Below are 57,671 nucleotides of genomic sequence, written 5' to 3' on the forward strand. Positions count from 1 at the left end.
CGTGGTTTGCTCTGATAAATCATACGCCTGAATGTGTCGGCGCCGAACTCCTGCTTCGATTGGTACACTTTCACATAGTTGTCATTCGCGTCGAACAGATCGAATCCCGGCCCGCCCATCGTCAGATCCAGCACGCCGCTCACCGCTAGGATCGTGTCGCGCAACGGCTCCGCCTCAATGCGGCGCGTCGGAAAGCGCCACAGCAGCCGCGCACCCGAATCCGCGAGCATTCCCGCATCATGCGCCGCGCTCGACTGCCGATACGCCGCCGAGTTCATGATCAGCCGGTGCATCTCCTTCAAACTCCAGCCATGCTTCATGAACTCCGCCGCCAGCCAGTCCAGCAACTCGGGATGCGAAGGCTTGCCGCCGTTGAAGCCCAGATCGCTCGGCGTATCGACGATGCCGGTGCCGAAATGGTAGTGCCAGAGACGATTCGCCATCACGCGTGCCGTGAGCGGATTCTGCGGATCGGTCAGCCACTTGGCCAAAGCCATGCGCCTCTCGGATTCGAGCGTGTCTTTAGCCAGATCGAGCTTTGCACCGAGTTGCGACAACGCTCCCGGCGCGATCTCCTCCTTCGGCGTCATCGGATCGCCGCGATGAAGCCGGAACGTCGCCCCCGGCTGCTCAAACTTGCCTAGATAGGCCAGTGGGAAGCTCGTCAGCGTCTTCAACTCGCGTTGCAGCACCGCACGCCGCTCGCTGTGCTTCTTCACTTCGCCCGCGTTCTCGCCTGACACACCGCTCAGCGTCGGAACATCACGAATGCGGTCCCGATAATCCGCCGCCAGCCGGTCTGCCGATGACGCCACCGCCTTCCACGCTTTTCCATCGAGCGAAACCTCGATCACATAATCCGTCGCCAGACGATCCTGATAAACTTTGCCCTTTTCGCTACGGTCTCTGCTCCACACAACGCTGCTGATGCTCTCCTCACGCGGCAGCTCGATTTGCAGCCAGCCCTTGCCCGCGTTCTTCGAAATCCAGCTCTTGGCGTTGCCATAGATCCCGTCATTCGCATGCGCGATTTGATGAATCGGATTCGATCCATCACTGAACACATCCGACGCCGTCACCTTGGTACCTAGCTTTGCCAGCGCCACATTCTTGCCCGCCGCATAGACCTCCAGCTCGTCAATGCAGGGCTGTCCGCCAACCGTTGCGTGAATGGTGAAGCGCACGAACTTTGCCTTCGCCGCATCGAAGCTCTCGCGATTCGCCAGATGTGTCACCGGTGCGCGCAAATGCGGCTGCGAGGCCGGCTCGGCCTCATCCGCCGTCTCAAACAGCACCGCGTCCGCCACCGTCGGTCCGCCGAGCTTGCCGCTGCGCAGGATGACAATCGAGTCCTTCGTCAGCGCATGTGTTCCCGCATATTTGAAGCCGCTCCAGCGTTTCTGCTCAGGAATCGCCCCGCTGCCGTCCGCGAACTTGCTTTGATCCACCACGGCGATCTCTTTTTGATCGTCCTTCGTGTTCGCATCGCCGTCGAGATCGAGCGTGTAGCGCGCATCCTTCGCATGCGTCGTCCACGCGCCCCAGGACAGCCAGAGGCGCTGTTTGCCTGCCACACGCGGATTCCACGAAAAGAAGTCCTTGCCCACCTCATCGGTCTTCGCGTTCCAGTAGCGATAGCTCTCGCCGAGATTCGGCAATCGCGTCGAATCGCCCGGATCAGAGGCCTGGCCGAACTCCGAGCCCGGCGAGTACTCAATGGGCTTGCCATTCTTCGGCTGCTCGATCTGCACGCAGCCGATGGCCTCCGGCTTCGTCGGCGGTGGCAGATCATCATCCACGAGCACTCGTTTCGTCAGTTGCGCGCGTGGTTGGAAGCGTGACAGGGTCGAATCAATCGCCGCGATCTCCAAACGCACGCTCTCCGCCTTCTTCTGCCGCTGTTCTGAATCCGCAGGCCGCAATTCACGTTCCGCATGCTGCACGCCTTCAAAGATGGCACGCACGCGATAGTAATCCGTCTGCAACACCGGATCGAACTTGTGATCATGGCAGCGTGCGCAACCAACCGTAAGCCCCAGGAAGGTGCTGCCCGTGGTGCTCACGAGATCATGCATCTCATCCGCCCGCTGATTCGCCCGCAGCACCGGGTCCTGGCCCTTCACCTGATCCCAGGCCCCCGCCACGAGGAATCCCGTGCCTTCATCCGCGCCAAGCTGATCTCCGGCAATCTGCTCCCGCACAAACTGGTCATATGGCTTGTCCTCATTGAGCGAGCGAATGACGTAATCTCGATACGGCCACGCATTCGGCCGCACGCGGTTCATTTCAAAGCCATGGCTCTCCGCAAAGCGCACCACATCCAGCCAGTGCCGCGCCCAACGCTCACCATAGCGCGGTGAATCGAGCAGGCGGTCGATCAGATGCTTGATGCTCGACGCTTGATCCTGGATGAACTCTTTCTCGAAAGCCGCCACTTCCTCGGGTGTCGGTGGCAGTCCGATGAGATCAAAACTCGCCCGGCGGATGAACGTGCGGGCATCCGCAGGCGGATTCATCGCCAGTCCCTTCTCCTTCAGCTTCTCGCTGATGAAAGCATCAATGGAGGCGTGCTTCGTGGGTTTCAGTGGCAGAAAAGACCAGTGCGTCACATCGCCCTTCGGCTTTTCCTTCAGCACGATCTCTTGCGGCCAAGTGGCACCCATGTCGATCCAACGTTTGATCAAATTGGTCTCCGCAGACGAGAGCGCAGGCTTCTTCTTCGGCATCTCGGCTTTCTCGCCGGGCGACTCTGGCACGATCATCGTGTAGAGCGGTGACTCCGATGCCTTGCCCGGAACGATGGCCGGACCTTCGTCGCCGCCTTTGAGCGTCGTTTCCAGCGTCTCCATGTTCAGTCCGCCTTTAGTCGTCACGTCGTTGTGGCATTCGATGCAGTTTTTCACCAGAATGGGAGCCACCTGTTCGTGAAACAGCTTCGCGGCATCGGATTCAGCAGTCAGAAGGCGCGTGCTCGCGATCAGCAAGGAAATAGGAAGAAGGGATTTCATGCTCAGTGGGATTTTTTCGGCTTCGGCAGCGCCAGATCGGCCTCGGCGGTGATCAGATGCTCGCGCATGGCCTTCGCGGCGGCGGCGGGATCGCGTTTCTCTATGGCGCAGAGCACCGCCGCATGCTGGCGCACCGCATTCGCCGTCGAAGTACGGCTGTAGCCACGACTGAGGCTCGTCTGGATCAATTCAGAGAGCGAATGCAGCAGCAGCGTGACGATTTGATTGCCCGAGGCCGCCGCCAACTCGCGGTGGAAGGTCATGTCTGCCACCACGGCGGTCTCGAAGTCTCTCGCGTCCTCAAGCTGCTTCAGCGCCGTGCGCAGTTTGCGAATCTGCGCCGCGCTGGCGTTCTCCGCCGCGAGCCGGGCGTTCTCCGGCTCCAGCATGAAGCGCACCTGGATCAACTGGCGCAGGCGTTCCTTGTCATCGGGAATCAGGAGCGCCAGCGAGCCGTTGAGCGGCTTGTGCAGCTTGTCCACGATCTTGGTGCCCACGCCATGCTTCACTTCAAGCAGGCCTTGCAGTTCGAGCCGCTTCGTCGCCTCGCGAATCACAGGCCGGCTCACACCGAGCTTGAGCGCCAGATCACGCTCCGGTGGCAGCCAGCCATCGCCCACCGTGATCTCATCGCGGATTTCCGCGGCGATGCGGGCGCACACCTCCTCGACGAGGCTGCGCTGGGGTTTGATGGTTGAAAAAGCCATGTGGTTAGAGGTCTTACCACTGGCCTTAACGAGCGGTTTGCGGGGCTTTTATCGTTCTGGGCTGGAGAAAAGTGAAATCGCCTCTGAGGGCGGTGAGAGGCCAGAATGACGAATGCAGAATTCCGAATGACGAACGAAGCCCGAATGCCTGAACCACAGTTCGTCATTCTGGTTTCGTCATTTGCCAGCGCCGCTGCGTCCAGAGTTTCGAAACTGCTCCCATCAGATCGTCATCGACGAATACCCGCCATCCACGACCATCTCATGGCCGGTGATGAACGAGCCGCCGGCTCCGGCGAGCAGCAGCGCTGCGGCGACGAGTTCCCTGGCCTCGCCAAAGCGGTTCATGGGCGTGTGACCCATGATTTTGGCGACGCGGTCGGGCGTGAGCACCTTTTTGTTCTGCTCGGCGGGGAAGAAGCCGGGGACGAGCGTGTTCACGCGGATGCCCAGCGGTGCCCATTCGCGGGCGAGATTCTTGCTGAGATTGTGAACAGCTCCCTTACTCATCGAGTAGGTGAACACACGGCTCAGCGGCAGCAGGCCGGACATGGAGCCGAGATTGATGATGGCGGCGGCGATTTTTTCCTCGACGAAATGCTTGCCGAACACCTGGCAGGCCAGAAACACAGCCTTGGTGTTGATGTTCATGATGCGGTCGTATTCTTCTTCAGCAATGTCGAGGAACGGCGTGGCGGAATTCACGCCAGCGCCATTGACGAGGATGTGGCAGCCGCCGGAACGCTCAAGCACTTGGTCGAGCAGGATTTGCAGGTCGGCTTTGCGGCTCGCATCGGCGGAGACGAAGTACGCCTGTCCACCGGCGGCTTGAATCGTTTCGAGCCGCTTGTCGGCCTTCGTTTGATCACGGCCGACAAGCACGACTTCCGCGCCTGCGGAGGCAAATCCTTCCGCGACCGCGCCACAGAGTTCGCCAGTGCCGCCGATGACAACGGCGGTTTTGCCTTGGAGAGAGAAGAGTTCGAAAATGGAGGACATGAGGAGTGGCGCATCTATGGCGTGTCATTCACGCGCTGCAAGCCGCCTCTCCCGTCACTTTCGTCATCTTGACACTCGGCCAGTGGTGCTCTCCCGTGTCCGCATGCCTTGGAGTCACATCATGGTCTTCCTTGCCGGTGTCCTCGTCGGCGCGGCGACACTTGTTTTGTGGAAGGCGCTGCGTTTTGCCGCCGATCTGCGCGCCGCGCGCCATGCGCTGGCCAGCTATGTGTTTCCCGACTGTGGTGTGGCCGATGAGCAGGCACACAAAGCCGTGGAAGAGTGTAAAAAACGGCTGCGCTGGCAGAAAAGCCTCAATCCCGAGTGGCTGCCGCCGCTGGTCGATGAGGTGCCGAAACTCGTGCGCGAGATCGCGGCGATCTACCATCCCGGCAAACAGGAGGCGCTGCTCGCACCGGGGCTGAGCCAGTTCTCCCGTGCCGTACATCTCGCGGCGATGGACGTGGCCGACTTTTTGCAAACACGCTCCATCGGCCGCCTCGTCGATGTCAGCGCGAGCACGGCGATCAAGACTTGGGAGATGACGCACAAGATCGCCACGCATGAGCGAATGCAGACCGCGAACAAATGGTACAAACGGCTGCTGCCCTACTGGCAGGTGCTGCGCTTCAAGTCGCCCATCATGTGGGCCAGCGTGGCCGTCTCCAACGTCGCCGCCCGCACGCTCCAGCCTGCGGTGATCGACATCATCGCCAAACGCACGATTGACCTCTACAGCGGTCGCCTCGGCAAAGGCACTGGCACCACTCCCACAGCGGTAGTCACTCTTCCGGAGCAGGAAGTCCCACCGGGGGCGATGTGACAGAGTTTTTTCATGGTCGGAGCGAGGAAAAGGGTGGGGAAGCGTTTCTTCTTGCCGCTGCAAAGCGGACTCGTCAAAGTCGAGTGTGCGTTCGCCAATGCGAATGTCATTCACGAAATTCCAACCCACAATCATCATGAGCCAGATCGTTCCTCTCATCAGTTCCGCCATCGCCGGCCCGCTCGGCGTCATTCATCTCCCCCGCCTCTGGCAGAAAGCCTCGCTGGCCGCTGCTGGCAAGCTGCACGCGGATTATCCCGGCATCGGCTGCGGCTATGACCAGATGACGCTCGACGCGCTGGGCATCAACATCGAGACCTTCAAGACTTTCATCGCCACGAAGCCGAGCTATCCGCAGCTTGAGAGCTGGATCAAAAAGCAGCCCGGCGTGAAGCTGACGAAAGGCGACATCTACAAGCACAACGTCGCCATCCAGGGCTACATCCATGACGACGCCACCCGCAAGACCATTCTCGATGCCGATGGCATCGCCGATGACGGCAGCGTGAATCCGGGCGCGGTCGATCTGAACAATCTCGACGACTGGCACATCTTCTGGGCGCAGGAGATCAAGTAATCAAAGCTTAGAGCCAAGGGCGCAGGGCGTAGAGTCTTGCGCCCTTTTCTTTAGGCGCGAGTGATGCAGTGCTGCCTTCGGGGGATGCCTGCTTTTGGTTCTGCGCTTCAGATCCCCGCGCCCACCACCTTCATCCAGCGGCTGCGGAAAGAGCCGTTTTCCTCCATGAGCTGGGCGGCGATGGTGGCTGAGAGTTGTGTGAGGCCGTTGAGGCGGGCGAAAGCGGCGGTGTTCTCCTGGCGGCGATAGTAGTCGGTGGAGTCGGTGGTCAGGGCACCGAATGCCTGGGCGATCTCGATGAGAGATTCCGGCGTGAGGCTTTCAAAGGGCAGGGACAGCGTGCCGCGCTCGAGGGTGACGTTCACCGTGGTGCCGTCTGAGTTGCATGTGATACGTCCGGTCATCTGGCCGCCTTCACGACGCGAGATGGTGCCGTTCCAGCCTTTTCCGCTGAGATCGACAGTGAGCTGGCGCACGAAGTCACGCGACTGTGTGTAGAGGTAAAGACGTCCGTCGAGCGCCGTGCGCACATCCTCTGTTTCCAGACGCGTGCTGCCGAGCATCTCGATGGCACTTGAGTAATCGTAGCCCTGCACGAGGGAGGGCACGATCGCATGGACCTCGGCGAGGAGTTCGAGGTCAGCCTGGCGGCGTTTTTTGTCCTCCTGCAACTGCTTCTTCTGCTGCTCCAGCGTGATGCGGGAGATTTCACGTTTATATTCAGACTCCCACTCCTTGATTTCATTGCTGAAGGAACCGCCGGTTTTGAGCTGTTTCCGGGTCTGCTCCACTTCAGCGAGCGCGGAGCGCAGTTCGTCGAGCGTGCCCGCCTTGCGCGGATTTTTCACGTCGGTTCGCATGAGCGCGATGTCCGGCTTGTAGAACTCCACGAGTGCATCGTAGAGGGAGAGCCATTCGAGTGAGTTCGCGGTGCCTGCGGTGACAGGCTGCTGGGTGCCGGCAAGGCGTTTCTTAAGGTGAGTCTGGAAGTCCTCCAGCTCCTGTGCACCGAACAGTTTGTCGCCGAAATGCCATTCGACCAGTCCGTGGATCAGATAACCGAGGATTTCCTCGTTGTCGGTTTTATAGTCCAGAGAATCGGGTGCCATGCGCTGGGCGAAGCTTCGCGCCGTGCGTTCCTTGACCTTCTCAAAGAAAGACTTGAGGCCATTCAGCTCTGCGGAGGCGGAGAGTTTTCCCACTTGGTCCGCTGCCTCCTTTTTTCTGTCGAGCATGATGTTGCAAAGCGCGGCATTGAAGCGCGCCCAGTTTTCTGTGGGCTGCGGGGCGTCTTTGGCGATGTCGATGAACAGCAGTTCCGCCTGAGCGGGATGATGAAGTTCGAGCATCTGCTTGCGTGCATCGGCGAAGCGCTCGGAAACAGATTTCTTATTCGCGTCCGCTTTGAGTGTCACGCCGCCGCCGGAGAGGTCGCGTGCGTCAGCAGGAGAAATCTGGATGGCCGCCCGTGTGGCGCGGCGCTCACCGCCTTCGCGCAGCATCCAGCCCACGACGTAGGCGAGCGTGATGGCGGCGGCGATGGCACCGATCAGCTTCGCACGGCGTGAGAACAGTCTGCGCCGCACGCCGCCGCGATCCAGCAGGCCCTCGGCCAGTCGCATTTCATCGACGACCTCGTCGTAGTTCGAGAAACGCTCCTCCGGACGGAAGCTGAGCATGCCGTTGATGACATGCTCGGTGCGTGGTGAGAAGCGCAGGCCGGATTCACCGAGGGCGACGCGTTTGCATTTGATGCGTCGCAAGTCCTCGATGGCATTCGTGTCCGCCTTGTGCGGCGGATTGCCGGTCATCGCATGGTAGAGCGTGGCGCCAAGGCTGAAGATGTCGCTGCGGTAATCCTCCTTGTTTTCGATGACCTTTTCCGGCGCGACGTAATACGGCGTGGCCCAGATTTCGCCAGACTGGTCGCCGCCGCGGTCCACGAACAGAGCCAGGCCGAAGTCCACCACCTTGGCGGTGCCGGTTTCGGTGAAAAGGATGTTTGCCGGCTTCACGTCGCGATGAATCAGCGTGAGCTGTTGCGCGGCACGCAGACCCTCGGCCACCTCACGGCCGATGCGCAGGGCCTCGGCCTCCTTCAGATGGCCTTCGCGTTTGATGCGCTGCTCCAGGCTGCCGCCGCCGACGAGCTCCATGGCGATGTAAAAGTAGCCCTGGTCATAGCCCACGGAGTAGAGCTTGATGACGTTCGGATGCGTGACGTTCGCGGTGATGTGAGCTTCCTGGCGGAACTGCTCCAGGCGCACGGCATCGCGGGAGTACTGGCGGTTGAGGATTTTCAGGGCCACTCGGCGTCCGAGTGTCTCATCCTCCGCCTCAAACACCCGGCTCATGCCACCCTCGCCGATCTGGCGTATGATCATGAATTGATCAAAGCGCCGACGTACGCGCACCATCTGGCCGCAAAAGGGGCACTTCAGCTTGGTGAACGGCTCCAGCGACGTCACGTCGATCTGTCCCTGGCAGACAGGGCAGGTGCTCAGATAGGCTTGTTCAGTGACGAGATTCAAAAGAGGGGGTTCGGAATGGGGGCGGCTACCTACTTGCATCGCATGGCGAATGCCAGAAATTACAGATTGCCTGATTAATTTGAATCTTGAGAATGTGAAATGGATTGGACCGTCACTGAAACCGCCGAACTCGGCGAGCGTTTCGACAAGCACCTCGCCCGGCGCCTGTCGGATATGTCACGCTCGCGGCTCCAGGACCTGATCAAGGACGGCCACGCCACGCTGAACGGCAAACCGGTCAAATCAGGCGCGACTATGAGAGCTGGGGATGTGGTGAGCGTCACGGTGCCGGAAGTAGCTGAGGTCGAGATCAAGGCCCAGGACATTCCGTTGACGATTTTGTATGAGGATTCCGACATCGTAGTGCTGGACAAAGCATCCGGGCTTGTCGTTCACCCGGCGGAAGGAAATCCTGACGGCACACTCGTGAATGCCCTCCTGCACCACATTGATGACCTCAGCGGCATCGGCGGCGAGATGCGGCCCGGCATCGTCCATCGTCTCGATAAAGACACCAGCGGCTGCATGGTCGTGGCAAAGAATGACATCGCGCACCGCCGCCTGACGGAGGCCTTCGCCGAGCGACGACTCACGAAAATCTACCTCACCGTGGTCAATGGCGTGCCGCGTGAGAAAAGCGGACGCATTCAGAACTACATCGGCAGACATCCCGTGGACCGCAAACGCATGTCCATCCTGCTCGATGGGGCAGGGAAGGAGGCCGTTACCGAATGGCAGTTGCTCGCCACCGATCAAGGCTGTGCGCTAATCCAATGCCGCCTGCTCACCGGGCGCACGCATCAGATTCGCGTTCACATGCGCGAGGCGCTGCAATGCCCCATCCTAGGCGATCCGATTTACGCGCAACCCGCCAAGCAGCGTGTCCGCGTCCCACGTCTCATGCTCCATGCATGGAAGCTGGCTTTCAATCACCCCATCCACGACCAGCCGATGGCTTTCGAGGCCAAATTGCCGCCCGAGTTTGAACCCTGGATGAATTGCGTGCAAAGCTAGCCGCACCCTTTTACGCCATGCTCAAACTCTACGCCTACTCCGGCTGCTCCACCTGTCGCAATGCCATCAAATGGCTCAAGCAGCACGCCATCGCCTTTGAAGAAGTCGCCATTCGCGAAACACCGCCGTCGGTTGCCGAACTCAAAGCCGCGCTTGCCGCCCATGACGGTGATTTGCGGAAACTCTTCAACGTTTCCGGCCTCGACTACCGCAGCCTGGGCCTCAAAGACAAACTGCCCGCGATGAGCACCGATGCCGCGCTGAAGCTCCTCGCTGAAAACGGCAATCTCGTGAAGCGCCCCTTTGCCATCGACGCGAAGAACAAGATTCATCTCGTCGGTTTCAAGGAGCCTGAATGGCAGGCAGCCTTACTTCACCGCCGCTGACTGCTCTTTGAAGAATTTCGCGATCAAGGCCGGCGCTTCGTCAGGAAACTTGTGCGTGCCTTGATGAATGAAAGCCACAAATGGAGCGCCGACCTTCGAGGGAAATAGCGTGCAGTCCTGCGCCCACGATTTGCCTTCCGCCTCGCACTGATTGATCTGCCTCACCTTGTTCATCGCCAGCTCCTGCCACGCATACTTCACCAGCGGGTCTTGTGTTCCCGCGATGTGCATCGCAGGTTTCGGCTTGAAAGATGCATCTGCCAGACGTGCGCTGGCAGCGGCAGAAGGTGCCATCGCGCAAAACACCTCCGGCTTGGTCTGCCACAGCAGATACGTGAAACCGCCGCCGTTCGAGTGCCCGGTCGAAAAAATCCGCTTCGCATCGACCTTGTAGTTCTCCTTCAGATTCGCCATCACCGCGTCGAACAGTTTCAAATCACGGTCGCCTTCCGCCCCTGCCCCATGCTGCCAGCCGGGCTTTTTGCCCTCAGGATCGGTCAGCTTGCCCGGCGTGTTCAATCCTTGCAGATAAACCGAGATCGCCTCCGGCCAGTGCTTGTGCATCGCAAAAGAGCGTCCTGCCTGCAACGCCGTGCCGCCGTGGCCGTGAAACACGAACACCACAGGCGTTGGCGTTTCCTTCGCACTGGCGGGCGCATACACAAACCCGCTGCGTGCCACGCCATCCACGGTCAGTTCCAGCTTGTGAAAGCCTGCAGGAAGCTGAACTTGCGCCCGGCAGGCGACCGGGGAGATGAGACAACCAAGCAGAACGGCGAAGAGGCAAATGAAGCGATGTTTCATAAGGTGCGAACCTCAAACCTCATGGTTTCGCGAGAGTTGCGGACGCCGCCTCCTGAAAGGCCTGCCGCATCGACGAAGCATCACCGTTCTTCAAGCCTGCGCGTTGGATGAGCATGACGTAGATCGTCTTCTTCACCGGATCGATCCACCCCTGCGTGCCATGGGCTCCACCGTGTCCAAACGTGCCTGGACTCAGCATCGACGTGATTCCCATCGGTTCACGCACGACTTGAAAGCCCAGTCCCATGCCCATGCCATCGGTGAACGCGGCCTTCAGATCGCCCGTTTGATTCGCCGTCATCAATTGGAGCGATTTTTCCGAGATGTAGCGCTTCCCGTCTGTCTCACCGCCGTTCAGCACCATCACATAGAGCTTCAGCAAATCCTCCGCTGTCGAGAAAAGCCCGCCCGCAGCCAGTGGCGCACGCTTTTTGTTCGAGAACGGCGGCGTGAGGTAGCGAATCGTCGTCGGCTCCAGTCCTTTGCCATCCGCCGTCGGTTTATAGCTCGTGGCGAGACGTGCGAGTTGCTTCTTGCCCGGCCAGAACGTCGTCTCGCGCATGCCCAGCGGCTTGAAGAGGCGTTTCTCCAAAAACTTCGCGTACTCTTCGCCGCTCACGACTTCCACGATGCGGCCCAGCGTGTTGATGCCCGGATTGCAGTAGGACCACTTTGATCCCGGCTCGAATTGCAACGGCGACAGCGCATACGTGATTACCGCTTCCTTCAAATCGAGCACATCCAGCGCATCACCATCCAGTGGCGAATTGCCCACCAGTCCGCTCGTGTGCGTGAGCAGGTCCTTGATCGTGATCGGTCGCGCTGGCTTCACCAGCACCGTTTGCTCCGCCGTCTTCTCCTTGATCAGCATCTGGCCTTTGAACTCCGGCAGGTGCTTCATCACCGGATCGTCGATGCTCAGCTTGCCCTCGTCCTGCAGCATCATCACCGCCAGCGCGGTGATCGGCTTGGTCATCGACGCGATCCAAAACAAGCTGTCCTTCGCCATCGGCGTCTTCGTTTCGAGATCCTGGAGGCCGACGGCTTCCTCGCTCACGACTTTGCCATCGTGATACAGCAGCGTCACCGATCCCGAGAGCGATCCGTCCTTCACTAGAGCCTCCATGCTTTCGCGAATCGACCTCACCTCCGCGTGGAGGCTCAGGGACAGCGAAAACAGCAGGCAGGTGACGAGGCGGATGAATTTCATGAGGGTCGCAGCATACGATGAAACCCCGGTGCTCTGTCAATCTCTTGCCTTCGCGCATCAGGACGCTATATCGCCACCATGTTCAAAACCGGCCAGCAGGTCGTCTGCATCGACGATCAATTCGATCCCTGGGTCTTCGACCTCTACAAGTCCCTGCCCAAGAAGGATCAAATCTACACCGTGCGTGCGCTCCGAGCCGGCCGCTCCAATCCGCAGTTCGTCGTCAATGACGATGCTGAAATCAAACTCGCGGGTGCCGAGTTTGATCTCCTTCTCCTGCTCAAAGAGCTCCACAACCCCGACGATCCGCATTCCAGTGTGAAGCAGGAACTCGGCTTCCGCTCCGAGCGTTTCGCCCCGCTTCTCGAACAAACCGAAGAAGAGGAAGAAGCCGAGCTCATCGGCGTCGGCCACGGCGAGAAGACATGGGAGCCCGAGCCTGCCTGGTCAAAGTAGTCGAGAGCTTTAGCTCGTCAGTCTGAGTTCGTAGTTTGGGCTTAAGCCCGTTCTGCCTTCATTGTGTTTGCGTTGAAAACTTGGCACCTTCGCCGCTGTTTGATACACCACACACCTCATGAGCGCCCCTCCCGACCTTCCGCCGTCCTCCGCCCCACTCACTGAACGCCAGATTGTCGAATTGCTCGCCACCGCTCGTCAGCGGCTCTTTGCCGAGGTTGGGAAAGTCATCGTCGGCCAGTTGCATGTCATTGATGAAATGCTCATTGCCCTGCTCGCAGGCGGTCACTGCCTCATCACCGGCGCACCGGGCCTGGCGAAGACCTTGCTCATCAAAACCGTCGCCGATGTCTGCCACCTTAGCTTTCAGCGCATCCAGTTCACGCCCGATTTGATGCCCTCAGACATCACCGGAACCGAAATCCTCGAAGACAGCCCCGAAGGCCGCAAACTCGTCTTCAGCCGCGGCCCCGTCTTCGCGAACATGATTCTCGCCGACGAAATCAACCGCACGCCGCCCAAAACACAGGCCGCGTTGCTCGAAGCCATGCAGGAGCACCAAGTCACCGTGAATGGCAAGACCATGCACCTGCCCGAGCCCTTCTTCGTGCTCGCCACGCAGAACCCCATCGAGCAGGAGGGCACCTATCCGCTGCCCGAGGCGCAGCTCGACCGCTTCATGCTCAACATCGTCATCGACTACCTCAGCGAGGACGATGAAGTCACCGTCGTCACCCGCACCACCAGCGGCAAAGGCGAGCCCGTGCAGCATCTCTTCACCGGCGAGCAGCTCCTCGCCTTCCAGCAGGTCGTCCGCAAAGTCCCCATCGCCGAGGATGTCGCCCGCTACGCCGTCCGCATCTCCGCCGCCAGTCGTCCCGGTCGCGATGGCGTCCCCGACTTCATCAACCAATGGGTCAGTTGGGGTGCCGGCACTCGTGCGAGCCAAAACCTCGTCCTCGGCGCCAAAACCCGCTGCCTCCTCCACAACCGCACCCACGTCACCGCCGACGACATCCGCGCCATGGCCCTCCCCGTCCTCCGCCACCGCATCCTCGTGAACTACAAAGCCGAAGCCGAAGGCGTCACGGTGGAGAAGGTGATCGCGAAGCTCTTGGAAACCGTCAAAGTCTGAAGCATGAGCACCACGCCCAAAACCTGGACTGTCACTCGTTGCGATTCCTTCTAGGACATGCGGCGCGTCAGCATCCACAACTGGCAGCGCCGCCGAACGCCGTCAGGCCGCGTGGGAGCTCGTTGTCGGAGCCTGGCAGATGCAAAAACGCAATCCGAATGAACTCCGACTTCAGAATATTATTCGGGTGCTGTGTAGTGGGGCTGAATCACAACGCGGTCAAAGCAGGTGAGGCAATTGATCAAGTAGGATCTGCCACTCTAGGCCATTGACGAGAATATCCTTCAAGTCATCGCAAACCCCACCCAACCCAGGAAACAATCTGGAATGGTTGATTCCCAAGATCGCCAACTCCCTCCGGATCCGTTCTTTTTGAGATTTGGGAACTGTAACTTTGCGGACATTGTTGACTATCAGTGGCTCGTTGGGAGCTGGGCAAACGATAAAGCAACCCGACTGCCCAATAACACGCTCGCTTGTGTGTGGTGGGTCATACACGAACGGATCCCTCGCACTAAAGACGTCACTGGCACCTTCATCGCGAGATTCGATTTGCGTTGTCGCAATCACTTCGCCATCGCCATCGTGACCCGGGTCGGATGCAAAAAAGAGGGCGATTAGCGGATTTGTCGTAAAATCCAAAAGACGTGTTGGGCAGCCAAAATGCTGCATTAAGCACAGCCATTCTAGGTCGTGGTCGTGTTGGGGCACCACTTTCAAAAACGGGATACTCCTCAGCTTGAAGTGACGTAGTGAATCTTTCTCCTTCGAGCTCACTGTCGGCCAATCTTCGCTGTAGTGTCTACCAATCGACGGTTTCAGATCCCATTTAAGGTTTGCATGGCCACGAAAAATGGCATTTTGCTTTGCGTCAAATTGCTTCAACAGGTCAGGGACAATGTTCATTTCATTGAAATTGCGAGTCTCAAAATCCGGGGACTCTGAATGGGGTTTATAATGGGTTTCGACAAAAAGACGCTGAATTAGTCAGTTCTTGCGTAAAACGATTCTTTGCATAAGCATTTAACATGATCATCACACCTACCCACGCCGGCCTACAACAGTTGGTGGCGGACTCGGGTCCATTTTTTGATCAAATCAGGAACTACGGTGACTCGACGACTCGAGAGCGGATTTTGAGCGCGCTTTATTTGCTTGCAGATATAAAATCATCAACACTTCGCTCGGCAATTGGTGATAGGGGATTTACCGCGCTGACCATGTCCTTTGGGCCGGACGATAGAATTTTTATAGGAGTGAAAATGCAGGATGCTTTTGTTCCTCTGTTGGTAGCACTTCATGAATTAATTCTCCACGAGTTGTTGAGAATGCGTGGCCCTGATGCGAAGCCAGATCCGGAATTTGCGAATGTTTTGGCTCATGCTTTTTTGGGCAACCATACACCGGTCTACATGGGTGAGAAAAAAGCATTCTTCGGTGGCACGAAACCTGATATTCGGCGCATGTCTCTGCCTTTAGTTGCGGGCATCGAAGAAGTTTTGTGGCGTTAAGCGTGGAAACGACGTCGAGTTGCTCAAACAGGCAATCAACGTGTCAGTGGATTCGAGCGGAAGGCCTTTTTTAACTCACTCGCTGTTCACTCTTGGGCCAGGACCCGGATTGGCTGAAATACTCGACTAGTTCATCTGTATTGTTTGGCTATTATGGCGGCGCTTCCTTATCCCTGATACACACATGTCCGCCTTCCTCGATCCCGCCGCGCTCATGCGCATCAAGTCGCTCGAACTGCGAGCCAAGGTCGTCGTCGAGGGACTCTGGAAAGGCATGCATCGCAGCCCGTATCACGGCTTCTCTGTCGAGTTCAGTGAGTACCGCGCCTACGTCCAAGGCGACGATCCGCGCTACATCGACTGGAAGGTGCTGGCGCGGAGTGATCGGACTTACATCAAGAAATTCGAGGACGAGACGAACCTGCGCTGCCAGCTCGTGATCGATCACAGCAAGTCGATGAAATACGGCTCGCAGAGCTTCACGAAGGCCGATTACGCGGCCACGCTGGCAGCAACGCTCGCATCCTTCCTCATGAAGCAGGGCGATGCGGCTGGATTGACCACCTTTGCGGATGGCATCGAGGAGCATCTGCCGCCGCGCAATCGTCCCGGCCATCTGCGCCGCATCATCACCGAGTTGGAGCGCCCGGCAAAGGCCGTCGGCACTTCACTCGATCTCTCCGTCGGCCAGTTGGCCGACCTGCTGCGCAAACGCGGCATGATCTGCCTCATCACCGATCTCCTCGCGCCCATCGAGCACTTGGAGAAACAGCTCGCCCTCCTCGGAGCGATGGGCCACGACCTCGTGATCTTCCACCTCATGGACCGCGCCGAGATCGACTTCACCTTCGAAAAATCCGCCCACTTCCGCGATGCTGAGACTGGCACCGAGCGCTTCATCGACCCGCAAATCGCCCGCGAGACTTACCTCAAGCGTCTTCAAACCCATCGCGACACGATTCAAGCCGCCACCGACCGCCACAACGTCGAATACCACTTCTGCCCCACTGATCAGCCCTTGGAAGAAGTGCTCTTCGACTTCCTCAGCGCCCGTCAGCGCAAGAAGGCCTCCAAATCTTCCGCCCCACGCGCTGCCGCATGAAATCCTCCTCTTCCTCCTACTCTTACTCCTCCTCCCTTTTTGAGCGTCCATCAGCCCTCGCTTTCAGGGAGGAGGAGTAGGAGGAAGAGGAGGAGAAGGATTCGAACCGACATCACCCCATGAACTGGCTCTTTCCACTCTACCTCGCCGGTGCCGCCGCGATCATCGCGCCGATTCTGCTGCATCTGCGTCGTCGTCCGCCGCAGGATCGCGTGGAGTTCAGCTCGCTGCTCTTCCTTGATGCGCAGACGCCCGTGCCCGTCAGCAAGCGCCGCCTCGAAAACTGGCTGCTGCTTCTGCTGCGTTGCCTCGCGCTCATCCTGCTCGCACTCATGTTCTCGCGGCCCTTCGTTCAAAGCGAATCCACCGCAGCCGCATCGCCCAACAGCGCCACGCTCATCCTCCTCGATCGCAGCGCCTCGATGCGTCGCGCTGACTTGTGGAAGCAAGCCATAGCCGAAGCCGAAAAGCAGCTCAAAGCCGCCAAACTCACCGACCGCATCGCGCTCGCCGTCTTTGATCGCGAACTCACACCGCTGTGGAGCTTCGAGGAAGATCGCAACACACCCGCGAATCGCCTCACGGCCATCCAAACACGTCTCGCGTCCCTCACGCCCACTTGGAACGCCACACAGCTCGACCGCGCTCTCATCGCCGCCGTGCCGAGCTTCGATTCAAGCACGACTTCGCTCAAAAAACGCATCCATCTCATCTCCGATCTTCAAGAAGGCACCAAGCTCGACGCCCTCCGCACCATCGCCTGGCCCGCCGAACTCACGCTAAGCATTCACCGCCTCGATCCCGCCACCAACGACAACCTCAGCATCGTCCTTGCCGCCCGCGAGCAAGACGGGAGCGCGGACACTCTTGTCCGCCTCCGCTTGAGCAACACCCGCGACTCCGCCCTCCGCGATTTCACCCTCGTCTGGCAGGGCGCGCCCAAAACCGACGCCATCACCGCGCAGATCCCGCCCGGAGCCTCGCGCATCCTCACCGCGCCGCCGAATTCCACCAACGCCACCACGCTCACCCTCACCGGCGACACCCACGACTTCGACAACCGTATCTTCATCGCCCCGCCGCAGCCGCGTACCGTGCGCATCCACTTCCTCGGCAAAGACGCCACCCGCAACGAAGCCGTCGCGCCGCTCTACTACCTCGCTCGCGCCCTCCAGCCCACTGCCACGCTCGCGCCGGTGCTCACCGCCGACGAAAAACTCCCCGCTCAACCCGCCGACATCCTTTTCATCGTCGGCAGCGCTCCCGCAGACGGCCTGCGCGACTACATCGAGCGCGGCGGGTTTCTCGTCACCGTGCCTTCGGACGCCACCTTGCTCAAAACGCTCACCGGCCTCGACCTCACTGTCACCGCCGACACCAGCGACGAGTATCGCATGCTCGCTGAAGTCAAAACCGAGCACCCATTGCTGAAACCCTTCGTCGATCCCAAACTCCGCGACTTCACCAAACTCCGCTTCTGGAAGCATCGCCATATCGAGATCAAAACGGCCAATCCATCGCTCGAAACACTCGCCACCTTCGACAACAGCCATCCCGCCATCCTCAGCGCCCGCATCGGCAAAGGCACGCTCATCGTCCTCGCCTCCGGCTGGCATCCTGGCGACAGCCAGTTCGCCCTCAGCACGAAATTCGTTCCGCTCCTCTACGGCTGGCTCGCTGCCGCCGGCTTCAGTCACGATCCCGCCGCCACGTTGCTCGTCGGCGATTCCTTGCCGCTCGATGCCACGCAGGCTCACACGATCACCGATCCCGAAAACAAGACGCACAGCGTCAAACCCGGCGAAACCTTCACCACGAGCCAGATCGGTCTCCACAAGGTCCAAAGCGCCACGCGCACCCAAACCATCGCCGTCAATCTCCCGCCCGACGAAAGCCGCGTCCTGCCTCTGGAACCGCAAAAGCTCGCCGAATACGGCATCAAGCTCTCCAGCACCTCCGACACCGCCGCCGCCAGCGAAACTACCGATCAACGCCTCACCGCCACCGACACCGAACAACGCCAAAATCTCTGGTGGTGGTTCCTGGTCACTCTTTTGGCCGTCCTTTTGCTCGAAACAGCCATTGCTGGCCGCGCAAAGTGGTCCGCACAGTCCCCTGTGCGGCGCTCCGCCACGTCAGAAAGCACCGCATGATCCCAAAACCACTTTCTATGCGCGCATCTTCTTTGGAGTTCTTCTAAACAGCCATCGACACGCCGCACACAGGACTGTGCGGACCACTCTATGTCCACCACCTTTCAGTTCTTCAATCCTGCTGCGAAGGTCACCATCACCCACGGCCATCTTCCCCACTGGGATCAAGCCAACGCCACCTATTTCATCACCTGGCGCACCGCCGACTCCATCCCCCGCGAAATCTGGCTGCGTTGGCGCGAGGAACGCGATGCATGGCTGCTCGCCCACGACATCAATCCCGTCGCCAAGGACTGGCGCTTCGACTTCGAAATGCTCGACGAAGCAGCCCGCGACGACTTTCGTCAGTTCGCCCGTGCTCTGGAAAAGGAACTCGACGCCACCCGCTACACCTTGGGCGACTACGCCATCATGCCGAATCATGTGCATCTGCTCGTGGGTGGCCTTCCTCGTCAGGCCATGCTCAAGCAGGTCGAATCCTGGAAGAAATGGACCGCCATCCAAATTAATGAGGCACTGAACCGCAGCGGTCGTTTCTGGCAGGACGAAAGTTTCGACCATCTTGTCCGCAACGAAGCGTCTTTTGGCAAGTTTCGGGCTTACATCGCCAAAAACCCCGTCACCGCCCGCCTCAAACCCCACGAGTTCATCCTATGGCAGCGCACATCCTCATAGTGGTCCGCACAGTCCTCTGTGCGGCGCTCCGCAAACACTCAGGACTCCGAATTCTCCAAGAGCCGTCCTCGTGCGGAACTACACTGCGTGAGGTCCACCAGGAGCCTGCCGCACCCGCACAGAGGACTGTGCGGACCACTTTGCTGTCGCCTCGTTCGCACGAATCCTGCTGCTGCCACCGTTAATCCCACCACCATGATCGCACGCACCATCCTCGACGCCCGCATTGCTGAAGTTCGCGAGGCTCTGCGTCGCGCGCGACTCCTCCGCCATCTCGCCGTTGTCTTCGCGCTCGGCATTCTCGTGCGCGGAGCCTTTCTGCTGGCCACGCTGAATGGTCACACCATCCCGAAGCGCCTTGATCGCTGGTCCATGCTCGGCCTCATCGCGCTCGCGCTCGTTGCCTGGCTCAAAGGACGACGCAACATCTGTAGCGACCGCGAAATCGCCCGCGTCATCGAGCAAAAGCATCCTTCGCTCGACTCGCTGCTCCTCACCGCCATCGAGCATGAGCCGGACGCTGACGAACCCGCCGGTTTCCTCCACGAGCGCCTCATCGACCATGCCCTTGCCCGTGCCGCGACGCAGAACTGGCCCATCACCGTCGCCAACAAGCCCTACACCCGCGCCCTCGCTGCCGCGTGGATTGCTGTCGTCGCGTTCCTCGCCACTGACATCGCACTGCGTCTCAGCACGCCAGACACGAAGTCAAAAATCGCGAGTCAGAAAAACGAAGCCGCGCCCAAGGCCACCGAGTTCAAAGCCATCCTCACACCCGGCGACGCCGAGGTCGAGCGCAACTCCCGTCTCATCATCGAAGCCCGCTTCGAAGGCCCCGTGCCCGCCGATGCCATGCTCATTGTCAGCGGGGCCGATGGCAAAATTCGCGACCGTTTGCCCATGCGCCTCACCGTGGATGAGCAGGTCTTCGGCGGCCTCATCGCCAAAGTGGAGCGCGACACGAAATACCACGTCGAGTTCGCCAATCAGAAATCACAGCAGCACACCCTCACCGTCTTCGACTATCCCGCGCTCGTTCGCAGCGACGTGATCGTCACGCCGCCCGAATACACGAAGCTTCCTGCCAAAGAGACCAAGAACACGCAGAAAGTCACCGCGCTCGAAGGCTCGAAGATCGCTTGGAAGATCAAGGTCAACAAACCACTCACCAAGGCCGATCCCTTCTCCCCGCATCTCACCGCCGCCGAGCTATTTGGCGAGGATAAGACCGTCATCGAGTTCAAACCCAGCGCCACCGATCCCACACTGCTCGAAGCCACGATGCCAGCCGAGAAGACTCAGAAATACCGTCTCCATCTCGTGGACGAGGCCGAGCGTGCGAACAAAAACCCGCCGTGGTTCACCGTCACTGTCCAATCCAATCAGCTTGCGAAGATCGAAGTCGTCTTCCCGAAGCGCGATCTGCAAGTCTCCAGCATTCAGGAGCTTCCAGTCGAAGCCAAAATCTCGGATGACCTCGGTGTCACGAAATCCGGCGCGGTTTTCAGCATCAACGGCAACAGCAAAGAAATCCTCTTCAAGCATGCCGTCACCGCGCCGCAGAAGAAGCAGGACGTGCGTGCCGATCTCACGCTCGAAAAAGAAAACGCGCAGCCGCGCCAACTCGTCAGCTACTACCTCTGGGCCGAGGACACCGGTCCCAAAGGCGAGGTGCGTCGCAGCATGAGCGACATGTTCTTCGCCGACGTGCGCCACTTTGAGGACATCTTTCGCGAGATGGAAGCCCCGCCGAGCGAACCCGGCAAACCCAAGCCCAAAAGCGACAAGCTCGTCGATCTCGTGAAGCAGATCGTCAACGCCACCTGGAAGATCATCCGCGACACCAACGCGGGCCGCGTCATCGAAGCCGCCACGCCTGACATCGACGTCGTGCATGAGTCCGTCGGCATCGCGCTTGAGCAGGTCAAAGAAGGCATGGAAGAGGCCGAGGACGCCGAGATCAAACAAGCCCTCACCGAAGCCTGGAAAGCCCTCAAGGATGCCCAGCCGCCGCTTCAACAAGCCTCCGCCGAGAAAAAACGCTCGCCACTCAATCAAGCGCTCACCTTTGAGCAGACCGCGCTCGAATGGCTGCATCGCGCGCAAAGCCGCGAGCATCAGGTCATGCGCCAAAACAGCCCGCCACAGCCCGGCGAAGCGCAGCAGGCGAACAAGAACCAGATCATGGATCTTGAGCTGAAGCAGCAGGACCAGCGTTACGAAGAAGAGAAAGCCGCCACTGAGGAGCAAACCGCCGAGCAGCAGGAGAACCTGCAAGTTTTGAACCGCCTCAAAGAACTCGCTCGCCGTCAGGAAGCGCTGGCCGAGAAAATGAAGGAGCTGCAAAACCAGCTCGCCAAGGCCAAGACCGAGGAAGAGAAACAAGAGCTCGAAAACCAGCTCAAACGCCTCCAGGCCGAGCAGGAACAGCTCCTCAGCGATCTCGACGACCTCAAAGAGCGCATGGACAAACCTGAGAACGCGCAAAATATGGCAGAGGCCAAGGAGCAGCTCGAAAAGACCCGCGAGCAGGTCAACGAAGCTGCCGAAAAGCTCAAGGAAGAACAACTCAGCGACGCCGCCAACTCCGCCACGCGTGCGCAGCGCGAATTGGAGAAGATGCAGGAGGATTTCCGTCAGAAGACGAGCAAGAAATTCGCCGACGAGATGAAGCAGCTCCGCCAGCAGGCCCAGCAAGCCGCCGAGGCGCAGAAGAAGATCAGCGAAGCCCTCGAAAACCAAAAGCCCGCCGAAAGCGACATCGCCCAGAGCCTGCAAAATCAGGCGCAGGCCCGTCAGGTCACCGAACAGCAGGAGAACGTCGAAAAGCTCCTCAACAACATGCGCCAGCTCAGCGAGCAGTCCGAGCAGAGCGAGCCCTTGCTGCACAAGAACCTCTACGACGCCGTGCGCAAAGCCCAGACCAGTGGCCTGGAAGAGAACCTCCAAGAAACCCGCGACCAACTCCGCTACGGCAGCGCCGCTGAAGCCAAGGACGCCGAACGCAAAGCAGCCAACGCGGTCGAGGAATTGCAAAAGGGAGTCGAGAAGGCTGCTGAGAGCGTGCTAGGCAGCGAGAGCGAGGCGTTGCGTGTCGCGAAGAACGAACTCGATAAACTGATCAAGGAAGCGCAGGAACAGGAGGGCGGGCAGAAAGGTCAAGAGGGTCAAGAAGGTGCCCAGCAAGCCTCTGCGAAGTCCGACAAGTCCGAACCCAAAGGCCAAAAGTCCGGCGAAAAAGGCGAAGGCGAAGCCCAAGACGCCCAGACTGCTGAAAAAGGCCAACAACCCGGCCAGAAAGGCGAAGAGGGAAAAGAACCCGGCAAGGGCCAGGGCGAAGCACAAGATCCCAAGATGGCCGAGAATGGCCAAAAGCCCGGTGAAGGCCAAGAAGATCAAAAACCCGGTGAACAAGGCCAAGGCAAAGGACAGCCGCAAGATCCCAAGACCGCGCAAAACGGTCAAAAACCCGGCGAAGGTAAAGAAGGTCAGCAACCGGGTGAAAAAGGCCAGGGCGAAGCCAAGGACGGCCAAAAGCCTGGTGAAAAAGGCCAGGGCCAAGGCGAAGGCCAAGATCCCAAGATGGCCGAAGGCAGCCAGCAGCCCGGTGAAGGCAAGCAGGGCCAAAAACCCGGCGAACAAGGCAAGGGCGAGGGCCAACAGGCCGACGCCAACTCACCCAACGGTCAAAAGCCTGGTGAAGGTGAAGGCAAACAACCCAGCGAAGGGCAAGGCAAAGGTCAGCAAGCAGGGCAGGGACGTGGTGAGGGACAGCAACAAACGGCCGATGCTAGCAATCAAAATCAGAGCGGACGAGGGCGTCCGCGCTCCGATAACAAGGGCGACAACAACCAGATCGCTGGCGGCCCCACCAGTGACCGCGATTCCGACAACGACCGCTCTCGACCGCAGATCAACGGCGGTGCTCTTTCCGAATCTCTCTTCTTCGACGATTCCAAAGAGCAGCCCGACACCAATGTCTTCACCGGCGACGGCTACGACCGCTGGAGCGACCGCCTGCGCAATGTGGAGGAGCTTCTCAACAACCCCGAACTCCGCAACGAAGCCGCCAAGGTGCTCGACCGTGCGCGTGAGTTGCGCATCAACCTCAAGCGCAGCAACGAAGCCCCGCAGGTCGCGGTTTTGAACACGCGCATCACGCAACCACTCATCGAACTGCGTGATCGCGTCGTTGAAGAACTCTCGAAGAAGGACGCCGGTAAAAATCTCGCACCCGTGGATCGCGATCCGGTGCCTGCTGAGTTCCGCGACCTCGTGAAGCGCTACTACAAAGAGCTGGGCGCTGGGAAGTAGCCATCATGCTCCGCGTGATGAGCACGGCGGATTCATCCGCGAGAACGATCACGACTTTCGGCGGCAAGGATGTCTGCGGGAGCGCAAGGCTCGTCTCATGGAGTGAGACGGCTGCTTTGGTGGACGCTGGAAAGTAAGGAAGTCCGAGATTCTTTGTCGGAATGCAGGCTCGACGCCCCCGCGTTGGTCATCATACTCCGCGCCGATGTCGTTGACGGTTCTGACACTGCGCACTCAAGATGGCGAGCACCGGATTTCCTGTCCGCTGCTCTCGTCGCTCGCTCTTGGCAGCGCGCCGGAGTGTGAGATCGCGCTCGATGGCGTGGGCATCCTGCCGAAGCACTGTGTGCTGTATCGGACGGGAGAAAAAACCTTTCAGATCATTGCCACGGCGGCGGTGGCGCATTTCACGGTGAATGGCGTGACGGCAGGAGAGCTGGAGGTGGATGTGCCATTCAAGTTCGGCATCGCTGATGAGGTCATTGATGTCGATCTCGTCTCCGAAGAGGATGAAAAGCCGTCGCAGGACGCGGAGGTGATGGAAGCTGCCACCGGAGGCGAAACGAATGATTCTGCCGCTGGTGCTCGCGCCACTCGTCGTGATTACCTGCTGCAACCGACTTCCTTGAAACCGCGCGGGGGAGGACGGGTGGCGGAGGTGATTGTGCAAACGCCACCTGAGCCTGCGGCGGTCCCGGAGCCCAAGCAAAAACTGGAAGCGCCCGCTGCGGCAGAACCCAAGCAGGACGAGGAAGAGTCATCGCCACTGCTGCTGACGGGCCTGCTGGTCTGCGGCGTGATGATCGCGGCGATCATCTACTGGCAGCAGCATCTGGATCAGGTCTCGTCATCGCCAGTCGTCGAGGTGAAGCCGGTGGTGCCAGTGACCACAGTGCCTTCCAATCTCTCGCCGGAGGCGACGATTCGCGCTTGCGAGGATCTGCTGCGTGCGGGTGCGCCGATGCTGGCCGCGCATTTGTTGATGCCGCTTGCTGAGGAAGGGCATGTGTGGGCGATGCATCAGCTTGCTCTCGCGTTGCGAGCTTCCGGTGAGTTTGGCGAGGAAGTGGTGTTTCTGCTGCAACAGGCCGTGGAAGGCGGCAGTCGTGAGGCTTTGCGTGACTTTGTGGGCGTGATCGATGATGCGGACAATCCGGCGCGCTATGCCGAAAGCGCCTTCAAGCAGCTTCAACTGGCGGCGAAACTCGGGGAGGCATCGGCCTGGATGCCGTTGGGCGAACGGCATGAGCACGGCAACGGCACGGTGCCGGACATCAAGCTGGCGCTGGTCGCTTATGAAAAGGCGAAGACGCTCGGCGACTCGCGTGCCGAGGCCAAGCTCTCCGCCAAACAGGCGGCGATGGATCGTGCGGTGGCCTTCATCCGCTCATGGAACGAAGTCTCCGTGGCGACGCTGCTGGATCACGTGGCCGCGGGGCAGGGGAAGTTCTTCATGCTCGATCATGCGCCGATGGATGCGCTGTTGCGGCTGGAGGAGCAGATGCGTGTGCGCTGGCCGCTGCGGCGCATCAGCGTGGCCGCCGGAGCGAAGGCGGAGGTGGAGAACTTTGACCGCATCCAGGTTTCCCAGCCGTTCCAGTTCGAGGTGCAGCGTGGAGAGCGCATTGCGCGCGGCAAAGGCGTGCTCGCCTGCTCGGTGCAGCGTGATGAGGCCGGCAAGTGGCGCATCACGGATGCAGATGACACGATTGAACTGACCGAGCTGCTGCCTGCGAAGGAGCAGTTTGTCAGCGCCTCATCGTTGCGTGAGCTGAGGCCGGCCTTCACGCGTGAGGAGCAGCTAGAGGAAGCGCGGCTGGAGATCGTGCGTGAGATGCGTGGCATCGAGGAGACGCAGGACTTCAAGGCGGCGCTCACCGCGCTGATGAACGCGGTGTATGAGTTTCCGCAGGAGACGTTCTGGCGGCCGTTTGCAGACACGCTGTGCGATCACATGGCCCGGCAGTTGTTCGCCGATGGCAAATGGCTTGATGTGGCATGGGCGGAGCCGGTGCATCAGCTCGCGGAGCGCGGCAGTGTGTCCGCCATGCTGCTGGAGGGGCATCTGCTCGCGGCTGGTTATGGCTTCACACGCGACGAAAAACGCAGCACGGCACTGTATCAGCAGGCCTTCGAGACCGGCAAGCGGCGCGATGCGCGGTTCTATTATGCCGAGGCGCTGTTTCAGGGGCGTGGCGTGCCGCAGGACATTCCGAAGGCCGGTGCGTTGGTGCTGTCGTTCATGAGCCGCTCCAAGCATCCGCTGGAGGCCTATCTCGCCGCCCATCTGCTCTGGCGGAAGGCGGAGATCGATCCCTCGCTCTGGCAGCAGGTCTATGACACGCTGTCACGCGTGGCGGACAAGCATCCGCCCGCGAAGAATCTCGCCGGCATGGTGCTGTTGAATCACGGCCAGACGACGAAGGAGCGCAAAACCGGTTTCGCCGCCATCAAGGCCGCCGCTGAGGCAGGTGTGGTCGAGGCGATGAAGACGCTCGCGAGCTGTTATCAGGACGGCATCGGCTGCGAGAAGGATTTTCTCATTGCGACGACCTGGAAGCAAAAGGCCGCCGTGACGCCGCCGCTGAGGAAGAGGCATTACACGGAGTTTGAGGAGTGAGCCGTTTTGTAGTTCCGGCTTTAGCCGGTGCATTGAGTCGGACCGGCTAAAGCCGGAACTACGGAGCAGCGATGGGTTGGTTCCTACTCACCCACACGCAACACGTCACAGGTGATGAAGATGGCCTGGAGGATGTCCTCCTTCTCGAACTCGGGTTTGCCGGTGGGTTTGTAGAGGGAGAGGAGGCGAACGGTGCCGTCGGGCATGGTGATACCGGTGTTGACCTTGGCGGCATGGTAATCGGTGAGCGGGAATTCAAGTTTCCGGCCCTGCGTGTCGAGAATGTGCTCGCGATGCTCGAAGGGCGCGGCGGTGTGGAACTCGGGGGCGATGGTGAGTTCGATTGTTTGTCCGTCCGCACCGATTATGGCTTCGAGTTCGACCCTGTAGCCGACGTTGCGGGTCTCGGTGATGATTTCGGGAGAGCCTTCCTTGCTGATGCGCACGTCAGCGAGCGCGGTGTGTTCTGCGCCTTGTTGCGTGATGGCGCGGACGCCGGATTTGGTCTCGATGCGGTTCGTGCCGAGGGATTGCGCGTCGCCTTTCTTCACGGCAGCGAGGAGTTCGTCGAGCTCGGCACGGTGGTTGCTTTTGCCGGCGGATTGAGCCGTGAGGCGGCGTAGCAACGGGCCTGGGGCCTGGAGGACGTGGGTGGTGAAGATGATAGTCGGGGAAGGCTTCACCAAGATGTCATCAACGAACGTTGCCACCAAGGCGAGATTCTCGTTGGTGTTTCTAACGATCATTGTGTTCGTTGATGGCTTGTAGTCCGCACTGGCCCCATCAGGAAATTCAACCCCCTGTGCCTCAAGCACGCTTCTGGCCGTGATCCTTGGTGCCCCAAGTCCGGAAGAGAGGAAATCTGGTGGAACCCGGAATCGTTTGATGTTCCAAGCCTTGGGATCGACCACAGGCATGGTTTTTCCCGCAGAGTTGTGGGTAACAGGGGGCTTTGGAATGTGCGGCACCACAGCACAGTGCAAGAACGTGGCCCAGAGTTTGCCTTCGGTATCACGGCCTGTCGGGTGATGGAGGGAGATGAGTTTGGTGCTGCCTTTGGTGATGCTGAGGCCGTTGGTGGTTTTGAGGACATGGAAGTCGGTGGCGGTCATGGCGAAACGCTGGCCGGAGGCGGGATCGCGAAAGTGAGCGCCGCGTGTCTCGGGAGGGGCGGGATGGAGTTCGTGGCTGAAATTGAGCTCCACGGTGCGGCCGTCCGCGCTGATGACGGGCTCGACCTCGAAGATGGAGCCGACTTTGCGCGTCTCGAAGGTGATCTCGGGCTGGTTTTGGGCGTTGAGGTCGAAACTGGAGATGAAGACATGCTCGCGCACGGATTCGTGTGAGGCGCGGAGGCCGGATTTGGTTTCGATGAAGAGGGAGTTGATGTAACGGGCCTCTCCGCGTGCGATGGCGGCTTCCGCTGCGGTGAACATGGCGGTGTCGTCAGCGCCTGTGGCGGTGGATTGCCGGGAAAGGTCACGCAGGAGTGTTTCGGGTGCCTCGATGGAGTGCAGGGTGAAAGCGATGGTTTTCGGTGCGACGGATTCGGCGTGGGAGATCAGAGCGCCAATGGCCTCGACCATGGCGGAGGTGTTGGTGACATGGAGATGGTCGCCTTTTTGTTCCAGCGAGGCTCCGGGAGGGAAGGGGACGCCTTGTTGTTTCTCTAGCCACTCACGCAAAGGCTGCGAGGTCGTTTCCATGAGGGATTCGAGCAATCCGGGCGGTGCGTGCAAGGTGATCGAAACCATGCCCTGTGGTGCGGGCATCTGCGGTGGTTCTGTTTTTGGCAATGGTAGAACACGTCGGATGGTGCTGGTGAGGAAGGCGGCCCAGAGGACATCAGCCTTTTCATCGGCGAGGCCGACGGGTTTGGTGACGCCGATGAGCTTCGTGGCTCCGCTGGTGCTGACGAGCGAGGTGATGAACTCGGCCCCGGCAGTCACGGAGAAGGGAAACTCGGCATCGCGTCCGGTGAGCGGCTCGGTGACGGTTAGCTGACGCAGGTGCGGTGTGACGGGATGAAACTTGATGACAATGCTATTTTCGATGGTGATGCCGTCGGTTCTCAGCGTGGGCTCGACTTCGAGCGTGAGGCCGAGCGGACGCATGTCCCAGGAGGCGGTGGCGCGGCTTTTCGAGTCGAGATTGAGGTCGGTGGCGTGAACGTGCTCGCGCACGGCGGTGGTGGTGCTGTGGGTGCCGGACTTGGTTTCGAGGAAGGCATCCGCGACGACGCGGACGTTGGAGCCTGGATTTTTCGCGTAGTCGAGCAGGGTGGTGAGCTCTTTTCGGGCGTCGGCGGTGTGTGATGCGGCCGCGTTGGCTGTGCGAATGAGTTCTCCCGGACCTTCGAGGATGATGAGTTGATGGGCGAGGGTGGCGGGAAAGAAAGCCGGATTCGGGTCAACGAATGCCTCGACTAAATCGAGATTGGGCTGTGTGTTGGTGACAATGAGTAGGCCGGTGGCGGGATTGAAGGCGGCGCTGGAACCTTCGGGAAAGGTGATGCCTTGAGCTTCGAGGACTTGTTTGGCCGATTGACGCGGAATTTTGCCGTCGGCAGGGGTGGGCTGGCCAGCGGCGAAAGGATCAGCGGGAGAATCCGGATCGGGCTTGCCGATGGATAGGAAATCGGGCGGGACGATGAAGCTGCGGGTGACAATCTTTGGCTTCTCCGCATGCAGCGCTGCGGTGAAGACAAGGAGGAGCGCCGAGAGGCGGCAGAGGCCGTTCATGGTGCGAGACTACGGGATGCGGTGGAGTCGGGTCAAGGCTGCGCCGTCAAGATTCGTCAAGGGAGGTCAAGCGGCTGGCTTGGGAGGCTTGACGAATCCTTGACCACTTGACGACGGCAGCGTTCTTGACCTGACCAGTTGCACAGCAACTGGGCTACTTTTCAGAGGGTCTGATGAATGCGCCCCAGCGCCATCAAGATGTAGCTGGTGGTGAGGACGGGGTCGCTTTCCATCCAGCGGCCTTCGGAGTTGGCCCAGGAGCCGTCGCCTTTTTGGAGGTTGAGGAGCTTTTGGGTGATGTCGGCGCGCCAGTCGATGAGCTTGCCGTCTTTGGTCTTGATGAAGTCGATCTGGGCGATGCTGAGGGCCTTGCTGAGGGTGTGGTAGTAGTAGTAGAGGCCCTGGGCGCCGAGACCGGGGTTTTCGTCGGCGCTGTAGTTGGCGCTGATCCATTCGATGACGGCTTTGACGCGGGGGTCGCTTTTATCGAGGCCGGCGTAGATGAAGCTGAGGAGGCCGGCGTAGCTGATGCTGCCGTAGCTGCGGAGGGAGATGGTGCCGTCAGGGTTTTCGACCTTGGCACCGCGGGTTTCGGTGGGGTTGTAGATGAAGCCGCCGGCGTCTTTGGGGTCTTTGCTGACCCAGCTTGATTTGTTGCTCTCGGGGCGGTTCTGGCAGCGCTGGATGAAGTCGATGGCGGCACCGAAGTTGAGCTGGGGTTCGCCTTTGGCGGCGTCGCCTTTATCAGCGAGGAGGGACTGGGCGTAATAGAGGGCTTCGAGGGCGAAGGTGGTGTTGGAGAGATCGGCGTGGGTGGCTTTTTCCTCGCCGTAGCCGATGCCGCCGTCGGTGGGGTTGTCCTGCTTGCCTTTTTCGTCGAGGTCGAGCTGGCGGGTGACGAGGTAGCGGCGGGCCTTGAGCATGACCTCCTCGTTTTCGGGCTTGTTGTTCAACAGAAGCGCGGTGAGGGCGATGGCGGTGTTGTAGGTGGCGCGGGCCTTGATGGAGATGGAGCCGTCGGGCTTGGCGTTGCTGATGAGGTAGCGGGTGGCTTTTTCGACCTCGGCAGGGACGGGATCGCCGGGCTTGCGGTTGGGGTCGAGCATGAACGCGGTCATGGCCAGACCGGTGATGGCAACGGGTTCGGCTTCGCCCCACTGGCCGGTTTGCTGGTTTTGTTTGGCGCGGAGGAAGTTGAGGCCGCGCTCGACGCCGAGACGGAGTTCCTGCTTGAGGGACTCATGGCGCGGAGCCTGCGTGGCGGCCTGGGGGAAGGCCGAGGCGGTCGCGAGGATGAGGAGGAAGGCTGGAAGTTTCATGATGGGATAACTGGAGGCCAGAAGAGGGCGTCGTCAACGGTCAAGGAGTCAAGGGGGTCAAGAGGGGACGATTCTTGACCATGCCTTGACTTGCTTGACCACTTCTTGACCGGCGCTATTTCGCCGGTGTGATGATGAGCGTCACCTTGGTTTCCTCCGCCGGGATATTCGCTGGCATGCTGATCCAGAGGTCGTCGCGGTGGTTGCCTTTGGCGGGGGAGTTGATGATGGCGGTGCGGTCCACGTAGGTGGAGATGATGGAGCCGGTGATTTCGGCGACGAAGCCTTCCGCGTCGATGCGGGAACCGTTGAAGATCCAAGTATCAAGATCGGGCGGGGTTTTGCGCTCGTCGATGTTCTGGATGAAGTCGGAGAGGGGGACGTTGTGGGTTTTGTCGCCGTCTTTCCACTCGCAGCGGATGTGGAGGCGGTTGGCTCCAGGAGTGGCGGGTTCGGTGTCCTTGTCCTGGTAGGGACGCTCTTCCATGGGATCGAGCTTTTCGAGGATGCCCTTGGTGGCGGGCTGGTAGTTGGCGAGGAGGAGGGCGAGTTGCACCTGAATCGGCTTTACCATGGTCTGGAGAATGGTCTCGTGGACTTTCTCACCGGTTTCATGCACAAGGGCATATTCGATGGGCAGCTTCTGATGCAGAATGCTGCACGGGATGCGCAATTCGCGTGTGGCGGCGGTGATCTGAATGCCGTTGAGGTCGTACACACCGGGCGCGGTTTCTTTGAGCAACTTTTTGGCTTCTTCGAGCTGTGCTTTGGCGTCCACCTTGGGCACGGCGGCTTCTTGAGCGGCCAGGCATGGGAGGAAGGCGAGGAAGGCGAAGACAGGGAGGCGCATGCGGGAAGGGTTTGGGTGAAAACGCCGGAGCGACAAGGTTCCTTGGGGGACAAGGGGAGCCGGGTGTTTTTACAGCTTGGGCAGCTTGTAGGTGCCGACACGGAGGGATTGCTCGACATTTTTCGGCACGACAGCCACGGGCTGGACTTCGTAAGCGGGCTGCGGCTTGAAGGTTTTGTCGCTGCGCAGTTTGACGATGATTTGCAGGGCAAGATCGACGAGGGCAGGCTGGACGATGGTGGCGTCGATCTCACCCTGGCGGACGAGTTCCAGACCCTTCTTCTGGCCGGAGATGCCGTCGGTGCCGACGATGAAGATGTTTTCACGCTGGCCGGCGGTTTCGGCGGCTTTTGCCGCGCCGATGGCCATGGCATCGTTGTGCGCGTAGATGGCGTCGAAGTTTTTCTGAAGACGGAAGGCTTCCGTCGTGCGCTGGGTGGCGCTTTCAGTGCTCCAGTCTGCCGGGGCGTCATGCACAAGGATGACACCGGGCTGGGCATGCAATCCTTCGCTGAAGCCCTCGGCGATTTCATTGGTGAGGTGGCCGCCCTCCATGCCGCGCAACTGAATGACGCGGCCGGTGACTTCGGTGCGACCCTCCTCGTCCGCCTTGCGTTTGAGGGCTTCGAGGATGGTTTGCGCCGCTAGGCGTCCGACGAGGCGCTGGTCACTGTACACGATGCTGGCGCAGCCTTCTTTGAGCATGCGTTTGTCGAGGCCGATGACGGCGATGCCCGCGGTCTGGGCTTCGACAATCAAGGCGGCGAGCGCAGGAGGATCGATGGGACTGACAATGATGGCGGCAGGCTTGGCGGCGATGGCCTGGCGGAATTGCTCGATCTGCTGCGCTCCGTTGCCAGCGGCGTCGTGCGTGGTGAGCTTGTAGCCCGCCTGCCTGCCGACGAGCATGGCGAGGCCGTTGCGCTGGAACTCCTGCATGGCGATGCGGACATCGGGCAGCAGGAGAATGATTTCAGCACGCTCGTCTTTGGCGGCTAGGCCTGAGGCTTCAAGGAGGCCAGCGGGTGGAGAGGTGCTGCCAGGTGAACTTGCCGTGGTCTTCTGCGCCTTCTCGAACTCACTCACCACTTTTTCAACATCCGCTTCCCCGGAGGGACCGCAGGCGGCCAGGATGAAGGTGCAAAGAATTGGGACTGCGATTCGGGTGAGGAAGAACATGGTATGAAGTCAATCTAGCCCAGAACGCAGAGCCTGCACAAGTCTGTGATGCTCACGAAAAACACATTCAGGCTTTGCTTGCACAATGGTGGGATTGCCACAGACTCCGCGCCTGTTTCCCCCGTTCAAAACCCTCGCAATGAGCCACAAAAAGAAGACCGCTGTCGTCACAGGAGCCGCTGGATTTCTCGGCTCTCACCTCACCGACCGCTTGTTGAAGGAGGGTTACAAGGTGATCGGCATCGACAATCTTCTGACGGGCAACGTACACAACATCGAGCACCTGGCGGGCAAGGGGAATTACAAGTTCATCCACCATGATGTGACCGAGTTCATTTATCTGCCCGGCGATGTGCATCTGGTGTTCCATTTTGCCTCGCCGGCGAGTCCGATTGATTATCTGAAGCTGCCGATTGAGACGCTAAAAGTGGGATCCATCGGCACTCATCACGCGCTGGGTCTGGCGAAAGCCAAGGGGGCCACCTTTCTGCTGGCATCGACGTCCGAAACGTATGGCGACCCGTTGGAGCATCCGCAGAAGGAAACCTACTGGGGTAATGTGAATCCCATCGGCCTGCGCGGAGTGTATGATGAGGCGAAGCGTTTCGCCGAGGCGCTGGTGATGGCCTACCATCGCACGCATGACATGGACACGAAGATCGTGCGTATCTTCAACACCTATGGCCCGCGTATGCGTCTGGAGGACGGTCGTGTGGTGCCTGCTTTCATCGGCCAGGCGCTTGCAGGCGAGCCGTTGACGGTGTTTGGCCAAGGCCAGCAGACGCGGAGTTTCTGCTTCGTGTCCGATTTGATCGACGGCATCTATCGTCTGTCCCAGAGCGACTATCATGAGCCGGTGAACATCGGCAATCCTGCGGAAATGACGGTTCTGGACTTCGCCAAGGCAATCCTGCGCATCACAGGCAGCCAATCTGAGATCGCTTATCGCGAGCTTCCGGCGGACGATCCCAAGGTGCGGCAGCCCGACATCACGCTGGCGAAGCGTTTGCTGGGATGGGAGCCGCAGGTGCCGTTTGAAGAGGGAATTTCCCGCACAGTGGAGTATTTTCGCGACTTTCTGAGAATCCCTGCTTGATGCGTGACGTGTTTTGCTGATAAAACACTAAAATAACAAGAACAACCAGCCGCATCATGAAACTCTTCGCCTTGAGTATTGCCCCCCTCTTCATCGCATCCGCGCTTTATGCCCAGGCTCCTGCGGTCCAGGAGACGCTCCCAGCAGTCAAGGTGGACATCAAGCGCGTGACGGTCACTGAACAGCCGACGCCGCAGTTTACCGCGTCCAATGTGAAAGAAAAGCGCTGGCGTCCCAAGAACTGGATTGAGGTGGATGTGGAGTTTGACATCAAGGTTCCTGTAGATGCCGGAGGCAGAAATGGATCTTATTCCGCCATGCAGTTGAATGTTTACCTGGCCCTCCAGCACATGACCAAAGACGGCAAGCGCGAAGTCATCACAGGCACGCTTGATCTGTTAAACATTCCGGCCGGGGAAACCTGCCATGCGCTGGCCTACGTCTCTCCCGCCACGATGAGATCGATTTTTCTCAAAGACAACGTGACCGCTTCCACTGACATTCAGGGCTGGGGTGTTGAATTCATCGCCGAAGGTAAGCGCATTGCCGGGGATTCCAGCGTGGGCAAGTCTCCCTGGTGGGAGAAGACAGAGAACTTTGCGATGCTCCAAGGATCGCTCCTCAACAAACTGCAAACTCCCTTCGCTCCACTCTGGGGAGATTATGATGTGCCCGTCAAAGCAAAATAAAAAGCAGGCATGATGCCCTCTCTCTCCCGATCTCCTGATCAGCGAACATAACAATTTCCAGCATGGCAGACCCAAATAGCATTGCAGTCATCAATCTCGGCTCCCAGCGTGTCGGAGGAGCGGTCTTCGGCAGGACACCGGGAGGAGATCTCATTCTGAAGCGGTATGAGTTTGTGGAGATGGACGGCGATCCCTCCGTGGATGTCAGCCGCCTGCCGCAGCTCAAAGTGGCGCTCAGCGAACTCGTCGCCAAACTGAAGATCAGGGGGCATAAGACTTGGTGCACTGTGCCTGGACACCCGGTGTTTAGCCGTTTCGTCAAACTGCCTCCCGTGCATGGGGACAAGCTGGCGCAGATTGTCGAGTTTGAAGCGCGTCAAAATGTGCCGTGGCAGCTGGATGAGGTGTCGTGGGACTATGAGGTCGTTACCAAATCAGACTTGGGTGAAGTTGAAGTGGTGCTGGCAGCCATGAAGTGCGAGCCGCTGAATGAGATGCATCAGGAGGTTGTCTCCTGCGGGATCAAGGTGGTGGGGGTCGATGTCGGTCCGCTGGCGCTCTACAATGCCTTCCGCTATAGCTATCCTGATGTGGACGAGCCTGCCTTGGTCGTTGATTTGGGAGCGCGCTCAACCAACTTGGTGTTTGTCGACGGGGAGCGATTCTTCACCCGTAACCTGCTTGTTGGCGGTGCTGCGGTCACCAATGCGATTGCGAAGGAGTTTAATATTTCCTTCGCCGAGGCGGAGCGGCAGAAGTGCTCCCAGGGTTTCGTTGCCCTTGGCGGAGCGGTGGAAGACCACCCTGATGAAGGTGTGAACGCCATGTCCAAGGTGATGCGTAATTCGATGACGCGATTGCACGCTGAAATCATGCGCACGATCACCTTCTACCGCAGCCAGCAGGGCGGCAGTGCTCCGAAGCGGGTCTTTCTTGCGGGCGGTGGTTCGGCGGCGGGCTACATCGCCGAGTTTTTCGCGGAAAAATTGAAGCTGCCTGTGGAGCTCTTTAACGGCCTGCGTGGTGTGCAGCCGGATCGCGGTGTGAATGGCGAAGCCGCCAAGGTTGATGCCCCGGCGCTCGGGGAATTGGTCGGGCTGGCGCTCCGTGGCATGGGGGCCTGTCCATGTGAGATTGAGTTGATTCCTGACGCCTTGGCCGCCGCGCGTGATGCCGCGCGGCGTGCGCCGGCCCTGATCCTCGCAGGTCTTTGTATTTTGGGTGCGTTGGGAGCCTCCATTTTCTGGTTCAAGAGTGCCAGCGAGGCAATCCAGGAACGTGCAGCCGCCATGCAGGCCGACGGCTCGCGTCTGAGCAAGCTGGCCAATGACATCCGCCAGTTGGAGGTCAGGCAGGAAGAGCTGCGTGTGCGCAGCTCGCAACTCGAACAGGCGGTCATCGACCGCTCTTGGTGGGCGCGGCTGCTCAATGACCTCAATCAGCAGTTCGACAATGATCTGATCTGGCTGACAGTCATCGAACTGATCAAGGATGACAAGCCTGTTACCGCACCCCTGTGGGGTGGGAATAGCGATGACAAATCCAAGTCTGAAGCCACAAAGCCGGGGATGCCAGCAGCTCCGGTCTATAAACTGCGTCTTCAGGGTTTGTATCGTCGAAACACCGAGGGCGAACAAAAAGTGGTCTATGATTTTGCAGCCAAACTGGCCAAAATGGAGGCTTTCGTCATGAAAGATTTTGAAACCAAGCGTGACGAATACGTGAAGGTTGACAGTGGCGTCGAGGAAGACCGCTACGCCTATCATTTCGAGATTAAAATGCCGCTGAGCAAGCCTCTGCAATTCAAATAAAGACCATGGACTGGATTCGTGAAAACAAACCGCTTGCCGCCATTCTTGGCGTCATCCTCGCAGGCTCACTGGCCTTGGGCTACCTGCTGTTTGATGCATGGAGCAATTATGCCGAAACAAGAGACGCTTACCTCAGCATGGGCAGCCAGGTGGCTGGTTTGAAGGGATCGCGTCTGGCCCCCACCGAAGACAACGTGAAGGCCAAGCAGGCGCTGGTGGAGGAGTATGCGGTGAACGTGAACAGGCTTGGGGGGGCACTGCTCATTTTGCAGCCCCCGGTGCAGCCGACCAAGGACATCGAATTCCAGGCCAAGCTCAAAACCAAGATCGCGGAAGCACGCAAAGCGGCGACAATGTCCAAAATGTCACTCCCGCCTGAGTTTGCATTTGGATTCGATGATTACACCGCCGGATTGCCGAAATCCGCCGCCGCCGCCGCCGAGCTTGCCAGCTTTCTGGATGCCATGGATGAATTAGTCCGGCTATTTATGCAGTGTGGGGTTCAATCGGTTGATCTCCTGGAGCGCTCCAAACTCGCCATCGAACAGGACCAAGCGGCTTCGTCGCCGCAGCGGAACAGCAGAACTGGAGTGCAGCCCCAGCAGCAGATGGCTTCCGCTATTCTCGAAAAACGGCAGATTTCGGTGATTTTGACCTTGGACCAGGGGCCGCTGCAGCTTTTGATCAGCCGTCTTGCGAATCCTTCAGACATGCCGTTCTTCACCAGTCTGCGGCTGCTGCGCATCGAGAATGAACGTCAGGACGGGCCTTTGAAATCGGATGTTCGTCTCCCAGAGGTGGTGCCCCCTAATCCTGGTGGAGGAGGTGAAGCAGCAGCACCTGCTCCTGCGGCATCGGATGAAATCAAGCCTCCTCCTCCGGCCACTGCTGACTCTGTGCCTGTCATCGGAAAAGAACGATTGAAGGTTAGAATGGAGATCGATTTGGTAAAGTTTTTGGACGCCGCCAAAGGTGTCGTTGCCCAGCCACCTGTTGGGCGTTGAATATTTTTGACCCCCTTTAATACCGCAAGCCCTCACGCACCATGCAGAACAGCCAGGGAAACTACGAAAAAATAATCCTGACCATCTCGTCCCTTCTCGCCATCGGGGTGGCGGTCTGGCTCGTCCTCCAATCCCAAGGGTTTGAGGAGAGTTTGGCGCTGACGCAGACAACGTCCAAGAATGACCTCAGTGCGCCTAATAATCAGGCTGTTGTTGGGGCCATTGAAACCATCAAGAAGAAGTATTCATGGGTTTCGCCCGTGAAAGGGGGCAAGGCCGTTCCTTTGAACAAGTCGGTGCTGCTCGTCATGAAAGGCGGCCAATTGTTCGACCTCCTGCTGCCGGAACCGAAGCTCCGTGAGCCCATGACCAACATTTTTCTCACCGGTGACTTGACCAAAACCCCACCAGAATCCCAGCTTCCGGATATTTTCTCCCCCAATGTGGGCGATTTGGATGCAGATGACGATGGCTTCTCAAACTTGGAAGAATTCAACGCCAAAACCAATCCCCGTGATGCGAATTCAATGCCCCCGCTTACCAACAAGTTGTTTTTGCGCCAGCGCATCAGTCATGATTATATTTTAAAAATGGTCAGTGGGGATGGGGCGACCTTCCAAATTCAACGCCTGAAGCCCGAGCCCAAAAGCAGCAAGTTTGCGGCATCGAACGAAGGTTTCGGTTTTGAAAGGGGAGTAGTTCGTTTCAAGATTATCTCGTCCAAAAAAGACACCATTCAACACCCGACACTTGGGCCGATGGAGGTTTTCGTCCTGAAAATTCTCGATCTGTCCACAAACAAGGAGTTTGATCTCACCCAAGGCAAGGAAATTAATCTTGCTGAATATGAGGCTGAATTGGAGTTCCGATGGAAAAAGCGACAGATGGTGCCTGGCACCGTCAAAGAGGGCAAATCCTTCCAGCTTCCGGGCCTTGGCAAATCCTATTACATCCTAAAGCTGGAAGAAACCAAGGCCGTCATCGCGCCTCTCGGCAACGATGGCAAACCCACGCCAGAAACCGTTGAAATTCAGCAGGGATAACACGGTGGATTTTTCCTCTCAGCCAAAAAAATATCTCGCCAAAGTTCGCCTTCATCTGTTAGTAATCATACTTTACCACAAAAACGCTGCTAGTTCGCCTTATGACCCATCCCTCCCGTCTGGTGCTTAACCTGTCCCTCCTTGCTTTGACTGCGATTTCGCCGCAAATCATGGCTCAAAGTTCCGTTTCAGGAATGGCCAACCGCGAAATCGCCCGCCGTTACGCGCGCATTGAGGATGCCCGAACCGCCATGGATCGTGGAGATAAACTTTTCAGTGAGGGGGATTATGATGGCGCTCTCGGTTCATACAAGGCGGCTATTGATGCCCTTCCCAATGCCCCACTGACCCGTGACTGGCTCGAACTTGCCCAACTCAAGCATGCTGATTGCAGCGTGGTTGTTGCGCGCGAACGAGCCAAAGAAGGCAAATATGACGAAGCACGTCAATTGCTAGAAGGTGCAATCGTGTCCATTCCTGGGCATAAAGATGCTCTGGTGTTCCTGAAGCAATTGGATGACCCTGATCGTTGGCCGCCTGCTCTCACCGCACAGCATGTGGAAAATGTTACCGTTGTAAAGAAGGGGCTTCTCATAGCAAACAGTTCGGTAGAAATTGGCAACTACGACACAGCCATTTCGCAGTATCAAGATGTTCTTCGTGTGGATCCGTACAATAGTGCCGCTCGCCGTGGCATGGAAAATGCCGAGCGCAAACGCATGGAGTACTACAAAGCAGCATACGATCATCAGCGCGCCAAGATGCTGGCCCAGGTGGATGAAGCATGGGAAGACAAAGTGCCGGTGCAGGGGGCGCAAGTGGCATTTGATTATGGTATGGGGCGCAGTCCTGGGTCATTTCTGACAGAGAAAATGAACAAAATAATCTTTCCGACAGTGCAATTCCAAGGGGCCACGATTGATGAGGCTATTGAGTATCTTCGAGTCAAAAGCCGAGACTTGGACACCTTTACGGATGCTTCCGGCGTCAAAGGGGTGAATATTATCCTTCGCACGGGCGATGCTCCAAGTAATGCCTCGATCAGTCTTGACTTGAAAGACGTCCCGATGTCTGAGGCATTACGTTATGTCACCGAACTGGCACAAATGAAATACAAGGTTGAGGCGCATGCCGTTTTGGTGGTGCCCCTGTCTGAAGATGCTAGCCAACAATATACGAGGACATATCGAGTGCCTCCTGATTTCCTCAGCATTGGCGGTGGCGATGGTGGTGGAGCAGCTGCTCCATCTGCGCCGGCTGACCCCTTCGCCGCAGGCGGTGGGGCCGCTCCAGCCGGTGGTGGTCTTATTGCAAGAAAAACTGCCAAGCAGATTCTCGAAGCTCAAGGAATTACTTTTTCAGATGGATCGTCCGCTAGTTTTAACCCGGCAACGTCGCAGTTGGTGGTTAGAAACACGCAGCCCAACCTTGATTTGGTCGAAGCATTTGTGGATACGATCACCAAGAATGCTCCCAAGATGGTCGTCATCACCTCCAAGTTTGTTGAAGTGACGCAAAAGAACACTGAAGAGCTGGGTTTTGATTGGTTGCTTGGCAGTGTGGGCATGAATGGGAACAATGTGTTCCTTGGAGGTGGGGCTACAGGTACTGGCAATGCGTACTCTCCGGCCAACTATCCGTTTACAAGCAACTACGTAAGCCCCGCTCTTCTAACAGGCACTCCTCTGACAACGGTATTCCCCGCGATTCCTATTGTGGGAGCATTTGCAGGTCCCGTTCCGAGCGGGGCAGGGCTGCCTCCAACAGGGGCAACTCCAGTCTTCCCGACGGGGGCTGGACCCATTTCGTCTGGATTGCGATCTGGCAATTACGCAGTCAACAATAACAGTATTGACAACCTGTTGACGACTGGTGCAACCACAGGCACTGCAAACGTTGCGCCTGGTATTTTTTCCGCAGCGGGTATTTTTTCCGACCCGCAGTTTCAGATGGTGCTTCGCGGATTGAGCCAGAAAAAAGGAGTGGATTTGATGAGCGCTCCAAGTGTGACTACAAAGAGCGGCACTCGTGCAACAATGGAGGTGACTCGTGAATTCATTTATCCAACTGAATTTGATCCGCCTCAGCTTCCGCAGGGAGGGGGGGGGAATCTCACCCTTGGTGGTGGTGGTGGTACACAGATCGCTACTCCTACAACACCGACCGCATTTGAAATGCGACAAACGGGAGTTAGGCTCGAAGCTGAACCTACCGTTGGGGCTGATGGAAACACCATAGAACTTACCTTGGCTCCTGAAGTTGTGGAATTCGATGGTTTTATCAATTATGGCTCGCCGATCTTATCCCCCTCCAGCCAGTCAGTTCTGCCAATTCAATTGACTGCTGGGATTCCTCCTGGAAACACCTCTTATATACCAATTAGTCAGCCAGAGCGCCTGATTACTCCCAACGTGATCAATCAGCCCGTTTTCTCGGTTCGTAAAGTCACCACTGGGGTTTCTATCTGGGATGGCCAGACGGTAGCGTTGGGAGGACTGATTCGTGAAGATATACAGGATGTGGAAGATAAAATCCCTCTTCTTGGCGATCTGCCTCTTATTGGGCGCCTGTTCAAATCTGAGTCCGAACAACACTTTAAGCGTAACCTAATGATATTCGTTACCGCTCATTTAATTGATCCATCAGGCCAAAAGGTGAAAAACAATCAACCGGCCGCAGGTGCAGCCATAGCAGGTCCCGGCTCAGTGGGAACACTTTTGCCATCAGTAACGCCTGCCCCGTAGTCCTTCGAAAAAATCACAAACCGAATCAGGCAGGACCTGCGAAAGCGTCCTGCCTGATTTCGTTTTGTGGCTAAATCTGTGTCTCCTAAGGTCGTATCCCATGAATTCTTGGCTGATTACCGGTTGCGCTGGTTGTGGTAAAAGTTCAGTGATGGCTTTGATGCTGAGGCACTTTGGACCCTATGCCTATGCGTTTTCTGCTGATCTGGCTGTTGCTGAGGAGTTAAAAAATGCTGCTATGGTTGAAAAACTGGTGGCTGCATTTGGTCCCAAGACGCGTCAGACCTCCGGGGAGGCAAACCGTGAATGGTTGCGGGACGCGGTGCTGCCAGAGACCTCACTCCGCAAGCAATTGGAAGCAATTCTGCACCCTCCGGTTCTCGCCGCTTTGGAAGCAGCCCGTATTGAGGCTAACAGGTCGGGTGTGAATCTTTTCCTTGCGGAAGTCCCCCTCCACTATGAGATTGGTTCTACAGTTTCAGCAGACTTCGTCATCGTGGTGGCTTCCAGCCGGTCGGTGCAGGTCAGGCGGATGATGGAAACCCGGGGGCTCGACGAACAGACCGTTCACAAGTTCTTGGAGGCCCAATGGCCCATCGAAGCCAAGGTTGAAAGAGCGGACGCCGTCATTTGGAATGATGGCAGTCTGGCCTCTCTTGAAGCCCAGGTGCTGACGCTGGCAAGTCCACTCTTGCAAGCATGAACGACCAATCTACCGAATCCCCCGCCACGATTACGGCTCCCCCCGTCAATCAAACATCGGAAACCCTCTCTGCTGCTGATCCCTCCTTGGCGAGTCTTGGCTCGCAGTCGGGGCACCTAAAGCATCACCCTGCCGAGGCTGCTGAGCAGGCTGGTGACTTGCAGAAGTCCGAAGGTGCTCAACCACCCTTTCCGCAGGAAATCTCAATCAACGATTTGCAAAATAGCACCCTGGCGGAATTACAGGAGCTCGCAGACGCGGTCAGCCTCCGGTTGAATGCCAGCCGCACCAAGCATCAGCTCATCTACGATCTCTGTTCCTGGCTCGCCGAGAACAAAACCCGCCTCAAAGTCGAGGGTGTCCTCGAAATTGGCATGGATAACTATGGGCTCATCCGTTATCCGAAATACAGTTTCACCCCCCTGCCTGAGGATGTTTTTGTTCCATTGTTTTTGGTCAGAAAATTTAATCTGCGTCCCAGCCAGAAGATTGCGGGTTTTGCCAAGGCCCCTAAGGACCGGGACAAGTATCTGGCGATCGATCGCATCACCGAGGTCGAAGGCATGCCGATCGAAAACTGGCAGTCTCCCACAGAATTTGACAAATTGACCGCCACCTTCCCGAACAAGCGCATCATTCTCGAAACTCCGAAGCCCTGTGCTGTCAGCTCACGCATTCTCGACATCGTGGCACCGCTCGGCAAAGGCCAGCGCGGTCTCATCTGCGCGCCTCCTCGTTCGGGCAAGACAGTGATCCTCAAGGACATCGCCAAATCCATCTCGCAGAATCACAAGGAGATCACGCTCATTGTTCTCCTGCTCGATGAGCGCCCCGAAGAGGTCACCGATTTCGAGGAAACCGTGCAAGGCTGTGAGATTTACAGCTCCACATTCGATGAAAGTCCGAAACGGCATAGCCAAGTTGCCGAGATCGTGCGCGAACGCGCCTGCCGGCTCGTCGAGATGAAGAAGGATGTCGTTATTTTGCTCGATAGCATCACCCGTCTAGCTCGTGGATACAATGCCATGCAAGGAGGCAAGGGTGCCATCATGTCAGGTGGCGTGGGCACCAAGGCCTTGCAAAAACCCAAGAAATTCTTTGGTGCTGCTCGCAACGTGGAGGAAGGCGGCAGCCTGACCATCATCGCCACAGCCCTCATCGAAACTGAAAGCCGCATGGACGAGGTGATTTTCGAAGAATTCAAAGGCACCGGCAACATGGAGGCCACGCTTGACCGTGAAATCTCCGAGCGCCGGATTTATCCGGCCCTGCACCTGCTTAAATCCGGCACGCGTCGCGATGACTTGCTATATCATCCCGACGAGTTCAAGCGCATTACCCAGGTGCGCAAGCAGCTCGCTGCTGTCCCTGCTGTCGAGGCGCTCGAATTGCTCATTCGCAACATCAACCGCACCAGCAACAACGCTGAAATCCTCCTGATGGGCCTGAAATGAGCGAAGCTGGATCAATACAGGCGGACTACGAGTTTATCGACACGCCGAAGCATCTCGATCAATGGATCGGCAAGATGCGGCGTTGGCTTGCAGACAGCCCGGACAAGCGCTGCTGCCTCGACACCGAGGCTGACAGCCTGCACCACTACCATGAGAAGCTCTGTCTTCTGCAGGTAAACTGTGCCGGTCGTTATGCCCTGGTTGATCCGCTGGCCATTGCCGATGTTTCATCGCTGCTGGAATTGCTTGATGCGCATGAGTTGTGGTTTCACGGCGCTGATTACGATCTGACCATGCTCAGGCGGACCTACGATTGGAGCCCGCGCGTGATTCGTGACACGCAGATTGCCGCACGTCTCCTCGGCGCACGTCAGTTTGGTCTCGCCGCCTTGGTAAAAAATACCTTTGACCTTGATCTCTGCAAGGCCTCGCAGAAGGCTGACTGGAGCCGCCGCCCGCTCCCGCCGAATATGCTTTCGTATGCCGTCGATGACGTGCGCTACCTGCTCCCAATCGCGGACAAGTTTGTCTCCCAGCTTCGGGAGAAGGGCAGGGAGGACTGGTTTCATCAAAGCTGTCGTGAGTTGCAAGAAGATGTCGCCGCGCGTGACAATGCTCAGCGCGAAGATCCGTGGCGTGTGCAAGGCTGCGGTCGTCTGCATCCCAAAGGCTTGGCCGTTTTGAAGGCCATGTGGGAGTGGCGTGAAGGTATCGCAAAGGAGCGCGACACCCCATGCTTCAAAATCATGTCGAACAAGCAGATGGTCGCCTATGCCGAGCAGTTCGAGGTCGATCAGTCGCTCAATCCCCCCAACGGCTGGCGTCCGCGCTGGAAAAAAGAGTTCCATGACATCGTGGCTGCCGTCATCGCATCCCCATCTTCCGAATGGCCGGCACGGGCTAAAAAAGTCAAAGGCCGCCTCAGCGACACCCAACGCGATCAGATCGACAAGCTCTGCGCTCATCGCGAGAAAGTGGCTCAAGAACTGGAAATCGAGCCTTCGCTGCTTGGATCACGGGGCACCATCGAAGAGCTCGTCATTGATGGCAATCCTGCCAACCACCTCATGAACTGGCAGCACGATTTGCTAGCGCGCGGTTTGGAACAGGTTCTTCAGGCTGATTGATCCGCCTCCCGCGCATTATTTCTGCTTCAACCAGTCAGGCAGCACGATCTCGGTGCTTTTGACCGGAGCCGTATCGCCTTTCCAGACAAAGCCCGCATCTTCAAAACTCTCGTGGTGCTCGCGTAGAAATCCCAGCAATCTGCGGCCCATCTGTTTGTTCGGCGAATCATGACGCACGGCAAAGGGCTGCACCGCCTTCGATTTGTCCGCAGGCAGCGGCACCGCATCGAAATGCACACTGTCGTTATGAATATTGATGCGATACACCACCGCCGCGTCCAGCGAGCCCGTGCGCATCTGGTTGACCAAAAAATCCGCCGTAGGCACCTGGGATGAAGCATTCTTGCTCACGCTGTCCCACAGATTCATCGACTTCAGCATCGATTTCGTGAGAAAGCCCAGTGTGGACTGCTCCGCATTGCACAGGCCGACACGCAACCCCGGACGTGCCAGATCGGCCAGCGTGCGGATGTTCTGCGTGTTGCCCTTCGGCACGGCGATCACAATCTCCGCCTCCGTCAGCATGACTGATTCTGGAAACTGTTCAGCCACGGGCGGCACAAAGCAGATGTCGCAGGCATAATAAGCATCCGGGAATTTTGGATTGCTGCTGTCGCCCATTGTTTTCATCGTCGCACACAGGATGCCGCAGCCGTTGAACACCGTCGTCATCGTGATGCCCTCGCGCGTGGCGAACTGCTGCAGCAGCTTCTCAATGGCCGTGCGGTTCACGCCGCCGCTGTAAAGAATCAAGTCGGGCCGCATCGCCCATTTGTCTCCCGGCACCGCAGTGAATCCGTGTTTTTGGAAAATGACGGCCCCTTTTTCAGGTGCGGTCAGGTAGCGGGCGAATCGCAGCGCCTCCGCAGGCTGCTGGCAGGAGGCAAGCACCGTGGCCGTGGCAAATTCTTCATGTTTCGCCAGCCCCGGCAGCGTCACGGCCTCCAGCTCCTTGAACTGCGGCACGGTCGAGTCCCACACAATCGCCGCATCCACCGCTCCCAGCGAGAGATCCGCCGCGATTTCGGTCACGGTCGGCTTCATCACCGCTGCCTTGGCCGCCAGTGCATCCCATTCACTCCCGAGCAGTTTCTTCGTCACACGTCCTATGCTCGCCGCTTCGGGGTTCGGCAGTGCCAGTTTGATTTCGTCCTTCTTCAGCGCCTCCAGGCTGTCGATGTGCTTGGGATTGCCCCTGGCCACGGCCAGCACCGGCTTCTGTTTCGCCACTTGAAACTCTTCACGGGTCACACCCAGTTTTTTCGCATCCGCCAGTGCTCCATCATCCGCAGCGACGAAAAGATCACCCTGCTTGGCGATTTTGAGCTGACTGAGCAGCGTTCCGGTGCCGCCATACTGCAGCCGCACCTCCGTTCCCGTTTCCTTTTGATAAGCGAGAGCGATTTCTTCCACAGGTTTCTTCAATCCAGCGGCGCAGAACACCGTGAGCGTGCCGGAACCCTGTCGGTCAGGCTTCAACACGATCCATACCGCCGCTGTGGCGGCTGCCAGCAGGAGAAGGGAGAGCAGTTTTTTCATCATGCCATGCTTGAACGTGTAATGATGAAGACATCGCTCATTTTTAACCAATCAATTTATCAATCACCCGCCCCCCGAACTGCGAGAGCTGCTTGAAGCGGCCCGCGTGATAAAACGTCAGCTTGTTGTCATCCAGGCCGAGCAGCCGCAGCAGGGTCACATGCACATCACGCACATGATGCACCTCCTCGATGGCTTCCATGCCGCGATCATCGGTGGAACCAATGGTGTGACCCGCCTTCACGCCACCGCCGGCAAACCAGACCATCATCGCCTTCGGGTTGTGATCGCGGCCATAGGCCGTGCCACCGCGCACGCCGTTGTCCGGAGTGCGTCCAAATTCACCGCACCAAACGATCAGCGTGTCGTCCAAAAGACCGCGTTGTTTGAGATCCCTGATCAGCGCGGCAATCGGCTGGTCCACCTGCCGGATCAGATTGCCGTGCGCACGCTCGATGTAGTCATGACTGTCCCAGGTGCCTGCGTAGAGCTGCACAAAGCGCACGCCCTTCTCCACCAGCTTGCGCGCTAACAAACACTTCCGACCAAAAGCATCCGTCGCGTCATTACCGATGCCGTACATGGCTTTCGTCTTGTCGTCTTCCTTGCTCAGGTCCAGCGTCTCTGGCACCTGCGTCTGCATGCGAAAGGCCAGCTCGTAATTGTTCATGCGAGCCTTCAGTTCATCGTGCCACGGATGCTCCTCGGCGTGCTTTTGATTTAACTTCGCCAGCAGATCCAGATTCGCTCGCTGATGCTCCGGCGCGATGCCCTGCGGCGGTTTCAAATCGAGAATCGGCGAGCCTTTCGGCCTTAGCGGCGTCCCTTGAAACTGCGCTGGCAGATAACCATTGCCCCAGTTCGCGCTCCCGCCTTGCGGATAGCTGATCTCCGGCAGCACGATGAATCCCGGCAGATCCTGATTCACCGAGCCGAGTCCATACGTCACCCACGACCCAATCGCCGGATCACCGCCGAAGCGATTGCCGCAGTTCATCTGATACATCGCCGTCGGATGGTTCACCGAATCGACCTGACATCCGCGAAAGAAACACAACTCATCCGCCACCGCGCTCAGATGCTGCCACGGCTCGCTCATCCACGCGCCCGACTGCCCATGCTGTGCGAACTTGAACGGCGACTTCACATAATACCGCTTCCCGCTCTCCATCGCTGACTTCTGCTTCCCCTCCCGCGTGAACTCCTTCAGATGCAGCTTCTCCAGCATCGGCTTCGGGTCAAAGCAGTCGATATGGCTCGGCCCGCCCTCCATCATTAGAAAAATGCAGTTCTTGGCCTTCGCCGGCACCTGCTGCGCCTTGGGCGCCAGCGGTCCCTTCGCTTCCGCCGCCAACAGCGAAGTCAGAGCTACGCTGCCAAGTGAAGTGCCCAGTCCATACACAAACTCACGCCGCGTCGGTGCATGAAAGGCGCGCGATCCAGCACAGGGAAAGAAGGAGGTGTTCATGGCTCAGTAGAGATAAGAAAATTCATTCGAGTTCAGCAACACGAGGCACACATCTGCCAGCGCACGCGTGCGAGCATCGACATCAGCAGGTTGCAGGTCGGGAATGAACTCGGTGTATCCGGGCAGCTTCTCGTGGAACGAAAACTTCTCGCCCGTGTTCTCCTCCACAGCGTCGCGCTTCACGCTCAGTGGCGGTTTGGGTGTCGCAATGACCACGGTGGCTTGTTTCTTCTGCATCTGCTGCCAGTGGGCTTCGCAAGCTGCCTTCTCATCCGCCGTTGGAGTCCGGCCATAGGTGAGCTGAAACACTCGCTCGATCACATCAGCCGATTTTTCCTTCAAAACACGATTCGCCAGCGCCAAGGCACGATCATAACTCGCCTGACCATTGAACAGGCTGAAAACCTGCGGCGTGACCGTCGAAACTTCACGTGCTTCGCACGAAAAGTCCGGCCCAGGCTCATTGAACACCTCCATGAACGGATCACGCACGCCGCGAATCTTCAGCGCATACAAACTGCGCCGATGCCGCTGTTCCGGCAACGCATTCGGCACCCAGGCTGCCGCAAAGGTGCCCATCACCTGCCGCGGCTGCATCGCCACCTCGATGTTGATCTCCGGGCGATTCGGGATGCCGCCGAGAGCGGGATTCAGTTCACCCGTGATACTGAGCATCGTGTCCCTCATCTCTTCGGCCATGAGGCGGCGGGGTTTGAAGGTGGCGTAAAACTCGCTCTACGATACGCCGCGCTCATCATGATCACCCGATGCATCTCCTTGATGCTCCAGTTCTTCTCCACCAGCGTCGCCGCCAGCCAGTCGAGCAGTTCGGGATGAGTCGGCTTCTTCCCCGTGCTGCCGAAGTTGTTCGGGTTCCCCGCGATGGCCTGGCCGAAGTGCCAGAGCCATAGGCGGTTCACGATGGTGCGCGTGGTCAGCGGGTTGTCTTGGCTCGCAATCCAGTTCGCCAGCGTCATTCGACGGCCTTCGACAGCATCGCGAAACTCGACGCTTGCCAGAACGGACAGCACGCCCGGTTTGACCGGCTTCGTCGGCGAAAACAGATCACCGCCGCCCAGGATGGCCGTCTGCTCCAGTTCACCGCTCGTCATGCGATCCTGCGGCATCCGCATCGGTTGATTGACCGACGTGATCTGCGGCGTGCGGCCATTATAGACACTGAATGCGAAGGGCTCATAGCGCTCCAGTTCCCACTTCAGCCGCTCCAGACCTTTGCGTGCCACACGCTCGTTGCCGTAATCCTCGGGTTCGAAGCCGACAAGCTTCGGCGGATACTGATCTTCCGGCAGATTCTGTTTCTGCATCGCGCTACGGGCCACCTCAAAGGCACCGGTGAAATCACGCTTGCCCTTCTTCATCTTGCCGCCCTGCGCAATGAATGCCTGCGCTGATGCCACCGCCTTGTCCCACGCACTGCGGTCCAGCTTCTTTTCGGCATACCACTTCTCGGCATTGGCGAGCATTTTTGCATCCAAGGTCTTGAGCATCTGCATGTGTTCGATACGTCGCGTCTCCAGATGCTTCTTCTCATCAAATCCCACAGTGTTCTCCTCCTTCAAAAACGGTGCCTGACGCTCCGCAAGCTGTGTGGTCGAGAAGCAGGCCTGCATCGAGTAATAATCATGCGTTGGGATGGGATCAAATTTGTGATCATGACAGCGCGCGCATTGCAGCGAGTGAGCGAGGAAGGTTTCACCCACGCTGTTCGTCACATCATCGAGAAACCGCTGCCGTGCCACCTTCGCCACCTCCATGCCTGTCAGTTCCCACGGCCCCATGCGCAAGAAACCAGTCGCGATCAGTGATTCTGCATCATTTGGTTTCAATTCATCTCCTGCGATCTGCTCTTTGATGAACTGGTCATACGGTTTGTCGGCATTGAAGCTGCGCACCACATAGTCGCGGTAGCGCCACGCATTCCCGCGCTCGTAGTCATTCGCAAAACCGCTGCTGTCCGCATAGCGCACCACATCCAGCCAGTGCCGCGCCATGCGCTCGCCGTAGTGCGGTGACTCCAAAAGACGATCAATCAGCTTCGCATAGGTCGCATCACTCCCATTCGTCCTATCCATTTCATCCACAAACGCCGTCACCTCCTCCGGCGTCGGCGGCAGGCCCGTAAGGTCAAAGGTGGCGCGACGGATGAAGGTGCGGGCATCCGCAGGCGGCGCGGGATCTTTGACCGCCAGCAGTGCATCAATTTCCTGGCCCTTCGCTTCTGGCTCCACGCTCGGTTTCTTCACCGGCTGATACGCCCACAAACCTTCCGGCTTATAACGCCGGTTTGCCCACTCCGGCGACAGCGCTCCTGTCGTCTTCACCGTGATGCCATCTTCCGCGCTCCACTTCTCGGCGTTGGCCTTCGCGATCTCATTGCGGCGGACTTCATCCGGCCATGCAGCACCTGCGGTGATCCAGTCTTTGATCCAGGCAATCTGCTCAGCGTAGAGCTTGTCGGCTTCCTTCGGCGGCATCGCCTCCCAGTCGTCATGCTTGCGGGTGATGGCGAGATACAGCGGGCTTTGATCCGCCTTGCCGGGTATGAGCGCAGTCTGCTCGCTCTCACCGCCCTTGAGCGTGGCGGCGAGCGTGCGCATGTCGAAGCCACCCTTGATCTTCTTCTCGTCGTTCCCATGACAGGCGAGGCACTTCTCCTGAAACAGCGGCCATACGCGGCGCACAAACAACGCCTCGGCGTCCTCGGCATGGAGCGAGGAAACAGCCACTAAAATGAGGAGGATAGCTTTGTCAGTCATGTGCGGATAAAAAAGCTCATTCGGGTTGGCCTTGTTGATAAATGGTTTGAATCTCAGCGGCGGATAAAACGGCGCTGTAGATCGCAAATTCATCAATCGCGCCGTTCAGATTGCGGATGGGGAAGGGGTGGCTGGCGGTTGGGAGGCCCCAGTTGCCGATCTCGCAGGGACCGAAGGTGATGTCGCGACCGGGTTGATGCAGCGCGGAAACTTCGCGGCTGACCTCGCGGCCGTCGAAGTATTGGATGACCGCGCCGCTTTGATTGTCATAGCTCACGGCGAGGTGATGCCAGCGGCCGAGGCTGTCGGCGGTGAAGACGGGTTTACTGTAATACATCTGGTTGTACATCGCGTTCTTCGCGGCATCGGCAGGTCGATAAATGATCGAGAACATGAGGCTGCCGTCCTCGTGGATCTGCCAATGCGGCTCGCCGTTGTCGTAGCAGTCGGTGAGCAGCAGTGAGTTATACTTTTTGTCCACGCTATCGACCTTCACCCAGCAGGCGAGTGTGAGCGCCTGGTAGGTGCCGTCGAGATTCAGGCGCACACGATCACCGGGGCGTTTGAACTCAAGCGCCTCCTTTTCCGGCCAGCGGCCCTGTGTCCAGCTCGCTCCGACGGCTCCGCCTGCGCGTTCTTTGCGGCGTGGCTCGGTGAAGTTGTTCACGAGCCGATCCCAGCGGTCGTCCGGCCAATGCTTGAAGGTGTAGTAGGCGATGAGGCGCGGGTCTTTGCGCGCTTCCTGCGACCACTTCTGCCAGTCCGCATGGCGCTGGCTCTGGCGCTGCTTCACCAAGCCTTGCAACTCGCTGATGGGAAGGAAACCAGCGGTCGTCTGGCCGAGCGTCATGCCTTCTTTGAGGCTGGCGGGCGGTTGGTCGGTGTGCGCGATGACCTCGCCCTCGAAGACATGTACGGCACTGGTGTTGTCCTTCACATTCAGCGCGAACTCGGTGCCGAGATCCTCCAGCTTTATGCCGGGGGCGTGCATGAGGAAGCCTTTCGCAGCCGGTGGCACATGCACACGCACGCGACCGTTAACACAACGTGCCTCCCAGGCGGAGATGATTTCGATTTCGGCGGCTCCTTCGACCAAGGCGGTGGCGCCGCTGAAGAACTCGATCTGCGCGAGGCCTTTGGCGAGCTTGATGGTGCCGGGATTGATCGTGTCGCCGCTGCGGAGGGTGGTTTGCTCGAACTCGGCGTCCATTGTCTGGCTGAGCATGGCAACGCCGTTCGAGGTGGCCTCGGCGTCGGTAGTTTCGCGTGGCCAGAAGACAAACGCGAGCGTGATGACGGCAGCGGCAGCGAACGCTGGGATGAGTTTTTTCCACCGCAGAGATTGGGAGAACGCAGAGGCTTGGTTTTGAAGGCGACCCGTGCCGATTTGCGGCTGCTGGAGCAGGCGGGCGTGTTGATCGGCGAGTTCGAGATAAAGGCGGCGGGCCTGCCAGTCGTTGCGCAGGAGGCTTTCGAGCTGCGCGTGCTGCTCGGGCGTGATCTCATTGTCGAGCTGGGTGTGGATGAGCGATTCGAGGTTCATGCGAGGCCCTCCGATTGAAGCTGGCGTGTGACGCACTCGTGCAGGCGCTGGCGCAGCAGCTCCAGATTGCGGAACAGCGTGCGGCGGCTCAGGGCGAAGCGCTGCATCATCTCCTCCGCGCTCTGGCGTAGAGCGTAGCGGCTGGTGACCAGTTCCTTGTCCTGCGGCGTGAGTTTGCCGAGGCAGCCATCGAGGAGCCGCAGACGCTCGTCGAGTTGTGGTTCAATGTGGGCACGCTCATTCGCGATGAGGTCGATCACATCCTCACTAAACAGCAGCAGCGGCGAGCGTGCCGACTTCTCGCGATGCTTCTGCACCTGGAGATAAGCGAAGCGATACGCCCACGGCAAAAAGGGCCGCGTGGTGTCATACTGGTCGAACTTCCGAAACAAGGCCACGCTCGTCTCCTGCAAGATGTCCCGCGCATCGGCCTCGCAGGGCACGAGACTGAAGATGTAACGGAAAAGCGGTTCCTGATGCTGCGTGAGCAGCAGAATGAGGCTTTCGGTGCTGTTGGGCGAATCTGGCATGCTCCAGTGTATTCCCGACGATGGCCGACGCAGTGCCAATAATTCATCAGGCAGGCTCGCCCGGCGTTCGATAAGTCAGTCTTCCTGTTTTGGCATCAGGCGCGGAATGAAGATGGCCAGGAGCAGCAGCGCGAAGATGCCGGCGGCTTTCCAAGTCCAGTCTGGAAGGCCGGAGGCGGCGGTTGAAACAGTCGCGAGGGCGGGCACGGCCGCCGGGGCAAGCGCGGCGGCATTGATCTTGCGCAGGCTGACGTTCCGCACGCGTGCCGTGCTGCCGGGAGGCATGCGATAAGAGTTGAAGCCGATCAGGCCGGCCTCCACCTCCAGGCCGAGCCGCGCCATGTCATCGCGCGTGGCGACGGTGCGGCCGTTCACCTCATAGGTGATTTTTCCGCCAGCCGTGCGTACGCTGAAGGTATTCCACTCCTGAAGGCGAAAATCGACCGAGCGGGTGCTTTTGTCCGGGCTCGCGCACCAGGCCTTCGTGGCGGCCTGATCGCCGCGGATCGGAATGATCATGACGCGCAGGCCATTCACACAGTCTGGCAGCCAGTGGAGCAAGGGCCCGAAGCCGTGACCAAAGCGGCTGCGCTGAACTCCGGCGGGCATGTCGAGGGCGATCTCGCCCTTCATCTCAATGTCCGGCCCCAAGGGCACGCGCAGCAGCAGGCGGGAACGCGGATGGTCCGTGCCGCGGCTGACGAGGCAGCCTTCCTTGTCCACGCTCCAGTCTCCCTCCTCAGGCTGGAGAAAGGCGGTGAGATGCCTTCGGAAGGGCAGGCTCACCCAGCCGCCTGCCTCCACGGCTTTTTGCAGGCCGGTGAACTCTCGCGCCTCACGCACATACTCCAGGGCGTCGTCGGAGAGGCCCTTCTCATCCACCTTGAGAAAAGCGGCGTGGATGTCCTCGACCTTAGCGTCCGGCGCGGGACTGGCGGCGGCGCGCACAGCCTCGCCGTAGGCACCGGTGTCTGCCTCCACCTCTGCCCGCAGGAGGCTCTCGTGGAGAAACATTTCGTGCAGGCGGGATCGGGTGCCGCGGTGCAGGCGCGGACCTGCGGCGGCGAGCGCCTGCGCTGCCAGCGCGTCGTCGTCCGCAAGCCAGGCGCACAGCGCCGCGTCCGACTGCCGCAGGTGGCGCGTCAGAGGCGGCGCGGCGGCCGCCGCTTCGAGGTAACCACGGCTCAACGTGGAAATTGCGGCGCGCACTTGGTCATGTCGGAACACAGGCTGCGGACTGTAAATCTCCTCCGTGATGTTCATGGCCGCGGTCATGAGCAGGGAGGGGACACGCGTGTCGTAACGGCGTGTCTCCGCGCAGGCCTTGCCAAAGGCGAGCATCCGCTCATGGCTGCCGCCCCAGCGCGGCCGGTAGGCCCACAGCAGGGAGGTGTAGGCCGGTTGGTAGTCAAACTGGGCGCCCACCGCACGGTCAAACCATGCACGAATCTCGGACGGGTCCACGCTTTCACCCATCGCCACGGCGATCATGGAGGTGGCGGCCTCCGGGCGGTCAGGGCGCAGGCGTGCCGCCTGCCCCAGCAGTTCACGCGCGGATTTGAGGTGCTCCGCGAAGCCTTTCCACTGCTGGTCGGTGACACGGTCCGCCCACCCGCTGCTGCGCTTGACCCAGCCCAGTTCCTTTTCCGCGATGCCACGCAAAGTGAGCTTCAACCAGTCCGGCAGAGCAGCGGCCTCCACTGCCTTGCCATAGCCCTCCAGTGGCCCCGGCTGCGTGAAATCGACGGTGTTCATCAGGACCAGGTGCTGTCGCAGCAGCACGACATGAGTCGCCTCGTCGTAGCTGCCATCGCCAAGGCTACGAATGGCTGCCTGCGCCCAGCGAGATGCGATGGCGTCCTTGTTGACGCCATCTTTTTCCGCCGCCAGCCATCGCGTGTGAAGCGCGAGGCACTCCAAGGCTCCGCCCAGTTCCTGGAAGGATCGTGACAGCACCTTTTCCAACGGCGGGGTCGGCTCCCGCCATGAGTCCGTCACCTCCAGCACGGCCCGCGCACCGAAAACGAGCACGAGCGGCTCGTCCGGAGCCTTTTGCATTAATTCGCGAAACTGGTTTGCCAGCGGCGAAAGCGCATGAGGATCGAGAAACTCCTTCTCCGCCTGTTCCAGCGCGGATTCGATCAGGGCGGAGGCTTCCGCTGCCCACGGCTGGCTCTTCCAGCGCTCCTGCGCCGGAGCCAGAAGCATGCGCCTGGCCCAGGCCCGTTGCTCGGCCTGGTAGTCCTTTTCCAGCATCGCGTCCTGTTTCACCGGCACAGGCTCCTCGACAGGAAAAGGCGTCCCGTCGTCCCGAGAACGGTTTTGGCCTTGCGAGAAGGAAGAGGCGAACGTGAGCAACAAGGAAACCAGCAGCAGATGTCTCATGGCATGCGGTGATACCAAAACCATACGCCATGCCGCAAGCTCAAAACATTTGCTACTCTCCCAAAGTGGCCTCGCGGATGGCCTTCGCGGCTTCGGTGAGCTTTTGGACGATCTCGGGATGTTGCGTGGAAACGTCCGTCATTTCGCACACATCGGCCTGAAGGTCGAAAAGCATCGGTTTCGGGTTCAAATGCAGCTTCCAGCGGCCTTCGCGCATGGATTCGAGGCGACGTTCTTTGTAGCCATAGAGGGAGAAGAGCGTGGTGCGGCGGGATTTGGCCTCAGCGTTGAGAAAAAGGTCAAGTTGGTCAAGGCCGTCAAGATTCGCGGGCGGTGGTGTTTCGACGAGGTGGCCGAAGGTGGGCAGCAGGTCGAGCGTGCTGACGAATTCAGCACAGACGCGATTCGCAGGCACTTTACCGGGCCACCACATGATGCAGGGCACGCGCAGGCCGCCTTCATAAACCGTGTGCTTCGTGCCGGTGAGTGGCGCGGCGGTGCCGGGTGTTTTGCGCTCGGGGCCGTTGTCACTGGTGAAGATGACGAGCGTCTTCTCCGCGAGGCCGAGGGCGCGGAGTTTGTCGAGGATCTGGCCGGTGCTATCGTCGAGTTCTTCCACCACATCTCCGTAGAGGCCGCGCTGCGATTTGCCTTTGAACTTTGGCGATGCGTCGAAGGGCAGATGCGGCATGGCGTGGCCGAGATAGAGGAAGAAGGGCTTTTCGCGATTGGCTTCGATGAATTTCAGCGCCTCGGCGGTGTAGAGTCCTGTCATTTCGGCGGGCACGGCGGGCCGTTTCTCGACGGTGTCGCCGCGCAGCACGGGCATGCCGCCTTCCTTTTCAAAGACGACGGTCTCAAACTTATCGAGGTTGTGCAGCACGCCGTAATAGCTGTCGAAGCCCTGATCCATCGGCCGCATGCCTTTGACGAAACCGAGATGCCATTTGCCGATGCAGCCGGTGGTGTGGCCGGCGGCCTTGAAAACCTCTGCCAGGGTTGTTTCGCTGCCCGCGAGGCCGTTTTGCGCATCAGGACGCAGGACACCTGTTGCTAGTCCGAGACGTCCCGGATATTTCCCCGTCATCAAAGCAGCGCGCGAGGGCGTGCAGAGCGCGGAGGTGACGCTGAAGTCCGTGAATCGTGTGCCCTCCGCCGCCATGCGGTCGAGATGCGGCGTGCGGATGTCTTTGGCACCGTAACAAGCGAGATCGCCATACCCGAGGTCGTCGCAGTTGATGAGGATGACGTTCGGCACTGCGGCATGGAGGCTGGCGCAGGCGAGCAGCAGGAAGAGTCGTGACATGTTGACTATTTCACGACCGATTCACCTGTCGTGCCAGTTTTTTTGCCCGAACTGAACGCCTTGAAAGCCTCGCACACTTCCTGCCACGGCTTCGCATAGTAGCCCTCGTAGTTCCGGCCAGCCTTGAGTGTCTTGTAAAACGAGTCGTTGCCATCATGCTGTGGCGTTTCGGAGTTCAGCTCGATGATGAGCAGATCAGCGCTGAATCCCGAGAGCACGCTAGGCTTGGCATTGGCGAGGATTTCATCCACGGCGAGGCGATTCCGGCCTGCGGGCAGCGGCATGTTCTTGTGTGCGTCGTCGTAGCCGGGGTATTCACCGCGCTTCGTGTTCGCGTAGTCCCAGGCCACGACGATGAGATCATAGGCGATGGGTTTGGTCTGCTCGTTGCGTAGTGAAACCCACTTCCGCAAGGTGTCGCGACCAAAGCCGCGATCCTGCCAGTCCTCGTTCGTTAAGCCGTGGCAAAAGCCACTCCAGGTGTCCTCCACAGCGGCGGTGAACGGCGCGTCGAGCGGCTCGTCCGGCTGCAAGCCGACGCGGATCAGGCCTTTCGGAAACTGCTTCGCCATCGCGTGCAGTCCTGCACCTTGATCACGCTTGGGCAGCACGTCATAGACGGCGATGCGTTCGGCATGGATCTCCGTTTTGAAAAACGTGAGCAGTTCATCAAGCTCCGCCGCAGTGAAGACAGGTGTCGTGGCCTTGTCATACATCTTGAGCACCAGCGCGGGAACAATCTCCACCGAAGCGGGGCAGGCCTTGCGCCAGTCGCGGAAGATGCGCTTCGTCTCGGCAACGGGCAGCTCGTGATGGTGAATGAGGTAAAGCCGGTTCGGATTCGCTCGCTCGATGAGCATTCGCGCGGCGTTGGTGATCTCGGTCGATGTCGGTGCTTCTGGCGGCGCAAAGCTGGTGCCCCAGTAGCCAAGCTTGGGCACTGCCAGCGATGCATTCAGCCAGAACGAGCGCTCCAACTTCGCGAGATCATGACCACTCGATGCTGATACGAGGGAAAGCAGGGCGACGAGCCAGAGATGGAGCCTCTTCGTCATTCTGTGAAGCGATCACACTAGCATCTGCTTGATCACATGGCCTTCCACATTCGTGAGGCGGCGTTGGAAGCCATTGTGCTCGAAGGTGAGGCGCTCGTGGTCGAGTCCGAGGAGGTGGAGGATGGTGGCATTGAAGTCGTAGAGCGGATGGATGTCCTTCACAGCCTTCTGGCCGAGTTCGTCGGTCTCGCCGGTGCTCACGCCGGGTTTGACGCCTGCGCCGGTCATCCAGCAGGTGAAGCCGTCGGGATTGTGGTCGCGACCCTTCGCGCCTTTTTGGAAGAAGGGCATGCGACCAAATTCGGTACACCAGACGACGAGTGTGTCTTGAAGCAGGCCGCGCTGTTTGAGGTCACGGATCAGAGCGGCGGCGGGTTGATCGAGGATGGAGGCATGCACGTCATACTGTGTCTTGAGGTCGCTGTGGCCGTCCCAGTTGAGCTTGCCGCCGCTGGCATACGCGCCGTTGAAAAGCTGCACGAAACGCACGCCGCGCTCAATGAGACGACGGGCGAGGATGCAGTTCTTGGCAAACGCGGCCTTGTCGGCGTTCTGCGTGTCGTCGGCACCGTAGAGCTTCAGGATGTGCGCTGGCTCGGTGCTGAGATCGTTGATCTCGGGGACGCTGAGCTGCATGCGCGCGGCGAGTTCGTAGCTGGCGATGCGTGCAGCGAGTTTTTGATCTCCCGGATTCGCCTCCAGATGCCGCGCATTCATCTTTTGAAGCAGAGAACGCGCGGCTTTATCCGCCTGTGCGGAGACTCCGGGCGCGGAGAGATGGCGCACGGGGCTTTTGCTGCTCATCGTGGTGCCTTGGAAGGCGGCGGGCAGGAAACCCGGCCCCCAATTGTTGGCACCATTTTGCGGCACACCGCGTGGATCAGGAATGGCGACGTAGGACGGTAAATCCTGGTTTTCGCTGCCAAGCGCGTACGTCGTCCAGGCACCGAGACTCGGGAAGCCATCGAGCACGGAACCGGTGGAGAGGAAATTCTCCGCCGGGCCATGCGTGTTTGATTTGCTCGTGAGCGAATGCACGAACGCGAGGTCATCCGTCAGCTCCGCGAGATGCGGGATCATGTCGCTCACCCACTTGCCGGTCTGACCGCGTGGTCGGAAGGCATACTGAGGTCGTGCGAGATTGCCTGCGGGGCCTTGGAAGGTCACGGCTGGGCCTCCGGGCAAGGGTTTGTCGTCCCACTTGATCAGCTCCGGCTTGTAATCCCATGTTTCAAGCTGGCTCACCGCACCGGCGCAGAAGATGACGACGACGTTCTTCGCCT

The 57,671-nt window shown here is 59.0% G+C and carries 40 protein-coding genes and 1 pseudogene (2 of these 41 cut by a window edge); 21 read left to right on the top strand and 20 right to left on the bottom strand.

From position 1 onward, the window contains the following. The 3 genes from U1A53_RS14255 to U1A53_RS14265 form a co-directional block, all read right to left on the bottom strand. Nucleotides 1–3,008, bottom strand: the 5' portion of a protein-coding gene (locus tag U1A53_RS14255; RefSeq protein ID WP_322281927.1) for a DUF1553 domain-containing protein. Its footprint begins 331 nt before the window's first position; 3,008 of the gene's 3,339 nt are visible here — the first part of the coding sequence; its start codon is at nt 3,006–3,008; its stop codon lies off the left edge, out of view. Nucleotides 3,009–3,010: 2 nt separating this feature from the next. Further along, nucleotides 3,011–3,715: a FadR/GntR family transcriptional regulator gene (locus tag U1A53_RS14260; RefSeq protein WP_322281929.1), complete on the bottom strand. Its 705-nt coding sequence runs from the start codon at nt 3,713–3,715 to the stop codon at nt 3,011–3,013. 222 nt (nt 3,716–3,937) lie between these two features. Next, nucleotides 3,938–4,714 carry an SDR family oxidoreductase gene (locus U1A53_RS14265; protein ID WP_322281930.1) on the bottom strand — a complete coding sequence of 259 codons (777 nt, stop codon included), beginning with the start codon at nt 4,712–4,714 and terminating at the stop codon, nt 3,938–3,940. Between the two features lie 85 nt (nt 4,715–4,799). On the opposite strand from U1A53_RS14265, the gene U1A53_RS14270 reads away from it, so the two are divergent. After that, nucleotides 4,800–5,537, top strand: a complete 738-nt coding sequence (locus U1A53_RS14270; RefSeq protein ID WP_322281931.1) for a hypothetical protein — start codon at nt 4,800–4,802, stop codon at nt 5,535–5,537. 136 nt (nt 5,538–5,673) lie between these two features. Continuing rightward, complete coding sequence (locus U1A53_RS14275) at nt 5,674–6,114, top strand: DUF5069 domain-containing protein (RefSeq protein WP_322281933.1); 441 nt, start codon at nt 5,674–5,676, stop codon at nt 6,112–6,114. 107 nt (nt 6,115–6,221) lie between these two features. Here the strand turns inward: U1A53_RS14275 and U1A53_RS14280 are convergent, their stop codons facing one another. Then, the gene (locus U1A53_RS14280) at nt 6,222–8,645 is read right to left on the bottom strand and encodes a serine/threonine-protein kinase (protein ID WP_322281935.1); all 2,424 of its coding nucleotides are present in this window, start codon (nt 8,643–8,645) and stop codon (nt 6,222–6,224) included. 99 nt (nt 8,646–8,744) lie between these two features. Here U1A53_RS14280 and U1A53_RS14285 point away from each other — a divergent pair, with 99 nt between their 5' ends. Both U1A53_RS14285 and U1A53_RS14290 read left to right on the top strand, forming a co-directional pair. Then, the gene (locus tag U1A53_RS14285) at nt 8,745–9,659 is read left to right on the top strand and encodes an RluA family pseudouridine synthase (protein ID WP_322281937.1); all 915 of its coding nucleotides are present in this window, start codon (nt 8,745–8,747) and stop codon (nt 9,657–9,659) included. A 17-nt stretch (nt 9,660–9,676) separates the two neighbouring features. Beyond that, a complete protein-coding gene (locus tag U1A53_RS14290; RefSeq protein ID WP_322281939.1) occupies nt 9,677–10,045 on the top strand; it encodes an arsenate reductase family protein in 369 nt (122 codons plus the stop codon). Here the strand turns inward: U1A53_RS14290 and U1A53_RS14295 are convergent. Continuing rightward, nucleotides 10,028–10,849 carry a prolyl oligopeptidase family serine peptidase gene (locus tag U1A53_RS14295; protein ID WP_322281941.1) on the bottom strand — a complete coding sequence of 274 codons (822 nt, stop codon included), beginning with the start codon at nt 10,847–10,849 and terminating at the stop codon, nt 10,028–10,030. The genes U1A53_RS14290 and U1A53_RS14295 overlap by 18 nt on opposite strands. A 19-nt stretch (nt 10,850–10,868) precedes the next feature. Then, nucleotides 10,869–12,059 carry a serine hydrolase domain-containing protein gene (locus U1A53_RS14300; RefSeq protein WP_322281943.1) on the bottom strand — a complete coding sequence of 397 codons (1,191 nt, stop codon included), beginning with the start codon at nt 12,057–12,059 and terminating at the stop codon, nt 10,869–10,871. 78 nt (nt 12,060–12,137) lie between these two features. Here U1A53_RS14300 and U1A53_RS14305 point away from each other — a divergent pair, with 78 nt between their 5' ends. Further along, nucleotides 12,138–12,515 (top strand): hypothetical protein, encoded by a 378-nt coding sequence (locus U1A53_RS14305; RefSeq protein ID WP_322281945.1) that lies wholly within the window; start codon nt 12,138–12,140, stop codon nt 12,513–12,515. A gap of 118 nt (nt 12,516–12,633) precedes the next feature. Further along, entirely contained in the window at nt 12,634–13,650 is a 1,017-nt protein-coding gene (locus tag U1A53_RS14310) for a MoxR family ATPase (protein ID WP_322281947.1), read from the top strand. A gap of 219 nt (nt 13,651–13,869) precedes the next feature. On the opposite strand, the gene U1A53_RS14315 is transcribed toward U1A53_RS14310, so the two are convergent. Beyond that, nucleotides 13,870–14,556 (bottom strand): FRG domain-containing protein, encoded by a 687-nt coding sequence (locus tag U1A53_RS14315; protein WP_322281949.1) that lies wholly within the window; start codon nt 14,554–14,556, stop codon nt 13,870–13,872. Between the two features lie 122 nt (nt 14,557–14,678). Between U1A53_RS14315 and U1A53_RS14320 the strand changes: the two genes are divergently transcribed. From U1A53_RS14320 to U1A53_RS14345, 6 genes are all read left to right on the top strand, one after another. Continuing rightward, nucleotides 14,679–15,161, top strand: coding sequence for a hypothetical protein (locus U1A53_RS14320; RefSeq protein WP_322281951.1), 483 nt, complete (start codon nt 14,679–14,681; stop codon nt 15,159–15,161). Nucleotides 15,162–15,345: 184 nt separating this feature from the next. Then, complete coding sequence (locus tag U1A53_RS14325; RefSeq protein ID WP_322281953.1) at nt 15,346–16,263, top strand: DUF58 domain-containing protein; 918 nt, start codon at nt 15,346–15,348, stop codon at nt 16,261–16,263. A 119-nt stretch (nt 16,264–16,382) separates the two neighbouring features. Then, nucleotides 16,383–18,416, top strand: a complete 2,034-nt coding sequence (locus tag U1A53_RS14330) for a vWA domain-containing protein (protein ID WP_322281955.1) — start codon at nt 16,383–16,385, stop codon at nt 18,414–18,416. Nucleotides 18,417–18,506: 90 nt separating this feature from the next. Then, entirely contained in the window at nt 18,507–19,091 is a 585-nt protein-coding gene (locus tag U1A53_RS14335; protein WP_322281957.1) for a transposase, read from the top strand. A gap of 195 nt (nt 19,092–19,286) precedes the next feature. Then, nucleotides 19,287–23,405, top strand: a complete 4,119-nt coding sequence (locus tag U1A53_RS14340) for a hypothetical protein (RefSeq protein WP_322281959.1) — start codon at nt 19,287–19,289, stop codon at nt 23,403–23,405. 205 nt (nt 23,406–23,610) lie between these two features. Continuing rightward, the gene (locus tag U1A53_RS14345; RefSeq protein WP_322281960.1) at nt 23,611–26,025 is read left to right on the top strand and encodes a hypothetical protein; all 2,415 of its coding nucleotides are present in this window, start codon (nt 23,611–23,613) and stop codon (nt 26,023–26,025) included. A gap of 83 nt (nt 26,026–26,108) precedes the next feature. Here U1A53_RS14345 and U1A53_RS14350 read toward each other — a convergent pair whose 3' ends face one another. The 4 genes from U1A53_RS14350 to U1A53_RS14365 all read right to left on the bottom strand — a co-directional run bounded on the left by U1A53_RS14350 (nt 26,109) and on the right by U1A53_RS14365 (nt 32,114). After that, nucleotides 26,109–28,766 carry a hypothetical protein gene (locus U1A53_RS14350; protein ID WP_322281962.1) on the bottom strand — a complete coding sequence of 886 codons (2,658 nt, stop codon included), beginning with the start codon at nt 28,764–28,766 and terminating at the stop codon, nt 26,109–26,111. A 161-nt stretch (nt 28,767–28,927) separates the two neighbouring features. After that, complete coding sequence (locus U1A53_RS14355) at nt 28,928–30,085, bottom strand: prenyltransferase/squalene oxidase repeat-containing protein (protein WP_322281963.1); 1,158 nt, start codon at nt 30,083–30,085, stop codon at nt 28,928–28,930. Nucleotides 30,086–30,200: 115 nt separating this feature from the next. Then, a complete protein-coding gene (locus U1A53_RS14360; RefSeq protein WP_322281964.1) occupies nt 30,201–30,935 on the bottom strand; it encodes a YdjY domain-containing protein in 735 nt (244 codons plus the stop codon). A gap of 69 nt (nt 30,936–31,004) precedes the next feature. Beyond that, a complete protein-coding gene (locus U1A53_RS14365; RefSeq protein WP_322281965.1) occupies nt 31,005–32,114 on the bottom strand; it encodes a substrate-binding domain-containing protein in 1,110 nt (369 codons plus the stop codon). 139 nt (nt 32,115–32,253) lie between these two features. Here U1A53_RS14365 and U1A53_RS14370 point away from each other — a divergent pair, with 139 nt between their 5' ends. From U1A53_RS14370 to U1A53_RS14410, 9 genes are all read left to right on the top strand, one after another. Continuing rightward, nucleotides 32,254–33,210, top strand: a complete 957-nt coding sequence (locus U1A53_RS14370) for a UDP-glucuronic acid decarboxylase family protein (RefSeq protein WP_322281967.1) — start codon at nt 32,254–32,256, stop codon at nt 33,208–33,210. A gap of 56 nt (nt 33,211–33,266) precedes the next feature. After that, nucleotides 33,267–33,899 carry an Amuc_1102 family pilus-like protein gene (locus U1A53_RS14375; RefSeq protein WP_322281969.1) on the top strand — a complete coding sequence of 211 codons (633 nt, stop codon included), beginning with the start codon at nt 33,267–33,269 and terminating at the stop codon, nt 33,897–33,899. Nucleotides 33,900–33,961: 62 nt separating this feature from the next. After that, complete coding sequence (locus tag U1A53_RS14380) at nt 33,962–35,710, top strand: Amuc_1101 family PilM-like pilus complex protein (RefSeq protein WP_345786489.1); 1,749 nt, start codon at nt 33,962–33,964, stop codon at nt 35,708–35,710. Between the two features lie 5 nt (nt 35,711–35,715). Next, a complete protein-coding gene (locus U1A53_RS14385; protein WP_322281972.1) occupies nt 35,716–36,714 on the top strand; it encodes an Amuc_1100 family pilus-like protein in 999 nt (332 codons plus the stop codon). A gap of 41 nt (nt 36,715–36,755) precedes the next feature. Then, nucleotides 36,756–37,757, top strand: coding sequence for an Amuc_1099 family pilus-like system protein (locus tag U1A53_RS14390; RefSeq protein ID WP_322281973.1), 1,002 nt, complete (start codon nt 36,756–36,758; stop codon nt 37,755–37,757). 101 nt (nt 37,758–37,858) lie between these two features. Beyond that, nucleotides 37,859–40,501 carry an Amuc_1098 family type IV pilus outer membrane protein gene (locus tag U1A53_RS14395; protein ID WP_322281975.1) on the top strand — a complete coding sequence of 881 codons (2,643 nt, stop codon included), beginning with the start codon at nt 37,859–37,861 and terminating at the stop codon, nt 40,499–40,501. A 100-nt stretch (nt 40,502–40,601) separates the two neighbouring features. Then, the gene (gene coaE / locus U1A53_RS14400; protein ID WP_322281976.1) at nt 40,602–41,204 is read left to right on the top strand and encodes a dephospho-CoA kinase; all 603 of its coding nucleotides are present in this window, start codon (nt 40,602–40,604) and stop codon (nt 41,202–41,204) included. Next, nucleotides 41,201–42,658, top strand: a complete 1,458-nt coding sequence (rho, locus tag U1A53_RS14405; RefSeq protein ID WP_322281978.1) for a transcription termination factor Rho — start codon at nt 41,201–41,203, stop codon at nt 42,656–42,658. The genes coaE and rho overlap by 4 nt, the downstream gene beginning before the upstream one ends. Continuing rightward, complete coding sequence (locus U1A53_RS14410; RefSeq protein ID WP_322281980.1) at nt 42,655–43,785, top strand: HRDC domain-containing protein; 1,131 nt, start codon at nt 42,655–42,657, stop codon at nt 43,783–43,785. The genes rho and U1A53_RS14410 overlap by 4 nt, the downstream gene beginning before the upstream one ends. Before the next feature lie 15 nt (nt 43,786–43,800). Here the strand turns inward: U1A53_RS14410 and modA are convergent, their stop codons facing one another. The 9 genes and pseudogenes from modA to U1A53_RS14455 form a co-directional block, all read right to left on the bottom strand. Beyond that, nucleotides 43,801–45,327, bottom strand: coding sequence for a molybdate ABC transporter substrate-binding protein (gene modA, locus U1A53_RS14415; RefSeq protein WP_322281981.1), 1,527 nt, complete (start codon nt 45,325–45,327; stop codon nt 43,801–43,803). A 40-nt stretch (nt 45,328–45,367) separates the two neighbouring features. Next, complete coding sequence (locus tag U1A53_RS14420) at nt 45,368–46,792, bottom strand: DUF1501 domain-containing protein (RefSeq protein WP_322281982.1); 1,425 nt, start codon at nt 46,790–46,792, stop codon at nt 45,368–45,370. 3 nt (nt 46,793–46,795) lie between these two features. After that, a pseudogene (locus U1A53_RS14425) lies at nt 46,796–49,662 on the bottom strand (PSD1 and planctomycete cytochrome C domain-containing protein). Continuing rightward, a complete protein-coding gene (locus tag U1A53_RS14430; RefSeq protein WP_322281984.1) occupies nt 49,586–51,112 on the bottom strand; it encodes a LamG-like jellyroll fold domain-containing protein in 1,527 nt (508 codons plus the stop codon). Before U1A53_RS14430 ends, U1A53_RS14425 begins: the two are co-directional and overlap by 77 nt. Continuing rightward, nucleotides 51,109–51,642, bottom strand: coding sequence for a sigma-70 family RNA polymerase sigma factor (locus U1A53_RS14435; RefSeq protein ID WP_322281986.1), 534 nt, complete (start codon nt 51,640–51,642; stop codon nt 51,109–51,111). Before U1A53_RS14435 ends, U1A53_RS14430 begins: the two co-directional genes overlap by 4 nt. A 75-nt stretch (nt 51,643–51,717) precedes the next feature. After that, nucleotides 51,718–54,027 carry a hypothetical protein gene (locus U1A53_RS14440; RefSeq protein ID WP_322281988.1) on the bottom strand — a complete coding sequence of 770 codons (2,310 nt, stop codon included), beginning with the start codon at nt 54,025–54,027 and terminating at the stop codon, nt 51,718–51,720. Between the two features lie 52 nt (nt 54,028–54,079). After that, on the bottom strand, nt 54,080–55,333 hold the full coding sequence (locus U1A53_RS14445) for a sulfatase (protein WP_322281989.1): 1,254 nt from the start codon (nt 55,331–55,333) through the stop codon (nt 54,080–54,082). Between the two features lie 5 nt (nt 55,334–55,338). Then, a complete protein-coding gene (locus tag U1A53_RS14450; RefSeq protein WP_322281990.1) occupies nt 55,339–56,388 on the bottom strand; it encodes a hypothetical protein in 1,050 nt (349 codons plus the stop codon). Between the two features lie 12 nt (nt 56,389–56,400). After that, nucleotides 56,401–57,671: the 3' portion of a DUF1501 domain-containing protein gene (locus tag U1A53_RS14455; protein WP_322281991.1), read on the bottom strand. Its footprint extends 199 nt past the window's final position; only the last 1,271 of its 1,470 coding nucleotides appear in the window; its start codon lies off the right edge, out of view — the gene reads right to left on this strand; it ends in the stop codon at nt 56,401–56,403.

It is taken from the genome of Prosthecobacter sp. (assembly GCF_034366625.1).
GTDB lineage: Bacteria > Verrucomicrobiota > Verrucomicrobiia > Verrucomicrobiales > Verrucomicrobiaceae > Prosthecobacter.

Bases quoted from the DNA above. Each gene is read 5' to 3' on its own strand.
- U1A53_RS14430 (WP_322281984.1), bottom strand. From the start codon at position 51,112: ATGAACCTCGAATCGCTCATCCACACCCAGCTCGACAATGAGATCACG.
- U1A53_RS14355 (WP_322281963.1), bottom strand. From the start codon at position 30,085: ATGAAACTTCCAGCCTTCCTCCTCATCCTCGCGACCGCCTCGGCCTTC.
- U1A53_RS14450 (WP_322281990.1), bottom strand. From the start codon at position 56,388: ATGACGAAGAGGCTCCATCTCTGGCTCGTCGCCCTGCTTTCCCTCGTA.
- U1A53_RS14265 (WP_322281930.1), bottom strand. From the start codon at position 4,714: ATGTCCTCCATTTTCGAACTCTTCTCTCTCCAAGGCAAAACCGCCGTT.
- U1A53_RS14410 (WP_322281980.1), top strand. From the start codon at position 42,655: ATGAGCGAAGCTGGATCAATACAGGCGGACTACGAGTTTATCGACACG.
- U1A53_RS14345 (WP_322281960.1), top strand. From the start codon at position 23,611: ATGTCGTTGACGGTTCTGACACTGCGCACTCAAGATGGCGAGCACCGG.
- U1A53_RS14370 (WP_322281967.1), top strand. From the start codon at position 32,254: ATGAGCCACAAAAAGAAGACCGCTGTCGTCACAGGAGCCGCTGGATTT.
- U1A53_RS14330 (WP_322281955.1), top strand. From the start codon at position 16,383: ATGAACTGGCTCTTTCCACTCTACCTCGCCGGTGCCGCCGCGATCATC.
- modA (WP_322281981.1), bottom strand. From the start codon at position 45,327: ATGATGAAAAAACTGCTCTCCCTTCTCCTGCTGGCAGCCGCCACAGCG.
- coaE (WP_322281976.1), top strand. From the start codon at position 40,602: ATGAATTCTTGGCTGATTACCGGTTGCGCTGGTTGTGGTAAAAGTTCA.
- U1A53_RS14380 (WP_345786489.1), top strand. From the start codon at position 33,962: ATGGCAGACCCAAATAGCATTGCAGTCATCAATCTCGGCTCCCAGCGT.
- U1A53_RS14310 (WP_322281947.1), top strand. From the start codon at position 12,634: ATGAGCGCCCCTCCCGACCTTCCGCCGTCCTCCGCCCCACTCACTGAA.
- U1A53_RS14375 (WP_322281969.1), top strand. From the start codon at position 33,267: ATGAAACTCTTCGCCTTGAGTATTGCCCCCCTCTTCATCGCATCCGCG.
- U1A53_RS14315 (WP_322281949.1), bottom strand. From the start codon at position 14,556: ATGAACATTGTCCCTGACCTGTTGAAGCAATTTGACGCAAAGCAAAAT.
- U1A53_RS14340 (WP_322281959.1), top strand. From the start codon at position 19,287: ATGATCGCACGCACCATCCTCGACGCCCGCATTGCTGAAGTTCGCGAG.
- U1A53_RS14300 (WP_322281943.1), bottom strand. From the start codon at position 12,059: ATGAAATTCATCCGCCTCGTCACCTGCCTGCTGTTTTCGCTGTCCCTG.
- U1A53_RS14325 (WP_322281953.1), top strand. From the start codon at position 15,346: ATGTCCGCCTTCCTCGATCCCGCCGCGCTCATGCGCATCAAGTCGCTC.
- U1A53_RS14335 (WP_322281957.1), top strand. From the start codon at position 18,507: ATGTCCACCACCTTTCAGTTCTTCAATCCTGCTGCGAAGGTCACCATC.
- U1A53_RS14420 (WP_322281982.1), bottom strand. From the start codon at position 46,792: ATGAACACCTCCTTCTTTCCCTGTGCTGGATCGCGCGCCTTTCATGCA.
- rho (WP_322281978.1), top strand. From the start codon at position 41,201: ATGAACGACCAATCTACCGAATCCCCCGCCACGATTACGGCTCCCCCC.
- U1A53_RS14295 (WP_322281941.1), bottom strand. From the start codon at position 10,849: ATGAAACATCGCTTCATTTGCCTCTTCGCCGTTCTGCTTGGTTGTCTC.
- U1A53_RS14360 (WP_322281964.1), bottom strand. From the start codon at position 30,935: ATGCGCCTCCCTGTCTTCGCCTTCCTCGCCTTCCTCCCATGCCTGGCC.
- U1A53_RS14285 (WP_322281937.1), top strand. From the start codon at position 8,745: ATGGATTGGACCGTCACTGAAACCGCCGAACTCGGCGAGCGTTTCGAC.
- U1A53_RS14435 (WP_322281986.1), bottom strand. From the start codon at position 51,642: ATGCCAGATTCGCCCAACAGCACCGAAAGCCTCATTCTGCTGCTCACG.
- U1A53_RS14350 (WP_322281962.1), bottom strand. From the start codon at position 28,766: ATGAACGGCCTCTGCCGCCTCTCGGCGCTCCTCCTTGTCTTCACCGCA.
- U1A53_RS14275 (WP_322281933.1), top strand. From the start codon at position 5,674: ATGAGCCAGATCGTTCCTCTCATCAGTTCCGCCATCGCCGGCCCGCTC.
- U1A53_RS14290 (WP_322281939.1), top strand. From the start codon at position 9,677: ATGCTCAAACTCTACGCCTACTCCGGCTGCTCCACCTGTCGCAATGCC.
- U1A53_RS14445 (WP_322281989.1), bottom strand. From the start codon at position 55,333: ATGTCACGACTCTTCCTGCTGCTCGCCTGCGCCAGCCTCCATGCCGCA.
- U1A53_RS14440 (WP_322281988.1), bottom strand. From the start codon at position 54,027: ATGAGACATCTGCTGCTGGTTTCCTTGTTGCTCACGTTCGCCTCTTCC.
- U1A53_RS14320 (WP_322281951.1), top strand. From the start codon at position 14,679: ATGATCATCACACCTACCCACGCCGGCCTACAACAGTTGGTGGCGGAC.
- U1A53_RS14395 (WP_322281975.1), top strand. From the start codon at position 37,859: ATGACCCATCCCTCCCGTCTGGTGCTTAACCTGTCCCTCCTTGCTTTG.
- U1A53_RS14390 (WP_322281973.1), top strand. From the start codon at position 36,756: ATGCAGAACAGCCAGGGAAACTACGAAAAAATAATCCTGACCATCTCG.
- U1A53_RS14365 (WP_322281965.1), bottom strand. From the start codon at position 32,114: ATGTTCTTCCTCACCCGAATCGCAGTCCCAATTCTTTGCACCTTCATC.
- U1A53_RS14385 (WP_322281972.1), top strand. From the start codon at position 35,716: ATGGACTGGATTCGTGAAAACAAACCGCTTGCCGCCATTCTTGGCGTC.
- U1A53_RS14305 (WP_322281945.1), top strand. From the start codon at position 12,138: ATGTTCAAAACCGGCCAGCAGGTCGTCTGCATCGACGATCAATTCGAT.
- U1A53_RS14260 (WP_322281929.1), bottom strand. From the start codon at position 3,715: ATGGCTTTTTCAACCATCAAACCCCAGCGCAGCCTCGTCGAGGAGGTG.